Origin of the sequence: Coleofasciculus sp. G1-WW12-02, assembly GCF_040219735.1 — a bacterium.
Lineage (GTDB): Bacteria > Cyanobacteriota > Cyanobacteriia > Cyanobacteriales > Coleofasciculaceae > Coleofasciculus.
This window is the reverse complement of sequence record NZ_JAVJRX010000009.1, coordinates 1-57671: the sequence shown is the minus strand read 5'-3', so window position 1 is coordinate 57671 and position 57671 is coordinate 1. Positions and strand designations below refer to the sequence as shown.

At 46.0% G+C, this 57671-nt stretch carries 52 protein-coding genes, 3 pseudogenes and 1 riboswitch (1 of these 56 running past the window's edge); of the genes and pseudogenes, 35 read left to right on the top strand and 20 right to left on the bottom strand.

Annotation, left to right across the window (positions count from 1 at the left end):
* The 3 genes from RID09_RS01120 to RID09_RS01110 form a co-directional block, all read left to right on the top strand.
* A protein-coding gene (locus RID09_RS01120; protein WP_446334113.1) for a DUF1822 family protein crosses the window boundary here: on the top strand, positions 1-1120 show its 3' portion. Its footprint begins 206 nt before the window's first position; 1120 of the gene's 1326 nt are visible here — the last part of the coding sequence; its start codon lies off the left edge, out of view; it ends in the stop codon at positions 1118-1120.
* 235 nt (positions 1121-1355) lie between these two features.
* On the top strand, positions 1356-2270 hold the full coding sequence (locus RID09_RS01115) for a tetratricopeptide repeat protein (RefSeq protein ID WP_446334112.1): 915 nt from the start codon (positions 1356-1358) through the stop codon (positions 2268-2270).
* A gap of 94 nt (positions 2271-2364) precedes the next feature.
* Positions 2365-2595, top strand: a complete 231-nt coding sequence (locus RID09_RS01110) for a hypothetical protein (RefSeq protein ID WP_446334111.1) — start codon at positions 2365-2367, stop codon at positions 2593-2595.
* An 18-nt stretch (positions 2596-2613) separates the two neighbouring features.
* Here RID09_RS01110 and RID09_RS01105 read toward each other — a convergent pair whose 3' ends face one another.
* Positions 2614-3030: a hypothetical protein gene (locus RID09_RS01105; protein ID WP_446334110.1), complete on the bottom strand. Its 417-nt coding sequence runs from the start codon at positions 3028-3030 to the stop codon at positions 2614-2616.
* 136 nt (positions 3031-3166) lie between these two features.
* Between RID09_RS01105 and RID09_RS01100 the strand changes: the two are divergent.
* Positions 3167-3286, top strand: a pseudogene (locus tag RID09_RS01100) (phosphate ABC transporter substrate-binding protein); the annotation flags it as partial.
* Positions 3287-3389: 103 nt separating this feature from the next.
* Here the strand turns inward: RID09_RS01100 and RID09_RS01095 are convergent.
* From RID09_RS01095 to RID09_RS01085, 3 genes are all read right to left on the bottom strand, one after another.
* Positions 3390-3989 (bottom strand): hypothetical protein, encoded by a 600-nt coding sequence (locus RID09_RS01095; protein WP_446334109.1) that lies wholly within the window; start codon positions 3987-3989, stop codon positions 3390-3392.
* A 219-nt stretch (positions 3990-4208) separates the two neighbouring features.
* A complete protein-coding gene (locus RID09_RS01090; RefSeq protein ID WP_446334108.1) occupies positions 4209-4337 on the bottom strand; it encodes a hypothetical protein in 129 nt (42 codons plus the stop codon).
* A 91-nt stretch (positions 4338-4428) separates the two neighbouring features.
* Positions 4429-7695: a glycoside hydrolase family 15 protein gene (locus tag RID09_RS01085; RefSeq protein ID WP_446334107.1), complete on the bottom strand. Its 3267-nt coding sequence runs from the start codon at positions 7693-7695 to the stop codon at positions 4429-4431.
* Between the two features lie 248 nt (positions 7696-7943).
* Between RID09_RS01085 and RID09_RS01080 the strand changes: the two genes are divergently transcribed.
* Positions 7944-8096 carry a chlorophyll a/b-binding protein gene (locus tag RID09_RS01080; RefSeq protein ID WP_446334106.1) on the top strand — a complete coding sequence of 51 codons (153 nt, stop codon included), beginning with the start codon at positions 7944-7946 and terminating at the stop codon, positions 8094-8096.
* Between the two features lie 239 nt (positions 8097-8335).
* Here RID09_RS01080 and rpoD read toward each other — a convergent pair whose 3' ends face one another.
* From rpoD to RID09_RS01065, 3 genes are all read right to left on the bottom strand, one after another.
* Positions 8336-9478: an RNA polymerase sigma factor RpoD gene (gene rpoD, locus RID09_RS01075; protein WP_446334105.1), complete on the bottom strand. Its 1143-nt coding sequence runs from the start codon at positions 9476-9478 to the stop codon at positions 8336-8338.
* A 1153-nt stretch (positions 9479-10631) separates the two neighbouring features.
* The gene (locus RID09_RS01070; RefSeq protein ID WP_446334104.1) at positions 10632-11321 is read right to left on the bottom strand and encodes a polysaccharide deacetylase family protein; all 690 of its coding nucleotides are present in this window, start codon (positions 11319-11321) and stop codon (positions 10632-10634) included.
* Positions 11322-11341: 20 nt separating this feature from the next.
* Positions 11342-11890 (bottom strand): hypothetical protein, encoded by a 549-nt coding sequence (locus tag RID09_RS01065; RefSeq protein WP_446334103.1) that lies wholly within the window; start codon positions 11888-11890, stop codon positions 11342-11344.
* A 498-nt stretch (positions 11891-12388) separates the two neighbouring features.
* On the opposite strand from RID09_RS01065, the gene RID09_RS01060 reads away from it, so the two are divergent.
* Positions 12389-13309, top strand: a complete 921-nt coding sequence (locus RID09_RS01060) for an alpha/beta fold hydrolase (RefSeq protein ID WP_446334102.1) — start codon at positions 12389-12391, stop codon at positions 13307-13309.
* Between the two features lie 122 nt (positions 13310-13431).
* Here RID09_RS01060 and RID09_RS01055 read toward each other — a convergent pair whose 3' ends face one another.
* Positions 13432-13962, bottom strand: a complete 531-nt coding sequence (locus tag RID09_RS01055) for a DUF4330 domain-containing protein (RefSeq protein ID WP_446334101.1) — start codon at positions 13960-13962, stop codon at positions 13432-13434.
* A gap of 427 nt (positions 13963-14389) precedes the next feature.
* Between RID09_RS01055 and RID09_RS01050 the strand changes: the two genes are divergently transcribed.
* Positions 14390-15238, top strand: a complete 849-nt coding sequence (locus RID09_RS01050; RefSeq protein ID WP_446334100.1) for a M48 family metallopeptidase — start codon at positions 14390-14392, stop codon at positions 15236-15238.
* A gap of 22 nt (positions 15239-15260) precedes the next feature.
* Here RID09_RS01050 and RID09_RS01045 read toward each other — a convergent pair whose 3' ends face one another.
* Complete coding sequence (locus RID09_RS01045) at positions 15261-16052, bottom strand: metallophosphoesterase family protein (protein WP_446334099.1); 792 nt, start codon at positions 16050-16052, stop codon at positions 15261-15263.
* Between the two features lie 609 nt (positions 16053-16661).
* Here RID09_RS01045 and miaE point away from each other — a divergent pair.
* Complete coding sequence (miaE, locus tag RID09_RS01040) at positions 16662-17276, top strand: tRNA isopentenyl-2-thiomethyl-A-37 hydroxylase MiaE (protein WP_446334098.1); 615 nt, start codon at positions 16662-16664, stop codon at positions 17274-17276.
* Positions 17277-17377: 101 nt separating this feature from the next.
* Here miaE and tsaB read toward each other — a convergent pair whose 3' ends face one another.
* Positions 17378-18046: a tRNA (adenosine(37)-N6)-threonylcarbamoyltransferase complex dimerization subunit type 1 TsaB gene (gene tsaB / locus RID09_RS01035; protein ID WP_446334097.1), complete on the bottom strand. Its 669-nt coding sequence runs from the start codon at positions 18044-18046 to the stop codon at positions 17378-17380.
* A 53-nt stretch (positions 18047-18099) separates the two neighbouring features.
* The gene (locus RID09_RS01030) at positions 18100-19650 is read right to left on the bottom strand and encodes a serine/threonine protein kinase (RefSeq protein ID WP_446334096.1); all 1551 of its coding nucleotides are present in this window, start codon (positions 19648-19650) and stop codon (positions 18100-18102) included.
* A gap of 348 nt (positions 19651-19998) precedes the next feature.
* Here RID09_RS01030 and RID09_RS01025 point away from each other — a divergent pair, with 348 nt between their 5' ends.
* Complete coding sequence (locus tag RID09_RS01025) at positions 19999-20688, top strand: hypothetical protein (protein ID WP_446334095.1); 690 nt, start codon at positions 19999-20001, stop codon at positions 20686-20688.
* A gap of 99 nt (positions 20689-20787) precedes the next feature.
* Here the strand turns inward: RID09_RS01025 and RID09_RS01020 are convergent.
* Positions 20788-21666: pseudogene (locus tag RID09_RS01020) on the bottom strand (sensor histidine kinase); the annotation flags it as partial.
* A 123-nt stretch (positions 21667-21789) separates the two neighbouring features.
* On the opposite strand from RID09_RS01020, the gene RID09_RS01015 reads away from it, so the two are divergent.
* From RID09_RS01015 to RID09_RS01005, 3 genes are read left to right on the top strand one after another with little or no spacing between them, the layout of a single operon-like run.
* Positions 21790-23895, top strand: a complete 2106-nt coding sequence (locus tag RID09_RS01015; RefSeq protein ID WP_446334094.1) for a PAS domain-containing protein — start codon at positions 21790-21792, stop codon at positions 23893-23895.
* 50 nt (positions 23896-23945) lie between these two features.
* A complete protein-coding gene (locus tag RID09_RS01010) occupies positions 23946-24575 on the top strand; it encodes a PAS domain-containing protein (RefSeq protein ID WP_446334093.1) in 630 nt (209 codons plus the stop codon).
* Between the two features lie 26 nt (positions 24576-24601).
* The gene (locus tag RID09_RS01005) at positions 24602-25132 is read left to right on the top strand and encodes a GAF domain-containing protein (RefSeq protein ID WP_446334092.1); all 531 of its coding nucleotides are present in this window, start codon (positions 24602-24604) and stop codon (positions 25130-25132) included.
* 174 nt (positions 25133-25306) lie between these two features.
* Here RID09_RS01005 and RID09_RS01000 read toward each other — a convergent pair whose 3' ends face one another.
* Entirely contained in the window at positions 25307-25882 is a 576-nt protein-coding gene (locus RID09_RS01000; RefSeq protein ID WP_446334091.1) for a hypothetical protein, read from the bottom strand.
* A gap of 222 nt (positions 25883-26104) precedes the next feature.
* Here RID09_RS01000 and tftA point away from each other — a divergent pair, with 222 nt between their 5' ends.
* Complete coding sequence (gene tftA / locus RID09_RS00995) at positions 26105-27460, top strand: hormogonium tapered terminus morphoprotein TftA (protein ID WP_446334090.1); 1356 nt, start codon at positions 26105-26107, stop codon at positions 27458-27460.
* Positions 27461-27562: 102 nt separating this feature from the next.
* On the opposite strand, the gene RID09_RS00990 is transcribed toward tftA, so the two are convergent.
* Together RID09_RS00990 and RID09_RS00985 are read right to left on the bottom strand one after the other, a co-directional pair.
* Positions 27563-27940 carry a response regulator gene (locus tag RID09_RS00990; RefSeq protein WP_446334089.1) on the bottom strand — a complete coding sequence of 126 codons (378 nt, stop codon included), beginning with the start codon at positions 27938-27940 and terminating at the stop codon, positions 27563-27565.
* A 131-nt stretch (positions 27941-28071) separates the two neighbouring features.
* The gene (locus RID09_RS00985) at positions 28072-29277 is read right to left on the bottom strand and encodes a tetratricopeptide repeat protein (RefSeq protein ID WP_446334088.1); all 1206 of its coding nucleotides are present in this window, start codon (positions 29275-29277) and stop codon (positions 28072-28074) included.
* Positions 29278-29603: 326 nt separating this feature from the next.
* Here RID09_RS00985 and RID09_RS00980 point away from each other — a divergent pair, with 326 nt between their 5' ends.
* The 6 genes and pseudogenes from RID09_RS00980 (at position 29604) to RID09_RS00955 (ending at position 36548) form a co-directional block, all read left to right on the top strand.
* Positions 29604-30935, top strand: coding sequence for an esterase-like activity of phytase family protein (locus tag RID09_RS00980; RefSeq protein ID WP_446334087.1), 1332 nt, complete (start codon positions 29604-29606; stop codon positions 30933-30935).
* A 194-nt stretch (positions 30936-31129) separates the two neighbouring features.
* Positions 31130-31256: riboswitch (cyclic di-AMP (ydaO/yuaA leader) on the top strand.
* Between the two features lie 19 nt (positions 31257-31275).
* A complete protein-coding gene (locus RID09_RS00975) occupies positions 31276-31422 on the top strand; it encodes a hypothetical protein (RefSeq protein ID WP_446334086.1) in 147 nt (48 codons plus the stop codon).
* A gap of 493 nt (positions 31423-31915) precedes the next feature.
* Complete coding sequence (locus RID09_RS00970) at positions 31916-33253, top strand: SLC13 family permease (protein WP_446334085.1); 1338 nt, start codon at positions 31916-31918, stop codon at positions 33251-33253.
* 88 nt (positions 33254-33341) lie between these two features.
* Positions 33342-33521 (top strand): hypothetical protein, encoded by a 180-nt coding sequence (locus RID09_RS00965; RefSeq protein ID WP_446334084.1) that lies wholly within the window; start codon positions 33342-33344, stop codon positions 33519-33521.
* Positions 33493-34095 (top strand): exopolysaccharide biosynthesis protein, encoded by a 603-nt coding sequence (locus RID09_RS00960; RefSeq protein WP_446334083.1) that lies wholly within the window; start codon positions 33493-33495, stop codon positions 34093-34095. Before RID09_RS00965 ends, RID09_RS00960 begins: the two co-directional genes overlap by 29 nt.
* A gap of 202 nt (positions 34096-34297) precedes the next feature.
* Positions 34298-36548 (top strand): annotated as a pseudogene (locus tag RID09_RS00955) (cation-translocating P-type ATPase).
* Between the two features lie 176 nt (positions 36549-36724).
* Here RID09_RS00955 and RID09_RS00950 read toward each other — a convergent pair.
* Entirely contained in the window at positions 36725-37501 is a 777-nt protein-coding gene (locus RID09_RS00950; RefSeq protein ID WP_446334082.1) for a Uma2 family endonuclease, read from the bottom strand.
* 188 nt (positions 37502-37689) lie between these two features.
* On the opposite strand from RID09_RS00950, the gene RID09_RS00945 reads away from it, so the two are divergent.
* From RID09_RS00945 to RID09_RS00925, 5 genes are all read left to right on the top strand, one after another.
* Entirely contained in the window at positions 37690-37944 is a 255-nt protein-coding gene (locus tag RID09_RS00945) for a UPF0175 family protein (protein WP_446334081.1), read from the top strand.
* On the top strand, positions 37937-38428 hold the full coding sequence (locus RID09_RS00940) for a DUF3368 domain-containing protein (protein WP_446334080.1): 492 nt from the start codon (positions 37937-37939) through the stop codon (positions 38426-38428). Before RID09_RS00945 ends, RID09_RS00940 begins: the two co-directional genes overlap by 8 nt.
* Positions 38429-38557: 129 nt before the next feature.
* Entirely contained in the window at positions 38558-40639 is a 2082-nt protein-coding gene (ftsH, locus tag RID09_RS00935; protein ID WP_446334079.1) for an ATP-dependent zinc metalloprotease FtsH, read from the top strand.
* Between the two features lie 142 nt (positions 40640-40781).
* Positions 40782-42152, top strand: coding sequence for a DUF1800 domain-containing protein (locus RID09_RS00930; protein ID WP_446334078.1), 1371 nt, complete (start codon positions 40782-40784; stop codon positions 42150-42152).
* Positions 42153-42643: 491 nt separating this feature from the next.
* Positions 42644-43720, top strand: coding sequence for a glycosyltransferase family 4 protein (locus RID09_RS00925; RefSeq protein ID WP_446334077.1), 1077 nt, complete (start codon positions 42644-42646; stop codon positions 43718-43720).
* Between the two features lie 81 nt (positions 43721-43801).
* Here the strand turns inward: RID09_RS00925 and RID09_RS00920 are convergent, their stop codons facing one another.
* Together RID09_RS00920 and RID09_RS00915 are read right to left on the bottom strand one after the other, a co-directional pair.
* Positions 43802-44758 carry a ribonuclease III domain-containing protein gene (locus tag RID09_RS00920; protein WP_446334076.1) on the bottom strand — a complete coding sequence of 319 codons (957 nt, stop codon included), beginning with the start codon at positions 44756-44758 and terminating at the stop codon, positions 43802-43804.
* Positions 44759-44771: 13 nt separating this feature from the next.
* Complete coding sequence (locus tag RID09_RS00915) at positions 44772-45266, bottom strand: universal stress protein (protein ID WP_446334075.1); 495 nt, start codon at positions 45264-45266, stop codon at positions 44772-44774.
* Positions 45267-45557: 291 nt separating this feature from the next.
* On the opposite strand from RID09_RS00915, the gene RID09_RS00910 reads away from it, so the two are divergent.
* Together RID09_RS00910 and RID09_RS00905 are read left to right on the top strand one after the other, a co-directional pair.
* A complete protein-coding gene (locus RID09_RS00910; RefSeq protein WP_446334074.1) occupies positions 45558-46664 on the top strand; it encodes a metallophosphoesterase family protein in 1107 nt (368 codons plus the stop codon).
* Between the two features lie 54 nt (positions 46665-46718).
* Positions 46719-46964: a type II toxin-antitoxin system Phd/YefM family antitoxin gene (locus RID09_RS00905; protein WP_446334073.1), complete on the top strand. Its 246-nt coding sequence runs from the start codon at positions 46719-46721 to the stop codon at positions 46962-46964.
* On the opposite strand, the gene RID09_RS00900 is transcribed toward RID09_RS00905, so the two are convergent.
* On the bottom strand, positions 46961-47389 hold the full coding sequence (locus tag RID09_RS00900; protein WP_446334072.1) for a hypothetical protein: 429 nt from the start codon (positions 47387-47389) through the stop codon (positions 46961-46963). The genes RID09_RS00905 and RID09_RS00900 overlap by 4 nt on opposite strands.
* Positions 47390-47905: 516 nt before the next feature.
* Between RID09_RS00900 and RID09_RS00895 the strand changes: the two genes are divergently transcribed.
* Positions 47906-48133, top strand: coding sequence for a helix-turn-helix domain-containing protein (locus RID09_RS00895; protein WP_446334071.1), 228 nt, complete (start codon positions 47906-47908; stop codon positions 48131-48133).
* Between the two features lie 97 nt (positions 48134-48230).
* The gene (locus tag RID09_RS00890) at positions 48231-48458 is read left to right on the top strand and encodes a helix-turn-helix domain-containing protein (RefSeq protein WP_446334070.1); all 228 of its coding nucleotides are present in this window, start codon (positions 48231-48233) and stop codon (positions 48456-48458) included.
* A gap of 411 nt (positions 48459-48869) precedes the next feature.
* Here RID09_RS00890 and RID09_RS00885 read toward each other — a convergent pair whose 3' ends face one another.
* Positions 48870-50132: an FIST signal transduction protein gene (locus tag RID09_RS00885; protein WP_446334069.1), complete on the bottom strand. Its 1263-nt coding sequence runs from the start codon at positions 50130-50132 to the stop codon at positions 48870-48872.
* A gap of 374 nt (positions 50133-50506) precedes the next feature.
* Between RID09_RS00885 and RID09_RS00880 the strand changes: the two genes are divergently transcribed.
* The 7 genes from RID09_RS00880 to stpA all read left to right on the top strand — a co-directional run bounded on the left by RID09_RS00880 (position 50507) and on the right by stpA (position 57299).
* Positions 50507-50731, top strand: coding sequence for a CP12 domain-containing protein (locus RID09_RS00880; protein WP_446334068.1), 225 nt, complete (start codon positions 50507-50509; stop codon positions 50729-50731).
* Positions 50732-51163: 432 nt separating this feature from the next.
* A complete protein-coding gene (locus RID09_RS00875; protein ID WP_446334067.1) occupies positions 51164-51757 on the top strand; it encodes a DUF3177 family protein in 594 nt (197 codons plus the stop codon).
* A 77-nt stretch (positions 51758-51834) separates the two neighbouring features.
* Positions 51835-52140, top strand: a complete 306-nt coding sequence (locus RID09_RS00870; protein ID WP_446334066.1) for a DUF7734 family protein — start codon at positions 51835-51837, stop codon at positions 52138-52140.
* A 160-nt stretch (positions 52141-52300) separates the two neighbouring features.
* Positions 52301-53812: an ATP-dependent DNA helicase gene (locus tag RID09_RS00865; RefSeq protein WP_446334065.1), complete on the top strand. Its 1512-nt coding sequence runs from the start codon at positions 52301-52303 to the stop codon at positions 53810-53812.
* A 47-nt stretch (positions 53813-53859) separates the two neighbouring features.
* Positions 53860-55173, top strand: a complete 1314-nt coding sequence (locus RID09_RS00860) for a homoserine dehydrogenase (RefSeq protein ID WP_446334064.1) — start codon at positions 53860-53862, stop codon at positions 55171-55173.
* 223 nt (positions 55174-55396) lie between these two features.
* Positions 55397-55951: an NUDIX hydrolase gene (locus RID09_RS00855; protein ID WP_446334063.1), complete on the top strand. Its 555-nt coding sequence runs from the start codon at positions 55397-55399 to the stop codon at positions 55949-55951.
* Between the two features lie 46 nt (positions 55952-55997).
* Complete coding sequence (stpA, locus tag RID09_RS00850) at positions 55998-57299, top strand: glucosylglycerol 3-phosphatase (RefSeq protein ID WP_446334062.1); 1302 nt, start codon at positions 55998-56000, stop codon at positions 57297-57299.
* The last annotated feature ends 372 nt before the right edge of the window (positions 57300-57671 follow it).

The following is a 57671-nucleotide window of genomic DNA, read 5'->3' as shown; positions in this document are numbered from 1 at the left end:
GGTAAATCGCGATCGCACGTCCCTGTTCGATCCGGCTACAGCAAATCTCATTGAAGCCGTTTGTCATCTTAATGTAAATGGGTTTAACCTCTGTCTGATTGCCCAAGGTAGCCTCATCGATGATCAGGTATCCTTACCCAGAACCGTTGTCGATATCCCCGAATTCATCCCCCATTTCTACGTCGTCGTAGACGTACAAGAGGAAGAAGAAACAGCCGTCGTTAGAGGGTTTCTCTCCTATCCCCAGCTAATCGAACAACGGGATACTCTGGGGTTAGCGGTTGAGGATGATTGGACTTATTCATTCCCCCTCAATGCCTTTGATTGCGACCCGAATCATCTATTATTAGAATTACGCTGTTTAAACCCCAGAGCCATTCCCCTCCCCCCAATACCCAATGATCGCCGCCTGCAACTTGCCCATAAGCGATCGCAACTCGAAACCAAACTCCCCCAATTCCAGTCTCCGGCGTTCCAACTGTGGCAGATTTTAACCTGGGAACAAGCTACCCTAGTGCTAACCCGTTCTGAGTTACGCACCTGGCTGTATCAATTGCAAACCGATCCCCAAAGCCAATCTATCCTACAGAACTACCTGTCTGATTTACTCAGCCGATTAACCCGAAACGTGATTAATGTAGGACGCTGGTTACAGGATGAATTAGACGAACTCGCCCAAGAACTCTCCTGGCAACTCCTGCCTAGTTTAACCCCAGCTAGCGCCATGCGATCGCCTACCGCCGAATTGGATGCGATCGTGCAACAACTGGAGTATAATAATCTCCAGATTCCGCCTCAAGCTAAGGGGGCGTATCATAATCTCCAGGTAGCAGACACACCCCTACGCTTGTATGCGATAACGTGGCCCCTATTATCTGGAACAGTCCCCGAATGGGCGTTACTGCTCATTTTAGGCACACAGTCCCCAACGGGTTTCCCAGAAGGTTTAACATTACGGATTAGTGACCAAACAGCGATTTTAGTCGAACAAGAGTTAGATGCAAGTAGTTCCTATTTCTTTACCAGTGTAGTGGGAACGAGGCAAGAGACATTTAGGGTCACGATTCGTTTAGGATCGGATATTGAACACACCCTGCCTGCCTTTGGTTTCAATCTCTAGGATTAGGCATAATGGAATAGCTCAAGCCCTGAAGCATCCGCCCGAAGTTCAAACTCGCGGCTAAGAGCTACTGTTAAAATGGACTAAAACTCTTATGTAGTCGTCTAAAGACGACTTGAGCTTTGGGTTCCTTGGATTTTAACCCAAGGCGATTGTTAAATTTTGCCTTCTGCTTCTGTCATCTGCCTTGTTCTGGTGTCATCTGCTCGATCTTGTAGACTATTGTTTTAGCCCCATGTATTTGTCCTTACCCCAACGACTTAACTCACTCAGCTTGGCGACAGCGACGCTGCTGTTGACATTCCTATCGCCGATTTCCCTATCTCCTTCTCTGTCTGTGTCTCTATCGACGCAGGTACAAGCACAAACCCCTCAAGATCAGGTTAATGAAGCCGAACAGTTGCTAAAGGAAGGGCGTGATCTGTATCAGCAGGGTCAAGCGCAGGCGGCGTTAAATCGACTGCAACAGGCGTCAGCGTTATTTGAGACAGTCAAAGCCCCCCAGGGAAAAGTGATGACTCTGACGCAAATGGGTCGAGTGTATGACAGTCTCAAGCAGTACGAGAACTCCTTAGAGGCTTATCAGCAGGCGTTAGAGATTGCCCAAGAAATTAACGATCGCCAGGAGGAAGCCATCATCCTCGATTATATGGGACTCGCCTATAACAATCTACAGCAGTACAATGATGCGATCGCTCATCATCAGAAATCACTGAAACTCTTCCAAGACATCGGCAATCGCCGCAGTGAAGGCATTGTTTTGGGCAATATTGGCATCGCCTATCTGGCACAAGATCAAGATGCACAAGCCTTACCCTTTCTCCGAGATGCTTTAGTCATTTATCGTGAAGTTGAGGATAAACCGGGAGAGGGCATCATCCTGGATTACTTAGGATTAGCCTACGGTAAGATGAATCAGTATGCCGAGGCGTTAGAGTCTCACCAGCAAGGATTAGCGATTTTTGAAGAACTAAACATTCCGCGATCGCAAGCCATAACCTTGTACAATATTGGTACAGTTTATAGCCAGCAGGGAAAAGTGAAAATGGCGCAAGAGTCCTATCAAAAAGCATTAGCCATTTTTGAACAAGTCGATGATTCAGAAGGGATTAGAGCCACCCGTTATCAAATGGAAACACTTGAACAATAGTTGAACCTTAACTTATGGTCAATTATTCACAGATCACCAAACAATAAATCCCCATGTTTTCCCGACTCGTCAATTCCCCAATCAGGAATGATCAATGACCAATGGCAACGAACCAATCTCCAAAACCGAAGCCAAGCAACTCCTGGAACGTTTAATTTTTAGCGATGAACGTCCTCAAGACTGGGTACAGGATGTTTGGGGATTGAGTCCAACCTTAGGAGAAAGTGGTGCAAAATTACTAGAGGTATTTGAAGCGTTGATTGAATGTTGTCCTGACGATAAATTGGAAAATTTAATCCAAATTTACTATCAAGACAAGTTTTAAAGGAAACACCCCATTCAATTAACGCCTACTTCTCGAAAGCAGTCTTGACACATCAGCATGCATCAGGGCAATATTTGGGTCACGTTGAATCGCTTGATAGTAACGTTGCTCTCGATTTGTCCCCGCTTCATCAGGAGAAACCAGAGAACGGGCTTCGTCTAACAGTTCATTTGCCTGATGCAACGTTATCGGCTCTTTTGCACTCAACGCTTCATCAATCTGGACGATAAATTTAGAGAAAGGGCGTAGCCAACTAAACCATTCATCTTGGACAACCAATTGAAAAAACTCTCCTTTTGAACGAATACGCCCATGAAACCGTTCATACATATCGCGTTCCGAGTCGAGAAGTGCTTTATGCAGTTGCAGCAGCGCCCCACGCACATCGCGCAGGCGTTGAAATGGTAGGTTTGCGGGAGGATAGGTAAAAGACATGAACCAGAATTGCGATCGCTACTTTCTTTATCTTAGAGTGAAATTAACCCTGTGTAGCGTGTCATTCGCTTCCGCGTGAAGTTAAATCCCGATAATACCTTAACCCTACAGTGGGAATAATTCGTCTTTTATCATCTATCCCTATCAACGAACCCTCTATTACGTCTACAAAAACCCAGCGAATCCAGCCGTTCAAGCTTTCTTGGGTTATGCGAATTCACCCCAAGGTAAGCAACTGATATCAGCAGGAAATTGAGTGGGAGCATGAAGCGTGAACGCAGAAAATGTTTAAACTAGAAGCTAACAAAAAATGGGGCGGTAGCCCACCCCACAGATATCAATGATTGCTCACTGAACGTTTAAGCCGGATCAGAAACAGTTAAATCCGTTGCCACAATCCCAGGAAAGGTTTTGTTAATGTTTTGATCAACATTACGATAGCCGACAGAGCCATCGGACTTACGGAAGTAAATTCCCCCTTCTGATTGAGGATCACCGATTAACTGCACCCGATTGTCCAGATCGTTATAAACATCCCAACGGGTGTAAGGATCCGGTGCCCAACGCGCCCAACGTCCATCCGTGGTAATTGCCCACAGTCGCCCATTTTTACCTACAGCAATCTGTTTAGCGGTAATACCAGGAAAGGTTTTATTAATGTTTTGATCAACATTACGATAGCCGACAGAGCCATCGGAGTTGAGGAAGTAAACAGCACTCTTTGTTGTAGGATCAGCAACGAGTTGAACCCGATTATCCAGATCGTTATAAACATCCCAACGGGTGTAGGGAGCCGGTGCCCAACGCGCCCAAGACGAGCTTTGAATTGCCCAAGGACTTGATGTATCTTGATTCGCCCATGCGGGTTGGTTGGGCAGTAAACAAACCGTAGAAACAACCATCAGCAACACGATCAGAATCGTTGCCAACCGTTTGAATCGGCTGAAAAACTGGGTCATAGTTATCCGTTTTATCCTTAAATTAAATTAATTTTTGGCGCTTAATCCTGCGATCGCAGTGATTAAACTTACCGCTTCAAATTGTATGGCTCTTTCAGAACAACTGTCAATTTTGTTACAAAAAATTACCAGATAAGTGATAATGAACAATCGCGGACTAAAATAAGCATTTATACTTAGATAAATGTTCAACTCTGATTCATGTGCGCCAACCGGAGTTCACAGGCTTGCGGCTAAAGACGCGATCGCACTATTAACAGTTAATACTAAATCCGGGTTAGCTACCCCCTTTATAACCCAGTCCGCGCAGGCGGACTTTGTTTGTGTAGCAGCGATTTCAATCGCCATGGCTGTCTCCATCAACTTATTCAGCAAGCCCTATCTAACCCTATTCCCCTTTCCCTCTTGCCTGACGAATGACAAATGACAAATGACAAAATCAAGCAACATTAGCAGGTTCTACTTGTGTCAAGAATTGGAACGCCTTAACAATATAAGCCGCACATTCTTGAGGAGACATATCATAAAAAGCACGCCAAGCTGCTGCCTTATATTCATCATACTTATCTGCTCGTTCTGGATAGCGCTCCAACCAGCCTAAACGGACAGCATGACCAATCAAAACATCAAGAACAATGTATTCTTCAATTTCCAACTCTGGATTCCGTTCCAGTATTGCGGCTAATTCCACAAGTGCTTCGATATTCACCTGTCGATAGGTTGGCACTTGAATTTTATTGAGTAAATGCTCAACCCGCAGGGCAAAATTCTTTTCCCCAGGTGTCATTTCTGAGAGCAGAGGTTGGCTATCGAGTCGATTGCGACGCTCTAATTTATCGCCGATCACCAAACCCTTACAATGTTTCATCACTTGCCAAACTTTCGGGTAAAAATCTTTAGGCACTCGACCCGCACTACCATCAAGTTGTCGTTTTCTCAGCCAATTTCCTGCTGTAGTAATGTCTTCGTCTACATAGATTCGATCCTCTGGCAATATTACCCAATTAATCACCTGTTTCGGTTGCTTAACGCGCAGTGATTCTTGTTGGCGTAACTTTTGGTTAATCCCTTCATATCCCGCCAAACAGGAACGCAGCCGCATTTTCACATCAAAGGGACTCAAGTGCATCAATTCTTCATAAGCTTCATCTTGAGTCATCCCCAATTCAGCCGCCACTTCACTCGTCAACAGCAGAATTAAATAGCCAACCCGCAGCGTGAGCAAGCCATCAACCAGATGAGGTTCGGATTTAATCAGAATACTCAAGTAAATCAGGAGTTCTTGAGTCAAAACGCGATCGCGAATATCTTCTCGACAAAACTCATCAATTTTTGCCTGGATTTCCAGGTTGGACATTGGGTTTTTAATCAGGGAAGCCTCACTATACGCTTTTCCTACCGTTATCTGTTTCCCCCGCACCAAAATATCTGTCACCGCATCCGACAAGCTAATTTCGACTTTATTCAGTAATCCCGCTGCTTGACGAATCACGCCCCAGTAAACAGAGGCTCCTTCACTACTGGCTTTGATGTACACTTCATTCAGCAAATCCGCCACCGTCACCACTCCTTTAGGTTGACCAAACCCTGTATCAAAGTCCAGTCCCCGCAAGTTTTTCAAGGTGCGTAATAATTCAATTTGCTCATAAAGATTTTCTGAATGCCGTAAACTATCGAGCAAGAGTTGGAGATTCGTTTCGCATTCTAGCAAGAATTCCTGCGTATGACTTAACTGACCATTTTTTCGCGGACTATTTCTCAGGTAATAATCAGGCGGTGCAGCATCTTGAACCGGAGACTCACTAAACTCAAATCCTTGCATCACATCAATGCGTTCAACTCCGGCTGTAAGCGTTAACTGATTTAAACGCCCTAACTTGACCCGCACCCCATTACATAATCCCTCTTGCAATTCTTGGATTAATTCTAGTAACGCCGAACCCTGAAGTTGTTCTTGTCCCGGATGACTGGTTTCCTCTCCCGTCTGCACCATCTGGTGAGTTAATAACAGTGTCATCGTTGGACGTCCTAACTCACCCCAGTGGCGTTGAATATATGTCAGTTCACTTTTAATTTGAGCCACCAGGAAATGATAATCCAGGGTTAAATAAAACTGTTGCTGGTCTAAAAACGCGGGCAAAAACACAATCGTTTCTTTCCCGAAGCGAAAAATGCGGGAGGTGGTCAAACTTCGCAGGCGTCGAATCGGACGTCCGCTTAATCCTAAGGCATCACACCGTCCAATTTGGGCATACAATCGGGAGAGGTCAGTTGCCTGACGCACTTGAGTAGGATCAACTTGTGTCGGGGTCTGTGTGGCAATCCCATAAGCTGCCAGTTGCGCTTGTAACGCTTCATCCTCTGCCAATAGCGCAATTTGTACCACCGGATCTTGGTGACGCCCTACAGAAAAATGACGCCCTAAGGGGTCAACATCTCCCCGCGTAATTAATCCGTCATGAAGCATTTGGGCAAGTAGATACAAACTCTGCGCCCAGACAAGAGGCAAATTTTCATTGGGTTTGCGATTCTGGGAATGAGGAGAAGCGCGTTCGGCTTCAATTTTGTCTGCTGGAACGTAATACACTTCGGGTAATAAGCGCATCCCGTCTCGCTCAACCAGCAATGTATCCAAACGCCCCAGATAATTCCGCGCCCACTCAACGTCTCCCCGGAACCAGCCATCCAGGGCTAAGTAGGTAAAAAATAGGGGCCACTCGCATTCAATATGTTCAAATTGTTGCAGTTCCCAGGGTTCATAGTGCAAGCGGGTGGTATTTTCTAATACCGTTTGATGTCCATCCCGCAAGAACCGCTTACACCCGTATAGTCCCTGTAATTTATCGACAATCTTTTGACGAGTTCTCTCCAAGAGTTCCACGTCTTCGATGGCAAAGGCGGGGAACCCGATTACACTTAACAATGCCGCATCGGTTTCCTTGGAACTTGACTCCCGTGGTAATAGAGATTCTAACGTAATCCGCGATCGCGCAATTTCATCGGGAAGGACATGAATTACCGAGGCTTGAGAACCCCGCACGCCAAATAAATCTAGCCCGTTAATCGCCTCTAATGCGGCTTTTGCCATGCCGACGGAACTGGCGTTGAGTTCAGGATTACCGTGATTAACTTTATTTCCCCGTTCCCAAATTCCGTAATCTGGTGTCCGATAGGTACGACCAATGTAATACACCAGATTCTGAATGAAATGCACTTCAGCAATGGTGTAAACAATGTGTAACCCTGATGCGGTCATCTGAGCCAGCATCAACAGGAATAGGGAAGTGGCATCGAGCTGCAAATGACCCCACTCATCATCCCCCACGACTACATCGCCAGTGCTGGTATTATACTTGGCGTGCAGCGCGTCTAGCAGAGATTGGTTGTCTTTGAACCGTTCCACTTTGGCGGCTTGCCGCATCATACAAAACAGCAGCCCTCGCATCAGTTTGACCACACTTTGTTCCAGTTCAAAGGTGCGCCCACTATCGGCGTCAAGTTTGCGGTACGCTAACGCTAATCCCCAAACCGCCAAAATGCTGTAAACGTTATCCCTAACCCAGGCATCGGTGTAGTCACCATGGGCATTCACTGCCGTACTGGCGGGTAATAATCCTGTAATTGGATTTTGGCGATCAATAATAACGCGAATCTGCTGGTAGTAATTGTCGAGTCGAGTTGGCAGTTGAGCCGCGATGATAGCCATTTCTTAATCAAACTTTAAATAAAATTTATTTTTCCGGGCTCGTTGTTTAGAAGGGCTCCTCTAGAAGCCGACACTGTACTTCTAAGAGTCAGTGTGTGGATTTGTCACCTGTTACGTCTGGCTGAGAACCAGAATGGGTTTTTCCACGGAGATTTTTGTCACTTTGACCCAATACTTGCCCTTTTGCCAAGAATTTGTTACATTAATTTACATATTAATTTACACAATGTAACTAAAACAACTAAGCCATGGAAGGTCAACAGCAAAAGGAAGCCAAATTTGGGTTTACAGCGAACGCTGAGAATTGGAACGGTCGTCTAGCCATGATTGGTTTTGTTGCCGCTTTGATCACAGAATATATTTCCGGTCAAGGCGTACTACACTTCTGGGGGCTGATGTAATACGGCATCGTCAAGTCTTAATCAATTTGTAAAGAATAGCTGGGTGTTCAACCTATGAACCCCAGCTTCCTTTTGGGTTATTTTGTGACACATAGAGGACTCATCTGATATCGTCTCCTGCAGGGCGAGTGCGTCTATCATAGCTGTAGTTATTTAAAAGGGAGCCTTACCCTTATACCCCTTCCCCCATCAGCAAGTCCGGTGCTACCGGACTTGATATTACCCCTCGCCCTCTAGTCCTAGCGGATATACTCCTTGAGAATACTGTTGCGATTGGGATGGCGAAGTTTACGCAGAGCTTTTGCCTCTATTTGGCGAATACGCTCGCGGGTCACGTTAAAAATTTGACCGATTTCTTCTAGGGTTTTCATCCGTCCATCATCTAACCCATAGCGCAACCGGAGAACGTCTCGTTCCCGGGCGCTTAATGTATCCAGGACACTTTCTAAGTCTTCCCGCAGTAGATTTTTGGATACTTGGTCTTCTGGCGTTTCACCATCAGCTTCGATGAAGTCACCCAGGCGAGAGTCTTCTTCTTTACCAATTGGCGTTTCCAGGGAGATGGGAAGTTGGGCAGATTTGGCAATAAATCGCAGCTTCTCGATGGTCATTTCCATCCGGTCAGCAATTTCTTCTTCAGTGGGTTTGCGACCCAGTTCTTGAGAGAGGATTTTGGTGGTCTTTTTGATCCGGGAGATGGTTTCGTAGAGGTGAACGGGTAGGCGAATGGTACGGGATTGATCGGCAATAGCACGAGTGATAGCTTGGCGAATCCACCAGGTGGCGTAGGTTGAGAATTTGTAGCCTTTCTCGTGATCGAATTTTTCCGCCGCCCGAATCAGTCCCAAAGACCCTTCTTGAATTAGGTCTTGAAACGACAGACCCCGATTCATGTATTTTTTGGCAATGGACACGACTAGACGCAGGTTAGACTGCACCATTTTTTCTTTTGCCCGCCGACCCAGGAAAAGGCGTTTGCGAAAGGCGGGGAGTTCCATGTTGACTGAACTTGCCCATTCTCCTTCCTTTGGCTCTCGCTCGAGCTGATCACACAAGCGATCGCGGACACGTTCTAACTCTAACAAGTCCGCAATTTTACGCGCCAGTTCAATTTCCTCATCAGCGCGTAATAGGCGAATCCGACCGATTTCTTGCAGGTAGAGGCGAATTGAATCTTCGGTATAGTGCTTCTTTTTCGCTTGTGTGCGACGACGGGTAGAACGCACCTTACCTGGCTTACCGTCTTCCTCCTCCGGTTCGGGTTGAATGGCTTCCGAGTTAACGTCCACCATATCGTCTTGAGTTGCTTCATCCTCTAGCAAGAATTCCAACCCGCTTTGAGGCTGAGAAATTGTTGCAAGTACGTCGTTTGCCTGGGTCATGCCTTTTTCCTCATGCTCCTTCAGTTAAAGACCAGTAGATGTCCAGTAATCTACTTAAAAATTTAGCCAGCGATTTAATCTTACTTTTGCATTCTAATCGGTTATTGAATTATTGAGCCTGAGAAACTCAAGCTAGATTTATTCCTCTATAACTCAACAGGGATTTGAATGCCGGGTCAAGTAAGTTTTAATCCTAGCGGCTGTTGAGACTTTTTGATTCTAGCTTTAATTCAAAAAACTTGTTCGTGGTTTTTGGCAACTTAGAGAAAGCTGATAATCTTGGCTCGGTTAAGAGCGTTTACGCGAAATGAATATTTGCTTGACGCTCACCGAAGTCCCCTTCTAAGGGGGATGCTTTATACCCATTAATTTTGGTCAAGAATGAAACCATTATAGATTGTCTTTCCTCGATTTGCATGGCTAGATGGATTGAGAGACTAAGCCTAGCTTGGTGGAAGTGAGCGATAGAGTCGTGAGTTTTACTGTTATCCTTTGGAGAGCCATCAAAACTGAAACCGTCTCTTGATGTCTGTCCGTTCTGTCAATCCTTCTTTAATGTACTCTAGGGCTAGACTGGATTGTCCCAGACAAATTGCTGAAATGCGCTCAGCCATTTTAATGAAGTTAGCTGACACTTCAAGAGCCTTAGTTTCTCTATAGTCATGAAATCACCCTGTCTTAGTACAAATGTTCGGTGTGGAGACGATTATGCTTCTTTGACTACGTTAGCGAAATTCGGCGTATATGCAACAATTTTTTTGGGGGTAGAGGTAATGCATAAGTCATGAAGGCTCGATTGTGTGTAAAACATTTGTTTTAACACACAATCGGAGTATTTGTGTTTAAAATCTGAGTAAAATTTGCCGAGATGGTTACAATACGTAACGCTTGTGTCATCTCCTGTGAGCTGGCAACCGGATAGTGAGTCCATCTATTCATACAGATTCATATAGATAGGGGAAATGGGAGTGAGTCCATTATCGGCAGAAAGCAACTTGAGTCAAATACTCACGCTCATCTCTCATCCTACCCAGCTCAGAAGCCATATCGCCTCTACATTCCTCATTCTTTTTCTTAAGCTTTAACTCTATATATAGTTGGAATAATCCAAGTTTCAGGGTTATGGCACTCTACAGATAGCGTTAACACTAACTTACTTCACAGCAATAATGTCGCGTTTCAGTTGCCATAGTTGATCAATGGTCACAAAGTCATATCCTTGATCAAGTAGGGTTGGGATTAACGTCGCTGTAGTTTGTGTAACATCTTCTCCTCCATGGTAACCATCATGCAAGACAAGAAGCGATCCATTACGTACTTGCTGTAGGACTCGTCGGACAACGACTGAAGAGCCAGGACGAACCCAATCTTCTGGAACAACACTCCACATTACGGGTCGGTAGTGCCATTTGTTTAATAATTTTAGAGTTTGGGGAGTAAACAAACCATTCGGGGGGCGAACGTCCCGCAGGTACTCAGGGTTGAGTCCACAAGCTTGGGTAATTGCGGCTTGGGTTTTTTCTAAACTTGATGCGAGCCTATCTGGTGTCAGCAAGGGGAAAGAGTGGTGATTATAACCGTGCAATCCAATCCAGTGACCCTGGAGGTAGACCTCACGGGCAACGCTTGGCGCTGATTTGACGCAAGTGCCTAACCAGAAAAAACTGGCTTTTATATCGTAGCGCTCCAGAACTTGCAGAAGTTGGGGGGTGTACTGGGGGTGAGGACCATCATCAAACGTGAGGGCAATGGTTCGTGACTGGGGCGAACCTGACCAAAGGCAATGGGGAAAGGCAGTTTTCAGAATTGGGTATAAAAGGGGATAGAGCGGGGCAAACTGCATAGGGTAGCAAGGTAAAAGGGTCAAAACTCAAAACTCAAGTCAGCAAGGGTCAGTTGACCGTCAAAGGCATAGAATGTGATGCGAGATATATTCGGTGCATCAATCTGAAGCTGGGTATTGGGAGGCGTAGGTGAATCCGAGCCAGCTAAATTCGGTTGAGTCATTACTTGATCAATAAGCCTACCCTGGGAGTCGTAGGCAGACATCATCGTTCGCTGGGAACTGGTGACATAGCAGCAGAACCAACCAATCGGCTGCGAAAATGTCGCTTCTAGCCAACCGCTTTTGGGTGCCGCCATGAGGACAATAGTACCAGAGCGGGGAGGATAGGCTGGGTTTGATGGCTGTAGAGCGATCGCGTTTTTAAATGTCACTCCAAACTGGTGAAATTGATGCTCTACAACTTCAAAACAGGTTAAGGCTTCCAAGTTAAGGCAGACACTTTTTGGTCTTATCACGAGTAAACTCGACTCATATTCAGCTATATCCCAGCCAGGAGAAGCTATCGCCACTGGCGACTTGATGAAGTTATCATCTATAATTTCCTGTAACTGTAAATTGCATTGCATTGTTATCACGTTTTTTAAACAACGAATAAATTGAGAAAGCTTAAACACTGAAGAGCTGATAACTCCATCAGCCTAGAATAAATGTCAAATTTTAGGTTCAAATCACCGCTCAAATCTCCTGCCCTCAAAACTACTTGATATCGCCAATCTTTTAGCGAATCACGCCTACAGGCTGGTTATCCTAGCATTTAAACTCAACCGCAAGCGTGGGACTTTCGCGGCTTTGGCTGCCAACAGTCTCACCCAAAACTACAAATCTTTTTTATTGGATTACTGATATGAGTTTGTACCCTTTTGTGTGCAAACGTCCACTTGCATAAAATCCTCCGATGAAATAATAGTGAGGAAAGTTCCCTCCGTTCAAAACTTGTAATTTTAACGCTTTTCTAAAAGCGTGACTACCTTTGACCGAGGATTCCGGGTTAAGGGAATCAACTCAAAGTCAGAGGCTCTCGACCCTAGAATCAGGGATGATAGTAATAGCGATAAGGTGGAGATATGATTGAACCCAATGGCTTTAAACAGCACTCCTTAGTGACCTCACTAGGAACAATGGCATACTACACGGCTGACGACATACCGTGGCAAACCCCAGAAACCCCTGAGTCAGAAGCACGACCAACGTTAGTGTTTTTGCATGGCTTTGGGGGTGGGTCATCGGCGTATGAGTGGTCAAAGGTCTATCCAGCATTTGCCAGTGAGTATCGCGTTCTCGCCCCGGATCTTATCGGTTGGGGACGTTCAGAGCATCCTGAACGCAATTACCAGATTGAGGACTACATCAGGACAATTAATGAATTCCTAGAGCAAACCTGTCCTCAAGGCACGCCAGTGATTGCCTCGTCTCTAACCGCTGCTTTGACAATCCGAGCTGCGATCGCGCGTCCTGAACTGTTTAAGTCTCTGATTCTCACCACTCCATCAGGACTCTCTGATTTTGGGGAAGACTACACACGCAGCTTTTTTGCCCAATTGATCAGCACACCTATTCTAGACCGCATCCTCTACAGCACTGGCGTCGCCACTGAAGGCGGTATCCGCAGTTTCTTAGAAACCCGGCAATTTGCTCGTAAGAGCCGAATAAGTTCAGAAATTGTGGATGCTTATTTAGCCTCAGCTCAACAACCCAATGCTGAATATGCAGCGCTTTCCTTTGTGCGAGGAGACTTGTGCTTTGACTTATCCCTGTACATTCCTCAACTTAACACTCCCACGGCAATTATCTGGGGACAAAAATCCGAATTTACCAGCCCAGAAATCGGTAAGCGACTAGCCGATCTTAATCCGAAAGCCATTCGAGTCTTTCAAACCCTTGAGAATGTTGGATTAACTCCTCAGCTAGAATTGCCAGCCGTGACGATTGGTTTAATCCGAAAGTATTTGAAGCTCCTGAATTCAGAGGAAAGGATTGGAGATTAAAAGTTAGTCATTGGTCATTTAGGAACATTTTTACCTAAAGCTAAACCTGCCTGTCAAAGCATTTTCAGGAATCAAGAAACAGTGGTTTATCCTGTTCCCTGTTTCCTGTTAAGAGTTCCCTTTTATTCAACCCTGACCTGAATCACGCTAGCATTGAAATTGTAATCCTTACCCTCTAATTCCACAGGCGTTCCAATTTTAATCTTGCTATTTCCCAGAACCGGACCATCATCGGTAATCGTGGCTTGACCACCGAGGGTCATCAGCATATCAGTGCTAAAGGTGTCAGGTCTGGGATCAGGTAGCGCTTTAGCCGAGCCATCGGGTTGGGGTATTACAAGCAGCCGTGGCAATTCTTCTACCGATAGGATGTCTACCTGACCATAGGGTTGATTGCGAATGACGATATTTGTTTTCTTTTCTTCCCTAAACTGAGCCATCAAATCTTCTGGATTACGCACGCTCAACCCGCGAACCACCAAATCAACTTGGACAGGTTTTGTCGTACTGGTTCCAGGCAGTTGGGCGACGGAACCTGACGTACCGGGAAAGAAAAAGATTCCCACAATCACTAAGAAAATGACCAAGGCAGCCCCTAGATCGAGAATGCTGATTTTACCGAAAAGACGACCTTTAGAATCCAAAATACTCATAAACTCTTACGATTAGTATTTTTTAACTCTCGTTTCACCATCAACAGAAGACTCAGTTATGCTCTCCTGATTAAATTACCACGGCAGCAACAACAGATCAGTATAACCTGTGGAAAGCTGAGAAGTTTTCATAAATGCGATCGCGCCCCCCTTAGGGATGAAACAAACACCTGTAGTCTAAAGTATAGGGGCGACCCGCTTAGTCTAATTAACAGCACCAGCCCGCTCAATGTACTTGGGTCGCCTTATCCTCAACTCCCTGTGTCAGAAAGTGTTTCTTAACACTCAAGGGAAAGCCTCACTTTTATTTTCAAGAGCTGGGCATGAGAAAAAGGGGGGGATATACAGCAGTCATGGCAACTTATAGCCTGTAAGTAGCGTCTATTGTTTGAGTACCTTAACTGTAGCTATTTTAATTTTATGTACCATGGTTAATCCATTATCCTTCTGGTCTCGTCGTCACCGTCGTCTATTATATCCATTTGTGTCAGCGATCTTGGCGTTGAGCCTGATCGTGGGTACACCTCAGGTGAGTCAAGCAATTCCCTGGCTCGATATAATTTTCCGAGGCGTCCAGATTATCCAACTTTCCAATATTTCTGATCGCCAGGAAGTCGAGATCGGGCAGCAGATTAATCAGAAGTTGGTGAGAAACCAGATCCGGCTTTATCGCAATTCCAGTGTTAACCGCTATATTGATCAGATTGGTCAGCGATTGGCAAAAGAAACTCAACGCTCTAATATTCCCTATACGTTTCAGGTGGTTGATGATGAGAGCATTAATGCCTTTGCGACTACAGGGGGGTTTATTTATCTCAACACAGGTTTGATTGAAGCGGCGGACAATGAGGCTCAACTAGCTAGTGTGATTGCCCATGAAATCGGGCATATCGAAGAGGAACACATGATTAAACAAATGCGCCAGAGCGCGATCGCTAGGGGAGTAGCCGTTGCTGCAGGTCTAGATCGCAGTACCTTAGTCAACATGGGCGTAGAGTTGGCGCTGCGGTTACCCAATAGTCGTGAAGATGAATTGGAGGCTGATCAGGTTGGGTTAGATATCCTCAAAAAAGCGGGCTACGCACCATCAGCCATGGTGAATTTTATGGAAAAACTCCAGAATAAAAGGGGTTCCGTCCCCTCATTCCTCAGCACCCATCCAGCCGTTGGAGATCGCATTAATGCCTTAAAGCAGGCGATTGATCCGGCACAAGCCACTGTTGGTGATGGTTTGGATGAAAGTGCCTACAAAGCCAAAATTCGTCCCCTGTTATAGAACTCTCTGTTTCCCTGCTCCCTTATGTGACACCAAACCTTTTGTCGGTACTGCGTTGTCGGCTACGGCTAGTTGGGTAGCTATCGCGCCACCTTGGTTGTGAAGGCTCAACTCGTGTCACCGCCTCCTCAAGTGGCATTTGGCGAACCCGGTTTCGGAAGACGTTGGCTTGATAAACCCGTGAGTTGGTCAGATCTAATCCCGTTAGCCAACCACTTTTAGGATGATAAGCGCCCGTGTCAATATCTAACCATCCTTGACCTTGAGCAATTCGTCCAGGTTGCACTCCTGGCAAGGTAAAGGTAATCGTATGACCGATGATAATTAACTTATTGGCAAAATAAGGCTCTGGCATTCTATGAAATTCGTCCCGAATCCAACAGAATTGTTCAGCCGTTTGCTTTTCAATGGGCAACCGGGGATGAACTCCGGCATGGACTAACCATGTATCTCCCAAATCCATATAGAGTGGTAGGGTACGCATCCACTCTATATGGTCTTGGCGAACACCATCCTCACCATAACTATTGATGGTACTGTGACCGCCGCTATAGAGCCATGCTTGCAGGGCTGGACCATCGATTTCTCCATGACCCAGGATTTCTATTAGCATTTGCTCATGATTGCCTAACAAGCAGGAATAAGTGCTTTGCTTGACAAATTCAACAACTTGAGAGCTTTGGGAACCCCGATCGATTAAGTCTCCCAAAAAATAAACCTGATCGTCTTGACTAGGAGCGATCGCGTCCAATAAGGTCATTAGGGTATCGTAGTGCCCATGCACGTCACCGATAACAATCCGACGGTGAGTCATTGTTTATTGATCCAAATCCGTGTCGTCAAATAATAAGTAGCACCCATAAACATTTACTTGCACCAGTTTTGTTCCCAAAATCTGGACTATTATGTGCCGAGGTATGTTCACCCCTGGTGGGCAAGATTCTCAGACTCAGGATACTCTATTATCTATTACTTAAAACAAGTGCTAACATCTATCTTCCGGGTTTCAGAGAAAATTTATTGAATTTCAAACCTTTTCCGCTTAGCATCCAGCACGCCATTGATAAATACCAGTTTCCTCGAATACTAGTCTTTATCCTAATCATACCCTTTTTTGGGGTAGAGGGGTATGGTTGCCCCTCCAATTGTCTCCCGTTTCCGGGGTAAAGTTAGCTTCGCCAAAGTTATCGGTCGGTAACTATCCAAAAAGCACTGTTTCAGTGACCTTAAAACTGTTTAACTTTTCGGTTCTAGAGCAGTAGACTAGCGGGAGCATCTACTGGTAGGTATTTAACGCTTGCCGACAACGTAGTCAGTTAAGACTTAGGCTGGTAAGCATAGCTTCAACTTATTTGGCTTTTGCTCCGTGTCTTTAGACTGGGGTTGCTTACCTTCTCCCTATTGTTATTCACAAGATCGTTCGATGTCACCAAAACCTGTGTTAGATTCTCCCTGGGTAATAATTCATGCCCTCCAACAACCTACGAGCTGGAGTTGGGTTGAACAAGCTCTAGCTCACCTTGATCTCATTCTACTCGACCATTCCCAATGCGAACGCAAAGCGGCAGGTGTAGCCCTGAATTTAATTTTTCGCTACCCATCGAGTACGCAACTGGTTCGTCAGCTAACCGCGATCGCGCGTGAGGAGCTGGATCATTTTGAGCAAGTTAATCAATGGCTAGAACGACGGAGTATTTCCCTAGCGTCCCTCTCTCCGCCGCCCTATGGCGCTAAACTATCAGCTCAGATTCGTCGTCATGAACCGGAGCGGCTATTGGACTCTTTACTGGTTGCGGCTCTAATTGAGGCTCGCTCTCACGAACGGCTGGGATTACTGGCAACTCACTGTCCTGACCCGGAATTAGCCGAGTTTTATCAAAGTTTGATGACATCTGAAGCACGTCACTATGGCGTGTACTGGGTGCTAGCGGATACCTATTTTGAGCGGGAGGTTGTCAGCCAGAGGTTAGAAGAACTGGCGACGGTAGAAAGTCAGTTGCTGAGTACGCTTTACCCAGAACCTCGAATTCACAGCTAAAGCATCAGTTCAATCATCCCAGTTTGTAATATAATGACCTAATTCAAATGCAGGGAGAGCAGGGGAGATTTTAGCTGGTCAGTTATTTCTGCCATGCTGCACTAGTCGGTTTTTGTTCCAGTAACCGGATGCTGTCCGTAAAAGGGTAAAGCCTGTGACCAGTGAGGACGCTTTCCTTGTTGCCAATCCAAATCAGCCAAGTCTAATACACTGGTGACACAGGTTCCTAAATTAACGGCTACCTCAATGAGTTGATAGGGGAGTTTTTGATTGTCTAAGACCTGTTGCCAGATATCAGGTGTCATTACGGCATCGGGTACAAGGGGCATCAAGCTCGAATTGTCTGAGGATGCCTGATAGATTGCAGTATATAACTGTCCCCGTCGAGCAGGCATTTGTAGCGCGATCGCTCTTTTGTGTGAGGTATTCTGATACTCTTTCTTTTGAAGCGTTACCGACCAAGCAACGGCTGCCAGAGTGGAAATGGCAAACAGGGGAATCTCAAGTTGCTGCGCTAAGGTTCTTGCCGTGACTACACCAATACGAGTGCCTGTAAAACTGCCAGGTCCTTTGGCTACAGCAATAAATGCCAAATCTGCCCAACCTTGTGAACTCATAAACTCACTCATAGTCTGATGTAAGTGAGTAGACAAATCTTGTCCCAAATCCCAGGTAGCCGCACGATTGTCGCTCTGGAAATTACTGATGGCTAGCCCCAATTGGGGACTAGTGGTATGTAGGGCTAAACCGTATTGGTTGTCATTTGTCATTTGCAAGGGTATAGAGTTCGGTTTATTTCCATCGACCTACTTAGCGTTTTTCATCATTCATCACTCTCTTGAGTGGTTTCGGGTTTTTTGGGTAGGGGGGCTTCTGGTGGAGCAGGTACTTTTTTGATGTTTTCTATGGGTTCGCCAACAGACTCAGGCGGGGGTTCGTTGACCGATTCAGAAGGCTCAGCCGATTGGGGAACCTTTGGAGCGGTTGTTGGCGGTTCTGGTGGTTGAGATTGAGCTGGAGATGCTGGGGATGAGTCAGGTGAAGGTTGAGATGCTGGGGTTGACGATTTTTTATCCGAGGAGGCTGGCTCCACAGGTGTGAGTGAGGGGGCTTCAGAAGTGGGTGAGGGAGATGGTTGAACTGAATCCCTCGATTTTTTCGGGAATCTCCCAAAAGTGCGCCGAGTGGGTTTTTGTTCCTGCTCTGAAGAAGGTGCATTGTTGTCTTGGCTGGGTTCAGTCGTTTCCTGGAGCGTATCCTCACTAGGATTGAGTTCGGTATCAGGATTCAATGGTTCCTCTGGGGATGAGGGTTCAGCCCCGGGTGGGGTTGAGAGGTTTTGAGACTGATACCAAATTGTTCCCAATCCTACTAAACCTGTGGCAATTACAGCCCCCATTCCTAATAAAACGGGAGAAACACCTAAGCGTCGATGCCAAGGTGTATATTGGGTCTGCTGGGACTCTCGCTGACGGGAACTTATCTGTGGGGGTATTAAAGCAACAGTGGCTCCGTTGCTTGTCGATACAGGATTGGAGATGAATTCCTGGCTGGGTTCAAAGGACACATCCGGTAACAGGGATAGCCATTCTGCTACCGATGAGGGTCGATGACGCGCCTCAATTGCCATCCCGCGCATGACCCCTTGATTAACGGCTGCACTGAGTTGGGGTTGGAAGTCACGGGGAGCAGGCATGGGTTGGCGCTCCCGGATAACGGCTGGTGTGGGAATTTGGGCAGTTAACAGGGTATAGAGAGTGGCGGCTAAACCGTAAACATCAGAGGCTGGAGTGCGTTTTTCTTTGATTAAATACTGCTCTAAGGGGGCATAGCCCTCAGACAGCATATTAGTGTGGGTTTGAGTGGTATTGAAGTTAAATTCCCGCGCAATGCCAAAGTCGATAAGTACAACTTGGTGCGTGCCTTCTCGCCGGATGATATTGGCAGGTTTAATATCTCGGTGGAGTAAACCTTTTTGATGGACTACCGTTAAGGCGTCACCAATTTGGTGGATGTAATGAATGGCGGTGGCTTCGCTGAGGGGTTTTCCAGAAAGTAACATCTCTTGCAATGTCTGACCCTCTACATAGTCCATTACCATGTAGGGCCACCCTCCTTCCACGAAGAAGTCGCTGACCCGGACAATATTGGGATGGATACACAAGGCTAGTCGTCGTGCTTCATCCTGGAATAGACGCTGAAACCGAGGAAAGTCTGGGTTGAGATGCATGGACTCGTCTAGGGTTTTAATCACCACCACCTGACCTAAATAGTGATGGGTGGCTTTATAGGTGACACCAAAGCCCCCTCGTCCTAGTTCTTGCTCTAGAGTATATTTGCCACCCTGTAGGGTTTTACCAGCTAACGAGTTCATACACTGACCTTAGGGTTAGAAAAAAATTGTCAGTTCAAAATTCACTTTAACTCAGAATATCTAGATTTAGGGATAAGGTGTCAGGGAATGAGGACTGGGGATGAGTGTGAACTTGAAGTAAGGGAGAGAGGGGAGAGAGGGAAGATCACGCAGATGTTAATGTAGCGGGACGTTAGCGTAGCCTGACGAAGTATAGTCTGGCAGATCACGGAGCGCCGAGTTAACGCTAAACTTCTGCACCTTGGCAACCTTCCCCAGCTTTCTTATCTTCGTTATGGAACTAGCGCTTCGGATCAAGCCATGGTCGGTAGGAAGTTGTAACATATCCTCCCTGACAAAGCGATACAAGTGAAGCAACAGAGTTTACGACAGTGGTTTCGATGGCTGACTCGGTGGATTCGCCGCATCTTTCAGACACCAGAAACATCTCAACCGACGTTACTGATTCTTGAGCGCACCTATTCGGCTGATGAATCCATCGTCCTCTTATCCGTAGAACGAGACGCGCCAGGAGCCGTAGCCACCTGGTATCTACTGAATCAACACAATCCCCGTCACAATCTGTTGATTACCCTTGACAACCTGGCGGCGATTCGATTGGCTCTGAATACGAAATCATTCCCTGATAGGGACAGGTCAATCCTGGAGCTATCGTTAGCTCAGGAAGACCAGATCTTTCGGACTCATCGTTTTAGTGTGCAGTGGATTATTAAGTTGAAGAGTTCTCGCAAGGTTTTTCACTTGATTGGAACCTGGGATCTTGACCTACAAGGCGATACCTGGGACCCTAATACCAGTGCATTTACCATTGGTCGTTTGGTGGTGCGAGAGGCGTTAAACTTACCGCCGCTTCCGGGAGTGTCGTGGCGTTTCCGGATGACTGAGTTTCCCTGGATTGAGAGTTTACAGAGTTATAGCAAGATGGTATTGGGGAACAACCATAATTGTTATACCAAGAAGCTGAATCTGAAAGAACTTAAGGAACTTAGAGATGAAATTGAACGGGGGCGAGTTTATCGAAAAGGTCATCAATCATAAATTATGAATCATGATTCAGTTGGGAATTTATGCATCAAGTTTAAATAAATAGCACTTGATTTACTGTAGAGATTCTGTTACATCATCTGGGGTATAACTTCAGATTAACGGAATCTCAATGATAAATTCTGTTCCTTGTCCTAGCACAGAAAGACAACTGAGTTTGCCTTTATGTTTTTCGACGATAATTTGATGACTAATCGATAATCCTAATCCTGTACCACTGCCCACTGGCTTCGTCGTAAAAAATGGGTCAAATATCTTCTGTTGGATGTCTTGACTCATACCAATACCATTGTCGGCAATTTTGATGATAATGCTTTCTCCGTTTTGAGAGTTGATTTTTAAATATTGATTTGTGTTGGTACAGTTAAGTGTAGTTTGTTTTGAGTTTTGAGCGTTTGATTTAGAACTGACTTGGGTACGAATCGTAATTACCCGTGGTTCAGGTTGGTTTTCTAGGGCGTCAATTGCGTTACTGAGCAAATTCATAAAGACTTGATTGAGCTGACTCGCGTAACAAGTAACTTGGGGTAGTTGACCGTAGTCTTTAATCACCTGAATAGCATCCAAATCGTCTTTTGATTTTAGTCGATGCTGTAAAATTAATAAACTGTTATCAATTCCTTCATGAATATCGACTGATTTTAAGTCTTCTTCATTCAGTCTTGAGAAGTTCCTGAGAGATAAAACAAATTCTTTAATCCGTTGTGCGCCTACTTGCATTGAATCCATTAATTTAAGCCAATCATCAACTAGAAAATTTAAGTCAATTTCATCGATTAACTGCTGAATGTATGGTTTGGGTTCAGGGTAAGTTTTCTGATAAATTTGCACCAGATCTAATAAATCTTGAAAATAGCGGCGGGCATGGGTTAGATTCCCTGATATAAAGCTGACGGGATTATTGATTTCGTGGGCAATTCCAGCTACCATTCGCCCCAAACTTGACATTTTTTCGGCTTGAATGAGTTGAACTAGAGCTTTCTCCTATTTTCCCCATCCAACTTATCCCTGGTGAATCTCTATGAATATCCATGGTAAACATCTATGAATATAGTGAAGTTTTTGAAGATTTAGAAAGAGAATGAGGAATCTGTGATGAACACCGATTTAGCAGAGTTGGTGAATAAACTGCAAGCTACCCTGAGCAAGATGGAAGTAGCACTAGGGGCGATCGCAGATGCTGTTGTCTTTTTAGATGTGAACAGCCAGGTGCAATGGTGCAACAGAGCCTTTGTGCAATTAGTCAAGCGATCGCACTCTACTATCATCGGCTCTCAGTTTAGGGAACTGCTGCCGTTAGCGCAAGCCGGAGTGCTGATTGAGCCGGATACCTACCCCGATGTGCAGATGCGAAAGGGTGGGTATGAGGTGGCGGAATACGAATTTATCCAAGGCGATCGCACATTAATCTTACAAATCTCTGGAAGCTGTACGGGAGTCGCCGAGGACAAGGTAGCTGTACTGACAATTCGTGATATTAGCGATCGCAAACAGACTCAAATCGCCCTGGCTGACAGGGAGTTCAAATTTCGCAGCATCGTTGAAAACACTAATGACATCCTGGTTATCCTTACCCCAGAAGGAGTCATTCGCTATATCTCCCCCAACATCATCAATCTAACTGGGTACACAGCGACTGAAGTCGAGAGTCAATCCTTTGAACCCTTTGTCCATCCTGATGATGTCCACCAACTTTGGCAAGCCTTCAACCAAGTCGCCAGCACAGGTGAAAAACTATCCGGTATTGAACACCGAGTTAGAGATAAAGATGGGAGTTGGAGATGGCATTGTTGTAACATCTCAGCCTTTGAAGATACTCCTGGCAATTGGCTGATCGCGATCGTGGGATGGGATATCACAGCACGCAAACAAACAGAAGATGCTCTCAAAACCTCCCAAGCTAGACTTAATAAGATTCTCAGCCATACGGCTGCTTCTATTATTTACTACCGTGTCTATAGTAATCGAGAATGGCACTTAGACTATTACTCTCCCGGTAGCGCCTTAATTTTCGGGTATTCTACCGAAGAAATGATCGCCGACAATCAGCTAGTTGCTTCCCATATTCATCCCGAAGATTGGGCGGTAATGTATCAAGACTGTTTTGATAAAATCTTTGCCGAACAAACCTTTGAGCATAACTATCGCTATTTACATCCCGATGGCAATTGGCGCTGGATTTCTGCTATCTTTACCTCGGTATGGGATCAAAGCATTAATGGCTGGCTAGTTACTAGCATTTGTACCGATATTACTGACAAAAAAAATACGGAAATTGCTCTAGCTGAAAGTGAATCAAAATTTCGTACTATTGTCGAAAATGTCAATGATATTATTCTCATTACCGACTTAGAAGGAGTTATCCGTTATATTTCTCCTAACTTAGAGACTATAATGGGTTACACTCCATCGGAATTGGAGGGTCAATCCTTTGAACCCATCGTCCATCCCGATGACTTGCCCAAGACTTGGGACGCTTTCAATCAACTAGCAACCACAGGGGAGAGATTCTCAGGACTTGAAAATCGAGCCAGACACAAGGATGGTAGCTGGAAATGGTTCTCTTCTAACCTATCAGTCATACGGGATACCAATGGCAATTTACTCTTCGTGAGTGTCGCGCGGGATATCACCGAACGAAAACAAGCAGAAGAAGCTTTGAAAGCATCGGAAGCTAGACTGAATGCTATTCTAAGTAGTACTGTTGCTTCGATTCAGCATGTCCACGTTTATGCTAATCGAGACTGGAATTTACAATACTGCTCTCCTGGAAGTGAATTAGTTTATGGCTATACCGCAGAAGAAATATTAGCAGACAGCCATCTGATAGTTTCAAGAATTCATCCTGAAGACTGGGAAACTGTTGTTCCAAAAATATTTGATAGTATCTTTTCTGAACGCCCTAGTGAACATGAATATCGCTATTTGCACCCCAATGGAAACTGGTATTGGATTTGTTATAATATCACCTCAGTGCAGGATGAAGCTGCAGATTGTTGGAGGGTAACAATTATTGCTACAGATATTACTGACAAGAAACGTACTGAACTTGCCCTAGCTGAAAGTGAGTTAAAATTCCGCAGTATCGTTGAAAACGCCAGTGATATTCTTTGTATCATCAATTTAGAAGGAATTATCCACTATGTTTCCCCCAATGTGGTGAGTTTGAATCTTTTCGAGATATCAACGGTGAAGCCCTAATTATTGGCATAGTTAGGGACATAACAGAACGCAAAGAAGCAGAAGAAGCATTGAAAGCCTCTGAAGCTAGACTAAATACCATTCTTAGTAGTGCTTTAGCAGCTATCTTTCAGATTCGAGTTGATGTCAATAGCGTCTGGGAATTTGAATATGTTTCTGAGGGAAGTATTCACCTTTGGGGCTTCTCCCCAGATGAGTTAATCGCTGACAAAACACCTTTCCTAGAACGGGTTGTTGCTAAAGATTTGGAAGCTGTCCATGAAGCAACCTTTGAAGCTATTTTTGCCGAGGGAACTTTTGGTGGACAGTATCGGTATAATCACCCGGATGGAAGCTTGCGCTGGATTTCATTTCAATTTTCTTCGACACGGGATGCAGCCACAAATAGTTGGGTTGTTACTAACGTTGCTATCGATATTACTGACAAGAAACAAGCCGAAGCCGTCCTGGAACATCGAGCTAGGGTAGAACGTTTACTGAGCAATATTTCTCGTCAATTTATCGACCAAGATGTAGATACGGCGATTAACTTTACCCTGGAAGCGATCGCTCATTTCATCGGCTGCGATCGCAGCTATATTTTTGAACTGTCCGACGACATGAACCAATATTACCTGATTCGAGAATGGTATGCTGCTGATATTCCTCCTAGATCTGACGATGGCAGGGTAGAAACCTAACCCTGTTCCCTTGGGCTTATAACCAAATGCTCAATCATCAAGCGATCGCTATTTCCTCCCCAACAGAATTTTCGCCTGAAGCCGCAGCAGAACGGGAAATTTTTCAGCGACAATCGATTCAGTCTATGTTAGTTGTACCCATGACTCACTCGGATAAAGTAGTGGGTTCTTTGGGTGTGGAAGTTGTGCGCGGCTCAAAAACCTGGACTCAGGATGATATTAACCTGCTTAAACTAGTCGGAGAACTCATTGCGATTGGTTGGGCAAGACATAAAGCAGAAGAAGCACTTTTAGCCCAGGATAGCCAAAGTAAAGACACCCAAACCTCAACGAGTGGGGGAGATGAGGCAATACTAACGGCTGATGACTTGGCGGTAATGCCTGCGGCGTGGGTGGCTGAACTTCATCAAGCGGCAATTGAAGTCGATTCTGACCGAATTGTTCAATTGATTGAGCAAATTCCGGACTGTCATGTTGCTCTAATTGAAGGACTTACTCACTGGGTACATAATTTTTGTTTTGATGAAATTATTGAACTCATTGAATCTATTAATTAGAGGTTGCTAGCCTTTATTACCCCCTTTTTCCACGGCGATTGAAATCGCTGCTACACTGGCCCTTTCGTCCGCCTGCGCGGACTGGGTTATAACGGGGGTAGCGTTCCCCGGATTTGGTATCAGGTGAGGAATGTAGAGGCTTAGCACACTACCTCTAGGATCTCAAAGCAGGGACTAATCCGGGAAGGCGAATCCGGTTCTGGGATCGCGGATAAACAACCCAAGCACTAAAGAGTCCATCACCGTGTCCCAGACGGGGTTCAGGCGCTCTGCATCGTCTACCCAGTAGTCAAATGTAATTAAGCATTGAACTCCAGAACCTAAGCCAATACAGATGCGGGAATAGGCGTCGCGGTTTTCGTGAGGGTCAATAAATTTGAATTGAGTCCAGACAATGCGGGCGGTTTGGCGCTTCAGTTCAATAATTTCGCCCTTCTCAGTTATATTGCGCTCATCATCTCGAACGACTCGCTTTAATAAAGAAACCAGGGGAAATTCAGCCCAGTCGCCTGGGGGGAGTAGATTATAGGACGCTTCTAAGCGACAATCATCGTTGGGTGGCTTGTTGTCCAGAAACCGAAACGACTTGGTATCCGGTTCAAAATGCCAATCTTCGGGAACGTCAAAGCGCAATGCTCCTCGCCCTGCTACGAAGATCCGATGTCCTGGCTTAGATGTCCAGTTGTGGTCTTCTTTTAGCTCTAGGGTTTCTTTGATCCATTGGAGATTGTGTTTTTTGCGCTTAGCCATAGCCGCTCGCCTAGATGAAAACCAGATTTAACCTAATTATGACAAATGGTAACACTATCTCCGGCTTCTAGAGATGGTGTGCTACGTTTCTATCCCATTTCCCTCCCTGGATGGAGGTGAGGCAAAACTGATACGGTTAAGCACTAGCCGAAAGACTCCGAAATCCTTATTCTGGATTAGTGGCGGTGAGTGCGAATGATCAGTGCTGAGGACAAGTAACTAATGGGACGAATCTTTATTTCTGCCGGACACGGAGGAATTGAACAAGGGGGGCGCGATTTAGGCGCGATCGCAGGCGGTACAACGGAAGCTCAACAGATGATTCTGCTGCGGGATCAGATTGTCCCAGAGTTGCGATCGCGTGGCTTTGAGGTTCTCTCTGTCCCGGATGACTTGAGTTCAGCCGAATCAATCCAATGGATGAATGCTCGTTATCGTCCTGGCGATGTGGCGCTGGAAATTCATGCTGGTTCTTCCCCCAATCCCAGTGTCCGAGGGGCTACGGCTTACTACATCGCCAATAACACCGAACGCAAAAATCATGCTGAACTGATCCTACTCGCACTACTGCGACGCCTTCCCCAATTGCCGAACCGAGGGGCGAAGCCGGATACGGCGACAGGGATGGGTTTTCTGTCCTTTACCCGCGATACTTTTCTCCCCTCACTGTTAATGGAGGTTGGCTATCTCACCAATCCAGAGGATCGCTTTATTATTCAAAATCGCCGCCGCGAGATGGCGTTAGGGATTGCTGACGGACTAGCGGCGTGGAGTCGGGCGGTTTCGGGAACGGAACCGGGAAATGGAACGGATGTTACCTATCCCCCCATTAATATCACTATTAATAATCAAACTTATGGAGAGCAAGGCATTATTGTTAATAACAATGCCTATATTCCCATTGACTTAGCCGACCGCTTGGGTGTCGATTTAACCACCATTCCAGGTATTCGCCGTCTCCAATATCGGGGAGTGGTTTACGTTAAAGCGATTGAATTGCGAGACTATAATATTGCAGTCGGTTGGGATGCGGCGACACGCACGGTAATTCTGCGCTCAATTTTACAAATTTGTCCGGGTCAAATTGACAGAATTATGGCACATGGGAATACGTCAGAGGTGCAGTTAATGATGTTCCTCAAAGCCAATAATGAAGACGCCCTCGCTCAGTTTCCGGACTTACCCAAGCTTTACCGAGAAGAAGCCGCCATTGAAGGGGTTAATTATGATATTGCTTTTGCTCAAGCCATGGTGGAAACGAACTTCCTCCGTTTTGGTGGTGATTTGAAACCTAGTCAAAATAACTTTGGCGGCTTAGGATCAGTCGGTGGTGATCCGGAGGGGGCGACATTCCCCAGCGCCAGATTAGGAGTTCGCGCCCATATTCAACAATTAAAAGCCTACGCTAGTTTAGAACCTTTGGTACAAGAAGTAGTCAGTCCCCGGTTTCGCTTTGTCACTCGTGGGATTGCGCCGCTTGTCCAGCAGCTGAGCGGACGTTGGTCAGCTGATTTGCAGTATGGCGATCGGATTATGGCTGTTCTCAGACGTCTCTACGAATCAGCCGGTTTTTTCTAAGACTAAAAGCTTAAGAGTTTTAGACGGAAGCTCTTAGCCCGGAGTTCAAACTCCTCATCGGGTGTCGGGGATTACTGCCAAAAAGTGGATGCACCCAATACATTATGACCAATCTAAAACTTTAGTCACCTCCTTAGTTAACGTCATTGGATCAAAGGGTTTAGCAATAACTCCAGCAATACCTAACTGATTAAATTGAGTTATTTCGTTGTTAAATACTTTTGCCGTGAGTAAAATTACAGGGATTTTTTTAGTGCTGGGAGACTTTTGCAACTCTTTAAATAGGGTCAACCCATCCATATCCGGCATCATCACGTCCAAGAGAATCGCATCAGGTTGTTCAGTTTGGGCTAAGTTTAGTCCCTTCTTGCCAGATTCAGCCGTGATCACTTGCCAATTGCCAATCGTTTCGAGGCAAGCTTGGATGACTAAGCAAAGGTTAGGTTCATCATCAATGACCAGGATACATTTGGTAGACATAAATCAAAATAGTTGTGAGGTTGGATTGTGTAGGAACGGATTTAATGATTATTCTTTTTTTTGCTCTAATCTTATTAAACCCGCCCCTACAATTGACCCGTCACAACCTTCGAGGGTATGCTTATGAATGATCACTTATTACTTGTTTCCTCCTGATTAACTCTCTCGATTTGACGAGCAAAATGGGTTTCTTGATACTGCAACGACTGGGCTAAGACTAGACCATTTTGAAAAGCGTCTAAGGCTTGATCATAGTTATTTTGGGCGAGATAAATCTGACCCATTTGATCATAAGCCTGCATCAATCCATAGTAATTGTAGGACTGTTGTTCCACAATAATCAAGGTTTCGTAAACCTTGAGGGCATAGTCGGGTTGGTCGTAAGATAAATAGAGTTGGGCTAATTTTTCGAGTGCATCACTGGCATAAGCAAACTGTTGCGATGACCAAGCGAGTGCATAAGCTTCCTGGTAGCTTCGAGAGGCTTGTTCGGGTTGATTCAGGGCTTCGTAATCAGCACCAATGGCAACTTTCAGGGCGGGGATTTGAGTATAGTTTTCTTGGTTGAGGTAACTGTCTACTAACCGTTCCTTGATCCGCAGGGCGTTTTCGGGTTTCTGGGATTGCTTATAAATGTTGATCAGTTCTTGTAGATAGTTAACCTCCGCCACGCGATCGCGTCTTGCTTGGGCTATTGCTAATAATTCCTCATAAATGGCAGCGGCTTGGGGATAGTCAAACCAAGCCAAGTGAAGTTGGGCGATTGTTTCTAAGATTTCGGCTTGAGTTTGCAGATCACCTTGTTGACGAGCATCGGCTAAAATTTGCTCATAGATAGCTAGGGCTTGTCTGGGAACTCGTACTTGTTGATAGGCTTGACCTAATGCGCCTAAAAGTTCTGGCTCTAAGTCTCCTTCTTCCTCAGCATTTTGCTGAATGGTTTCTAAGCGTTTGGTAATCAACTGTACTTGGGATTTCCCATTCCTACTCCAGGCAATTTCGCCCACACGCCCTAGGGTTTTGACTTCTTCTAATCGTCCCCCAAGGACTCGCCGTAAACGAATTTCTCGATACCAGATATCAAACGCATCTTCTAGATTTCCCGCCCTCAATTCGGCGGCGGCTTGATTATTCAGTTGATCGAGGGCTTCACCCAGTCGGCGGCGTTCTAAGGGGCTTAAGGGGCGCTCTACGGGGGGATTGGGAAGCAGAGGATCAGCGGTGGTATCTAGTTCTAGAGGATTGGGTGGATTCGTTTCGGCGGGTTGGGCTAATGTTCCACCACTTAACCCTACCCAGAGCGCTGCTATGCAAAAGAGTAGTTGAACTTTTCTCATTAATTTAATCTGTATAAGATGCAACACGGTTTTAAGTTAAACCGCCTTGGGTTTCAACCCAAGCACCCAAAAGCTCAAGTCAGAAGAGAGCTAACTGGATATGGATTTCAGTCCCCAAAGCCTGGACTTGAGCTTTGATCCTAGGGCTTACTACATTAAAGGCTTTTAACCCGTGAAAACAGGTTTTAGCTTTAAGAGGAGAACTTTAGTTCAGGGCTTAAGTCTCGATTTCTGATTCAATATCATCAATCTTTCACGGCTAGATACCTCGTCCATAGTCAAGCTATGGGTGGGGTAGTTGACTTTATCTGCCAATGTAATGACCATTGACGCTTAAAATCAATTTAGAGTTTCAGACGGCTGTGTACTTAATTTGCCCATCTAAACGGGCAAGATGGCTAAAGCAAGCCCCTACCCTAAGACTTTTGACATTTCTTATGATTGAGCATATAACACAAAATTTCCTAAAAATCAAGCTCCTTCGCCCCTTATTATCTCGACTCTTAGTCGTTGCGATCGCGTTGTTGACCCTGTTGACGACTAGCTGTAGTCCCTCTACCGCTAGAACCGCCGAACAGCGGACGTTTCTGGATTTATCCTTGGACTTTTTGGCTATGTACCAACTTGCCAAACCGATGATGTTTGAGGATACTCCCGTCGGCGGCTTATCCGCCCTCACCTATGATCGAAATCGCGATCGTTTTTTGGCACTGTCTGATGATCGGTCAAATCTCGCGCCCGCCCGATTTTACACCCTAGCGCTGAATATTAACCGCGACTCGGCAGGAGAGATTGGCATTGAATCCGTCACCGTGGAGGATGTAACCATCCTTAAAGACGAAAACGGCAAATCCTATCTCCCAGGAACCATTGACCCCGAAGGAATCGCCCTGTCGGGTAAAGGGGGCGTATTTATTTCAACTGAAGGGGTTCCCAGTCGGGGAATTGAACCCGTTATTCAAGAGTTTGACCGCCAAACGGGACAACCGTTACAACGCTTGCGAATTCCTGATCGTTTTCTCCCAAATAATAATACGGAAGAGGAAAAACTTCCCCGTGGCGTACAAGAAAACTTAGGTTTTGAAGCCTTAACCTTAGAGCCGGTTACGTTAGCGGTAGCCAGTGGCGATCCCTTTCGCCTATTTACAGCCACTGAATCCGCCTTAATTCAAGATAGTTTACCCCCAGATTCAGATGACGTTCCCCGAATTCGGCTACTGCATTATTTAATTAGCGACATTGCCCCACCCCTGCTGGTAGCGGAACATTTGTATCCACTGGCTCCCGCCCCGAAAGGGACGATTGATTATGGGTTATCGGAATTAGTGGCATTAGATACAGAAGGTCACTTTCTCAGTTTAGAACGGAGTTATGGGTTGTTGGGACTCAGCGCCCAAATTTATCAACTAACGCTGGGTGGGGCGACGGATACCTCTAATATTGCCAGTCTCAAGGGGGATATTTCTCGCCTTGATCCGGTGAAGAAAAAATTGCTGCTGGATTTGAGTACTTTGGGAATTTATGTAGATAATCTGGAAGGGATGACCTTGGGTTCACGGTTGCCAGATGGGAGTCGGAGTTTGGTATTGGTTAGTGATGATAACTTTAATGACGCCCAGGTAACGCAGTTTCTTTTGTTTCGGTTAAATAAAGGATAAAGAATCATAACCACCTCGACGACTCTTGAGAGTTAAATGTAAGCCCGGTGAACTTTGACTCGCTAAAGACAACAGTTCACACCCGCTATTCTCTTCCCTCTCTCTTGACTTTTTGCTCCCGGAGCAATATCATAAGAGATTAAGTAGAGTAAGTCAGCTTAATCCAGTCCTTCACTAAGAAACCTGTTTGAGTAAAGCAGTGAAAGCTGGAGCGGGGGAACCAAATTTTGGGGCATATCTGTGACTCGAAACCCGAGTCGAGAGGGACAACTCTCAGTCCTAGCCCGTCAGCTAACTCCGTAGGCATTGGGAGGAGACTGAAGAATCAGCATTTTTAGGAATGTCTCGATCTCATCAGTTTCAGGCGCTGGTACTGCTCAGTTTTTTGTACCTGCTTTTTGAAGTTGAGGCTTTGTCCATGTCGTTTCAGTTCAGCTTTGCGGAAATTTGTTGCTGGTGGATGACGAATGACCATCCTCACAGTTAACTTTAATTGTCCCCACCTACTTAATGTAATAAAAGCAACCACATTAGCCCTTTCGTAGAGACTTTTATTAGAAGTCTCTATTAACTGCTATAAATAGACCTAGGTTGTAGTAGCGTGGCACACCTAATTTAATGGATTAGAATTACGTCCGGAAACTGTAGGGGCGCAAGCTTTGTCATCTCCCGTGCAAAAAAAGTGAAACATCCTTTGTCCTCCCCCCTCGCAGGGGGGAATGAGGGGGGTAGGGGGAAACGTTCCCTCCCGGTTCTGGGGTAGCGTCAAGGTATTGCATTCTGTCTGAGCTTAAGTTGACACCAATGAAGGTTTGCGCCCGATTCAATAGGAAAATCCATTCTACAATTTTAGCTGTGTCACGCCAGTAGGCATGGGGTTGGTTTTTTCTACCCAATCTGCTTTTGTTACCCCCTTTATCCTTTGGGTACTTTTTTCGTTGAACATCTTCCCCTTATCCACTTCAATCATGAGGGAATTTATGGAAACTTGGTCTCAGATTATTGCATTTTCAACTTTTGCCGGTGTCATTATCTTAATTATGACTGAATGGATGCACCTAACAATTGCGGCTTTTTTGGGTGCATTACTGCTAATTTTTATCCATATCATGACCCTGAATGAAGCCGTTGAATATATCAGTCAGAGTTACGAAACCCTGGCTTTATTCTTTGGTGTAATGGTTCTGGTACGGGCATTTGAACCGACTAAACTATTTGACTACTTAGCCACACAAATGGTCGTATTAGCGGGAGGAGAAGGAAAGCGACTTCTGCTGGGAATTGTCGCTATTACTACCCCGATTTGTGCCATGTTGCCAAATGCGACAACGGTAATGTTATTAGCTCCGTTACTGCCACCCTTAGCACAGGAAATTGGGGTAAACTTCGTGCCATTACTCATTTTAATGGTGCTGGTGGCTAATAGTGCTGGATTACTCACACTTGTCGGTGATCCAGCAACATTTATTGTAGGAGATGCCGTCAATATCAGCTTTATAGACTACTTAATGCAGTTGAGTTTAGGTGGAGGAATTGCCGTTGCTGTAATTGTCGTTATGCTGCCCTTCTTATTCCCAAAAACTTGGCAAAAAAAGCTGGATAATTTGAATCAACTGCCCCACCCGAAAATTCAGCATCCTAGAGTTTTAATGGCTGGGGGGTTTATCATGGTTTTTGTGCTGGTATTTTTTGTGGTAGGAGACTCACTGCCTATTCCAATTTCCCCAGCGGCTGTCGCTTTGATGGGAGCGGCGTTAGCGTTACTGTTGGCTCACCATAGCAAGATTGATACTGTTAACAACATCTTGCGGGATGTAGACTGGAGTACCTTACTCTTTTTTATGTCTATTTTTGTGATCATTGGTGGACTAGAAAAAACAGGTATTGTCAGCGGTTTATCCCGGCTACTCGCCGTACTATTGGGACAAAATATTTTCCTCGGTTCAATCTTACTACTTTTCTTGGTTGGTTTACTCTCCAGTGTTGTTCCCAATATTCCTCTAGTCGTGGCAATGGTGCCACTGCTTAAACAGTACCTGGTTAATGTGGGTTATGTGGGAGCAGATGTCCTATCTCCCACCTTTGAGGGTCAATTTCCCCCAGAAGTACTACCCCTTTTCTATGCCATGATGTTTGGTGCTACCTTGGGAGGGAATGGCACACTCGTTGGTGCCTCTTCCAATATCGTGGCGGCGGGTATTTCGGAACTCCATGGACGCCGGATTTCTTTTAAAACCTTTTTAGGTTACGGCGTACCTGTAATGGTGATACAACTAGTAACGGCAGCTTTATATATTACAATTCGTTTTTTCTTGTAGCTTGGTTTTTTTGGATATTATTGTGTTGTGGTGGAGACAAGGCAAATGATAAATGACGTAGCTTGCTTCTGGTCGGGAAGCAAGTATATTGGGTATTATTACCTTTATTGTCGGATTAATCTACCTGACTCTCGCCGCACCCCGACTTCTGCCCGATCGCAAACCGTCTACGCGGGATTTAGTTGCCCAAGACTATGGTCTTAATGATTATGTTAGCGAAGTTGTGATCACCCCGACAAATGCACCTAAAATTTACTCAAGACATTGAGTCCCTACTCAGCCGATTAACCCATCAACCCCTAACGCTAAGAGATATTCTCACAGAAACTTCTGAGCGAGGATTCAGCTTAGTCATTGGCTTATTAGTTTTACCCTTTTTGTTTCCCATGCCTCCCGGAGCATCAAGTATATTAGGATTAGGCTGCTTAGTGTTATCCGTGCAAATGGCTTTGGGACGGCGAAAACCGTGGTTACCTAGAAAAGTTGCCAACTTTCGATTTCCCCCTAGCCTGAGTTTAAAACTGCTAAAAAATTTGAAGCGAGTGATGAGGGTACTGGAAAAAATTGTGCGTCCTCGTTGGCTAAAGGTAGCAGAAAGTCCTAAAATTTGGCGCTGGAATGGGTGTTGTATGACTTGGCTAAGCGTGCTACTGATATTACCGTTTCCTTTCACGAATCCGATGCCAACCGCCGCGATTTTGTTATTGGTTGTTGCCACCTTAGAAGAAGATGGTTTGCTGATGTGTGTGGGGTATGGACTAACCGCTTTAGTGACTCTAGTTTTTGTTTTTATTGCTTATGCACTCTGGCAAAGTTCTCATTTACTGCCTATTTCATTTTGAATAAATAAAGGATAATATATAATTAGAAAATAAACCTAAACCTTACTTGTCACGGAATTTAAGAAAGCTTTATCCTGCGATTGATAAGGCTTTTACTCCTCCCCATTTTGTGAAAATACTATCCCTTTCAGAAATCAGGTGTCTCGTTTTTTGGTTTGATTTTTCCCTAAACGTTTTTACCTTAGACTAATCGCCACCAACTATGTCATTTCTTACACCCTCATCTGCCGCTTCGAGTCCTCTTCCCGATACCACTCAACCCTGGCATACCCTGGACATTGAGCAGGCACTAGAACGTCTAAAAAGTGACCCCGAAAGGGGTTTAACCCCCGCACAAATTGCCCAGAGGCAGCAGCACTATGGGTTAAATGAATTAACAGAAACAGGGGGGCGTAGTCCCCTGGCAATCTTATGGGATCAGTTCACGAATATCATGTTAGTGATGCTGATTGCCGTAGCCATCGTGTCAGGGGTACTGGATTTAGGAAATGGGGTGTTTCCCAAAGACGCGATCGCGATTTTTGCGATCGTGATTTTAAATGGTCTGTTAGGCTATCTCCAAGAAAGCCGTGCTGAAAAAGCCCTCGCCGCCCTCAAACGCCTCTCCTCCCCCAAAGTGCGCGTTCTGCGAGATAAGAAACTGATGGAAATTTCCGGTAAGGAATTGGTGCCGGGGGATGTCATGCTATTAGAAGCGGGAGTACAGGTCTCTGCTGATGGTCGTCTAATCGAGGCGCAAAACCTGCAAATCCGGGAATCTGCTCTGACGGGGGAAGCCGAGGCGGTACACAAGCAACCGGACGTGCAACTGAGTGAAGACGCCCCCTTAGGCGATCGCGTAACCTTGGTATTTCAGGGAACCGAAGTGATTCAGGGGCGGGCAAAAGTACTGGTTACCAACACCGGGATGCAGACGGAATTAGGGCGAATTGCCACAATGCTGCAATCGGTGGAAACAGAACCCACGCCGCTACAGCAGCGGATGTCTCAGTTGGGAAAAGTCCTTGCGTAAACAGTTGCCCCGGGTAGCCGAGTTTCCCTTTTCCTCTGAACGCAAGCGCATGAGTGCGATTTGCCAGATGGAGAATGGGGAAGAGGTTACATCCTACATCATGTTTACCAAAGGCTCACCGGAGCTAATTTTAGAGCGTTGCACCCGGATTCAGGAGGGTGAACTAACTCCCCAGCAACGGGGGCAGATTCTGGAACAAAATAACCAGATGGCAGGTAAAGGATTGCGGGTATTGGGATTTGCCTATAAGCTCTTGTCAGACATTCCCCCGGAAGGTTCTTGGGAAGACACCGAGCAAGGATTAATCTGGCTGGGGTTAGTGGGAATGCTGGATGCGCCGCGTTCAGAGGTGCGGGAGGCTGTGGCTCAATGTCGGGAGGCGGGAATTCGCCCGGTGATGATTACAGGAGATCATCAGTTAACAGCGCGAGCGATCGCAACTGATCTGGGAATTGCTAAAGACGGGGATTTAGTCCTCACCGGTCAAGACTTGCAAAAACTCTCTCAAGCCGAATTAGAGCAACAGGTTAACCATATCAGTATTTACGCCCGCGTCTCCCCGGAACACAAACTGCGAATCGTCCAAGCCTTGCAAAGCCAAGGTGAATTTGTGGCAATGACGGGGGATGGAGTTAATGACGCCCCCGCCCTTAAGCAAGCGGATATTGGCGTAGCCATGGGCATTACGGGCACCGATGTGAGTAAAGAAGCCAGCGATATGATTCTGCTGGATGACAATTTTGCCACCATCGTCCATGCTGTGGAAGAAGGTCGAGTGGTTTATACGAATATTCGCCGCTTCATTAAATATATTCTGGGAAGCAACATCGGGGAAGTGCTTACCATTGCAGCGGCGCCGTTAATTGGCTTGGGTGGTGTTCCCCTTTCCCCCCTACAAATTCTCTGGATGAACCTCGTCACCGACGGATTACCTGCTCTCGCCCTAGCCATGGAACCCGCCGAACCCAACGTGATGCAGCGCCCGCCCTACAATCCTCGCGAGAGTATTTTTGCCCGTGGGTTGGGGCTTTACATGGTGCGGATTGGGATTATCTTTGCCATATTGACCATCATACTCATGGTATGGGCATATAACTACGCCCAGGTATCGGGAGATCCGGATCGGTGGAAGACGATGGTATTTACCACCCTATGTTTAGCCCAGATGGGACACGCGATCGCGATTCGTTCCCATACTCAGCTAACCGTGCAACTCAATCCCTTCTCCAATCCCTACGTTATGAGTGCTGTTACCTTGACCACTGCATTACAATTAATGCTAATTTATGTGGCTCCCCTGCGGGATTTCTTTGGCACTCACTGGTTAAGTCCTCTAGAACTTTTGGTTTGTTTTGGTTTCAGTGCTTTAATGTTTGTTTGGATTGAACTGGAAAAACTAGTGATTAACTGGTTCAGCATTCGGAAAACGGTGATAGGGTAACCGGAAATGTAAGTCGTCAGACCTAACTAAACGGTACTGTATCAAGACTGAAAAAAACACTTGTAACCTTGACCCCTAGTAGAGACGTTCCGCCGGAACGTCTCTACTAAAGGGGAAATTCCGAGTTGGCAATATTCCGCTTAAGTCAGTGCCATTTAACCTAAAATACTTTACTATTATGTATCTGGCTCAACACCTAACTGCTTCAGCCGACGCTCTAGTTCCGCCACTCGTTGTTGCGCCAGTTCTCGTTGTTGTCGTTCGGCTTCAGCCTGTTCCTGCGCCAGTTGAGCCTGTTCCTGCGCCAGTTCTTTGTCCTGTTTTTCTTGCTCGGCTCTTTCTTCGGGAGTGGGAATTAATTGCCCCTGGGGACTGAAAAACCGCAGCTTTGATTCATACACCCCCACAAACAAATCTAGCTGCTGACTCCACAACCACTCTTGCTCATTTGGCTCTATGGGTTGATAAGTTCCTCTAACTAGGCAGAATCCTTGGAACTCCAACGTGTCGGGGTGAAACCAGAAATATTCTGGCGTGCGAAAGGTGTCTTGGTAAAGCTGTTTCTTAAATCCCTTATCAACGTTAGCCGTGCTATTAGAAAGCAATTCAATAATGACATTCGGATATTTCCCCTGTTCAGCCCAGAGTACCCAACTTTTGCGGGGTTTATTTTCTGTACCCAGAACCACAAAAAAATCAGGTCCGCGAAAGTCCCGCGTGGTAATATGTTCGGGACTGAAATAAATCGTCAAGTTGCCCGTAGTATAGAAGTCCGTGCGCTCTCGCCACCACCACTTCAGACAAGCCAGCAACAGCTCTATTTGATCGCGATGCAGGTCACTTTCCAACGGCGGTTCATCACTCCATAAATCCGAGGGTGGAATGATTATATCCTCTACTTCAGTCGATATCGTTAAACTTGCTGCCGCCTCGGAATTTTGAGTAAAGGTCATGATGATGGTTAAGGGGCAAAATGGCTACCTCTAGTTTAATCCCAAATCTCAAATTATTTGTTAAACAGCAAGTTTCCGAGCTAATCCTTTCAACTGTGCGATCGCCACTCAACAGGATGGGGTAATAGGCGATCGCTCCCTTGTGAACAAATGCTACGCTGAACACCAAAGACACCCTAGCGAATAACATGACCGTCCAGCTTACGATAGAACTCCCCGAAGGCGCTTTTTCGGCACTACGGACTAGCCCAGATGCTTTTGTGCAAGAAATGCGTTTAGCCGCTGCTGTCAAATGGTACGAAGTCGGCATCATCTCTCAATCCAAAGCGGCTGAAATAGCCGATGTGAGCCGTCAAGACTTTCTCGCCGCCCTTTCGCGCTTCAATGTGTCACCCTTTCAGGTAACACCTCAAGAACTAGCGGAGGAACTCTCCCGTGGTTAGAAAATGGGTGATCAACGCCTCCCCCTTAATTGTTCTTGCCAAAATCTCTCAAATTAGTTTACTACCCCGAATGTGTAGCGAGATGGTGATTCCCACTGGGGTAGTCCAAGAGATTAATTTGGGTCTTGGTGATGATCCGGCTAAAATGTGGCTCAACAACCAGGGAAGCTCATGGATTCGAGCAGTGGAACCAATCGAGCCTAAGGTTGCATCTTGGGATTTGGGACTCGGAGAAAGTCATGTTCTGTCTTGGGCTTACCAAAATCCTGGTTACGAAGCAATCTTAGATGACCGCGCTGCCAAAAACGCCGCTTTATCCTTAAGCATTCCCGTTCGAGGGACTTTGGGTGTAATCTTATTGGCAAAACAACAAAGCAAGCTCCCCCAAATTAAACCTGTTTTAAATCAACTGGTTCAAGTCGGATTTAGAGTTAGTCCGGAAGTCCTTTCAGCCGTGCTGCAACTGGCTAATGAGTGTGATTAACCCATCGGAGAATGAGGTGGGCGATCGCTCGCTACCTCTGCCAAGTTGCTAGGGAACCTTGCTACCCTAAAAATAGGAATTCCCCCATCCACCCAAGCCCACAGCAGCAAGCGTGCAGAGAACGAATATATGAGTATTAAAGACAAACCGCAATCGCCACACGGGCGCCAGATTGCTCTTATTCTATTGATTCTGGCAGGTGTATCCTTAGTGGGATACTTGTTTGTACCCAAATCCCCTCGGTTTCCCCTGGTTCCCTATAGCAAATTTCTCGACCAACTCGACGACGGAAAAGTTGCACGGGTTTCGGTGGGGGAAGAACAAGTGATTTTTCAGCTTAAGCCAGCCCAAGATCCACTCCAAGCCACTCAAGACTTGCTGCAAGCCGCCCAAGATCCACTCCAAGCCACTCAAGACTTGCTGGAAACCCCACAACAGCCTTTAGAGACGGCGGAAACACCTGAGCTGGACACACCTGAGAATCCGTTAAATCCGACACCTGAAGATCCACTCAACCCCACAGAGGAACTGCTCAATGAGAATGAGCAAACAGGACAAATCTATGCTACGCTGCGGATCGATGATCCGAATTTGGTGAACAATCTTCAGGAACAGGGGATTGAGTTTTTTGCCGCACCGCCGCCGAAAAATGGTTGGTTACTGAGTCTGTTAAGTTGGGTAGTTCCGCCGCTAATCCTCGTCGCCGCCTTTCAGTTTTTCCTGCGCCGCAGTGACAGAGACACCGAAGGTGCGCTTTCATTTAGTAAAAGCAAGGCAAAAGTTTATGTGGAAGGGGAATCGGCTAAAATTACCTTTGCTAATGTGGCTGGGGCGGAGGAAGCCAAGACAGAATTAGTGGAAATTGTCGAGTTCCTGCAAAATCCCGATCGCTTTACCGCAATTGGGGCGCGAATCCCGAAAGGGGTGCTGTTGGTGGGACCTCCGGGAACGGGGAAAACACTCTTGGCAAAAGCCGTGGCTGGGGAAGCGGGGGTGCCTTTCTTTAGTATTTCCGCATCGGAGTTTGTGGAACTGTTTGTGGGAACCGGCGCTGCGCGGGTGCGGGATTTGTTTGAGCAGGCAAAAAAGAAAGCTCCCTGTATTATATTTATTGATGAATTGGATGCGATCGGGAAATCCCGGAGTAGTGGGAATTTCCATAGTGGCGGGAATGATGAACGAGAACAGACGCTCAACCAATTGCTGACGGAGATGGATGGGTTTGCGGCTGGGGATGCGACGGTGATTGTTCTGGCGGCGACGAACCGCCCGGAAAGCTTAGATCGGGCATTGTTACGTCCCGGACGCTTTGACCGTCAGGTGTTGGTTGACCGTCCTGATTTAGCTGGACGCAAAGAGATTTTAACGATTTATGCCCAAAAAGTCAAATTGGGTGAGGATGTGGATCTGCACGCGATCGCAACTCGTACTCCTGGGTTTGCTGGGGCTGATTTAGCCAATCTGGTCAATGAAGCCGCCCTATTAGCCGCCCGCAAGCGCCAAGAAACCATTGCTCAAGCCGACTTCGCCGAAGCCATTGAACGAGTCGTGGCGGGGTTGGAGAAGAAAAGCCGGGTTCTCAACGATGTCGAGAAGAAGATTGTCGCCTATCACGAAGTTGGTCATGCTTTAGTCGGTGCATTAATGCCAGGGAGTGGTAAAGTGGCGAAAATCTCAATTGTGCCACGGGGAATGTCTGCTTTGGGATACACGCTACAACTACCCACAGAAGACCGTTTTTTGATGAATGAAGCGGAACTCCGGGGTGATATTTCCACACTTTTGGGGGGACGCGCCGCTGAAGAAATTGTCTTTGGCAATATCACAACGGGGGCGGCTAATGATTTGCAACGCGCCACCGAGTTAGCTGAACGCATGGTGACGACGTATGGCATGAGTAAAGTTTTGGGTCCTTTGGCGTATAATCAGGCTCAAGGTAATAGTTTCTTGGGCAATAATGGAGGAAATGTACGCCGGAGTTTGAGTGATGAAACGGCAAAAGCCATTGATGGTGAAGTTCGAGAAATTGTGGAAATGTCCCATCAGAAAGCCTTAGCGATTATCAATCATAATCGTGATTTACTGGAACAAATTGCTCAACAGATATTAGCAACGGAGGTGATTGAAGGGGAAGCTTTACAAAATCTGCTGCAACAAGTGCGTCCGGTGGATAATTTTGTAGCGTTAGAGGCTAATCGTTTAGCGTCATAGAATAGTTTTGAGTTTTGACCCAACGCACTCGCTAGTCTGGCAGGGTGCGTGAGTGTGTAGGGGCGGGTTTTACTACTGTCGTTTCCTTTGCACTTCATAGTAAATAAACCCGCCCCGACTAAGTGCGATAACTATTTGACAAATGAAAAAATTACTCCATATTCTAAATCGTCTCAGTTTTGGTCTTCGTCCCGGTGAGATTGAACAAATTCAATCGATAGGGATTGATGCTTATATTCAATCTCAACTTTCGCCGGAATCCATTCCCGAATCTCCCCAAATAACTCGCCAGCTTGATCAGTGGCGTACTCTCAAACTTACTCCTATTCAGTTACTCAGACAGTATAAACCTCGCAACCAAGAACAGCGTTCAGAGGAGGAACGTCAGAAAGCTCGCCAAAAAGCTAGACAACCGTTGCAGCAAGCGATACAAGCTCGATTACTGCGTGCGATCGCGAGTCGGAGGCAATTGCAAGAGGTGATGGTAGATTTTTGGTTTAATCACTTTAATGTTTTTGCCAAAAAAGGTGAAATTCACTTCTGGGTTGGTGTCTATGAACAGCAAGCCATTCGACCTTATTCCCTGGGTCGTTTTCGTGAGTTGCTAGCAGCAACGGTTCATCATCCGGCGATGTTGGTTTATTTAGATAACTGGCGAAATACTGCACCCAATAGTCCGGGTGCTAAGGGTAAATTTCGCGGTATTAATGAGAACTATGCCCGTGAATTGATGGAACTTCATACCTTGGGTGTTGATGGCGGCTACACTCAGGATGATGTGATTGCCTTGGCTCATATTTTAACCGGATGGGGTTTTGATTTGGATGGAAATAAGGGGGATAGCAATGGCTTTTATTTTGATAGCAACCGCCATGACTATAGTGATAAAGTACTTCTGGGTCAACGGATTAAAGGCAATGGTGTGGCTGAAGTGGAAAAAGCTATCGATAGCTTGGCTAGCCATCCAGCAACTGCCCGTTATATCAGTTATAAACTTGCCCAATATTTTGTCGCCGATGAGCCGCCTTCCGGTTTAGTCAAGGGACTGGCTAAGGAATTTTTGCAGACAGAGGGGGATATTCGGGCTGTCTTAGAAACTCTTTTCCAACGTCCTGAATTTTTGCAGGCTAATAATTATGGTCGTAAATTTAAGACTCCCTATCACTATATTATTTCCGCTGTCCGGGCGACGGGGACAAAAGAGCCAAATTTAAAGCGGATTTCGGGTATGTTAAATCAACTGAGTATGCCCCTTTACAACTGTTCCACTCCTGAGGGCTATAAAAATACCCAAGAGGCTTGGTTGAGTCCCGATGCGATGCTACAGCGGGTTAGTTTGGCAACGACGATAGCTCAAGGAGGCTTGGGTGATAATAAATCGGTGGATGCGAGTCAACTTCTTAATACCTTGGGTGATAGTATTTCTGCCCAAACTAAAAAGGAGATTGAGAATAGTCCCGAAAAGTTACGGGCAGCTTTGATTTTAGGAAGTCCCGATCTGATGTATCGATAATGGCTCAATTAAACTCAGTAACAGTCAAGGAGAAAATATGGGGAATAAGTCATATCGAAAAAGGAATAACAAGGCAACTAGAGACTGTCTAAAGGACATTAAATATATTCCTGATGATCGGGTAGGCGAGGTGCTACTAGAAGCGGCTCGTTTACAGTCTGAAGCGAATAAAAGTTACTCCTTAGCGGATCTAAAACAAATATGTTCAGAAGCAGGAATTTCGCCAAATTTTGTTGAGAAAGCCGTCCGAAAAATAGAAAAAAAACGGAAAAAACAACGGCGGATACAAAAGTATATAAAAAAGACAATTAGGCTCGTGATTCCGGCAATCGCTGTATCTATTCTTTTTCTATGTGGAATAATGTTAGTCTTGGAATTATGATGATAAAACGTTAGATGCCGCTTCTGGTAAAGTCAGTTCTGCAACTGTAAGATTTGAAAATAATGTCGTTGAGGGCATCAGGTTCTCTGCTTACTAAATTCCTAATTTAATGAAAGATAACCCTCTAAAATTACTGCTGATTTCTAGTCCAGTAGGTCCGTTGGGTCCAGGATTGACGGGCGGTGTTGAATTAACGTTGCGGAATGTTGCCAGCGATTTAGTCAGACGTGGGCATCAGGTGACTATTGTAGCAACCCAAGGGTCTACGGGTTGGGGTATGCCCCTGGTGGAAATTAGCGGAACCTTACAAACCAGCGCTCAAACCCAAGCAAGAGATACACCGATTATTATTCCCCCCGCTTCGGTTTTAGCCCGGTTTTGGGATTATGCACGGCAAGTGCAATTAGAGTATGATTTAATTTTCAACTTTGCTTATGATTGGATGCCCTTTTATTTAACACCATTTTTTACTCGTCCCATTGCCCATTTGGTGAGTATGGGTTCTATCTCAGAAGCGATGGATGAGATAATTGAGCAAGTGGTGATGGCGTTTCCGGGTACAGTGGCGGTTCATTCTCATGCACAGGCGGCTACGTTTACATTTGGCGATCGCTGTCGGTGTTTGGGGAATGGTATTGATCTATCATGCTATAATTTTTGTCCAGAACCTGAACCGTGGTTAGGATGGGTGGGGCGAATTGCCCCAGAAAAGGGGTTAGAGGATGCAGTGGCGGCGTCTCAGATGACGGGGATTCCCCTGAAAATTATGGGAGTGCTGCAAAATCAGGAGTATTGGCAACAGATTTTGCGGGATTACCCAGAGGCGCCAATTCATTATCTAGGGTTTTTCTCGACGAGTGAAATGCAGCAGCATTTACGCCAATGTCGGGGATTATTAATGACGCCGCGTTGGGTGGAAGCCTTTGGCAATGTGGCAATAGAAGCCCTCGCCTGTGGCGTTCCGGTGATTGCATACCGTCGCGGTGGACCGGCGGAAATTGTCGAGGAGGGGAAAACGGGGTTTTTGGTGGAACCGGATTCGGTGGCGGGATTGGTTGAGGCGATTAACGGGTTGGATAGGATTAACCGCGATACCTGTCGTCAACAAGCGGAAGCGAAATACTCAACACAGGCGATGTGCGATCGCGTGGAACAGTGGTTGTACGATATTTTAATGGGTTGGTAGTTGCGCTGTCTTCGCCATCAACGCCCGCATCGTTGACGATAAAGGTTTGAAAAAGCCCGTTCTTCCAGACTTATTATGCGGCTAACCGACTTCCATCACTTCATTAAACCGCTCTCTCCCCGCATGATAATCCTTACTTTCATACCCCATAACATACCGTACAATCCACTTCTGCGACTTACCATCTTCCATCAGTAAACGAATCGCCTTCCTTAAAACCTGATCCTGATCAACAAACCGTTCAACAAACCAGTTTTCGGTTTCCGCAAAGCCCCGCTTATCATTTTCAGCACTCCGATTCAGATAAACGGCGGCTAATAATGCCTTAAATGATTTGCCTAAATCTTTCTCATTCCCTAAATTCAGCGCCGTCAACTCCTCAGTCGTGATTTGATTGATATAGTCGGCTTGATTCTCCTTAGACGTTAATTCCTTAAACAACTCATTTAAACTACCAACTTTAACATTGGGTAGATAGCCATACAAATAATTAGCAACAATCCCCTTAAATACCGCATCTCCCAGAAACCTTAACTGTTTATTCGGAGATGAACGCTCTTTTATACTTTTTAAATGATGCTCCAGTAACGGCGCAACCAACTGCTTAACCAACCAATTCCGCGCCTGAGAAAACCCGCGATCCTGATGAATCGCCCCAACTAACGCTATCAATGCCTCCTCAAAGGGATTGTGGCTTTGTAAACGCAAGCGATGCCGTTCTTGGGTCAGTCCCAGAAACGGAAACCCTTCGCCTAATCCCAGTTGATACCACAGTTTAGTTAACCGTTGTCCCTCGACTAACTTGTCCCGTAAGCCTTTGAAATTACCGACCTCTAAATAGGGACAGTTGTGATATAAATAGTCAGTAATCACCAAATTAACGATGGCATCCCCCAGAAATTTTAATCGCTCGTTATTCTGTTCATATTCTCCAATTTGCTCCGCATAAGAGCGATGCATTAAAGCAAGGCGAAGCGTATCACCATGCTTGAATTGAATACTGATTTGGTTTTCTACAGGTTCAGGATTCCATTCCATCAGTTTTAAAAGATTAAGAGGTTTTAACAACAGGTAATTGCACCGTCAGGACGGAACAGGGGGCATGATGGAGAACGTAATTACTGACACTCCCCAAAAGTAACTCTGAAAGCCCTGACAAACCCCGATGACCAATGATAATTAGATCAGCGTGCCAAGTCTTAGCCACCTTACAGATGGTTTCCCCCGGACTTCCTGGCACCTGGGTAAACTCAGCCATGACACCAGCCGCCGTAGCTTTACCCGTGCGCGATCGCAAAATCTCCAGACATTCGCTTTCAAAGTCGTCCCACTGCTTACGGTAGCTGATATTCACATCATCCAATCGCCACGGGTAATAGTCCGCCTCAGCAAATCCTGGCATACCCGGACTCGTGTCTTCCTCCGGAGACAGAACGTGCAACAGTAATAGATGACCCTTAACCGCTTTGGCTAATTCTAGGGCTTGATCGAAAACAGGGTCACCCATACCAGAGGTATCTATGGCAACAAGCATCTTTTCAAACATAACCATTTCCTCCAAAACCCTGGTAAATAGTAGGTTGTTACCCCTCTGACAATGGTATAATGAATCTCAACTCAGGATAGTGCTGCTCGATTCGATTTCGTCAAGGAGCTAGCTTATGGAAGCTCATTCCAATCTAGCAATTGTGTCGGAATCTAGGTCAAAAATAAACACAATAATTAATTGTTGTCAAACATAGAGGCAACAGACATCTCACTTTTCACAGAAAGTGTTGTAACCAATACAAGTCCGACACTCAACCTGGAAACCAAGGGCTGAGAGAGGGAAAAATTCATGAGTTTAAATGCCCGCTTTGCGGTGATTAGCGACCTACACATCGCCCTGCCTAAAACCTTATGGGATATTCCCACCCGCTTTCATTTAGTGGAAATCAGTATCCCCGCTCTAGAGCTAGTATTCAATCATTTAGAACACCTTAATCTAGATTTTCTCCTGCTTCCAGGAGATTTAACCCAACACGGCGAACCGACTAACCATGACTGGCTACAAAGGCGCTTATCCCAGCTACCCTACCCGGTTTACGTTGTACCTGGTAATCATGATGTCCCCACGCTATTACCGGACGAACGTTCGATTGGACTGAAAGACTTTCCCCACTACTATCATCAATTTGGCTATGATAATCCCGATCAACTCTACTACACCCATGAAATTTTCCCCGGTGTGCAGCTTATTGGGTTAAATTCTAACCAATTTGACCAGACGGGTAAACAAGTGGGTTGTCTCGATGCACCGCAATTGGCATGGCTTGAGGATGTACTTTCTCAAACCCAGGATAAGTTGGTTGTGGTCATGGTACATCACAATGTCATCGAACATCTACCGAATCAGGCAAAGCATCCCTTGGGACGCCGCTATATGCTGGATAATGCCCCTACCCTGTTAAATCTGCTCAAAGCGGCTGGGGTGAATTTAATCTTTACGGGTCATCTTCATGTCCAGGATATCGCCTATCACCAGGGAATCTACGACATTACCACCGGATCATTAGTCAGCTATCCCCATCCCTACCGAGTCTTAGAATTGCGAACCGATAACCGAGGGAATCGCTGGTTACAGATAGAATCCCATCACATCACATCTGTACCCGGTTGGGAAAATCTGCCGGAAATTTCGCGGAAATGGATGGGCGATCGCTCTCATCCGTTTATGGTAAAGTTACTTACCGCCCCACCTTTATGTTTACCCGTAGCCGACGCCGATAAACTTGCCCCCAGTCTACGCGACTTTTGGGCAGATATTGCTGTGGGTGACGCCTGTTTTGATTTTCCTGAGTTTCCCCCCCTTGTCCGCCGCTATTTCCAAACCTTTAGCGCGATGGATAGTAATGGGAAACCTGCTTTTATCGATAATCACACGACATTACTCCTGGAGTCATGAGTTTGTGGAGTGGACGCGATTGGTTATTCTGAGTTGTAGCTAGGAGAACAGTTAATGTCTACAAAAATGGTTGATGTGCATGAAGCACAGATAAATTTGCAGGAGTTATTGTTTCTAGTACGGGGAGGTACAGAGATTGTCTTGACCGAAGGTAGTACTCCCCTTGCCCGTCTCGTACCCATCGCATCATCAATCCCACGACGCATAGCGGGATTACATGCTGGAGGAATCTGGACAAGTGACGATTTTGATCAGCCTTTACCGGAAGAATTCTGGACACCTACGTCAGTGCGTCTTTAGCCACAAGAGATCAGGGTGCGATCGCACGTTAATAAACTATCATAGACCTGCACCTTGGCAACGGTTAACTCTGGGGAAATGGCTTCCAGACATTTCAACCTAATTTTGTCCAGGAATGGCAAGACAGAGGCGACATATTGTTTTTGATGCTTCGTGTGATCAAATTTAATAGCAATCCACAGATGTTCTAACTGTTCCCAAGTTGAGCATTTTTGCAGGTGACAGGCTACGGCATTTTTCCATTGTTCCATCTGGCGATAACTGATAAATTGTCCGCCTTTGTCCAAGCGGTGAACGAATAGAACATAAAGCCAGGATTCAACTTTGACAATTAGGGATTCGGAAATTCCCAGGAATTGGGCGATTTGGCGTTTGGTGATGCGGAACTTTTGCGCGGGGTTAATACGGCGAAATAAAGCAGTCATTGGATTTTAGATTTTAATTTTTGAATATGTGGATGGGTCATCGTTTTCGGGCGGGATTAAAGGCTGTGAAAACGTTACAAGCTGACCGTTTCCGGCGTTGGCGCAGGTAATCACCCTAGGGTTGGAGAACGGCGCGAATGGCAGCAAATTGTGGCGCGACAGCGAGTGCCGAGCTTGCGTTGAATGTCCTCATAGGGTATGTATGGATAGACTGAGTGCGATCGCCCTTTTGCGGCATCGCTTTTTGGTCATATAAGATAGGATGTAAGCCAGCGTAAGGCATTTAGACAGCCAGACGAAACCTAGCCAATGGCTAAACTAACTGTTGGGCTAGCTAGCCAATGGATAGGGTAAACGTTAGGTTTGCGAGTCCTAACAGGTGAAGGAAATGGACAAGTTAATCGAAGGTCTAAGCCGACTCCTCGATTCGCCTGTCTTTTTCTATGTCCATATTAATTAAGTCAACTTAAAATTGTCAACTAATTTGCTTCAATTTACAAAACATGAGAATATGACATGGTAAAGGACGGAAAACGAATCACATTTGCATACTTGAGAGAGCGTGCGGGTTTAACCCAGCGCGAGATCTCCATTGCAATGGATGTAACCGTTACGACTGTTTCCCAGTGGGAGACGGGCGCACGAAGACCACGTTTGTTTCCAGAGCAAATTCAGAAATTATTACAGGTACTCGACTGCACCCTTGAGGAATTCGTAGAAGCGTTTAGCCGAAATGAGCCGTGAAAGCCGGATTTACCCAAAAATCCCACTTCTTTAACATAATGGTTGACTAATACTTGTCCAAAAATACTGATCAACCTAAAGTTAACAAGGATGCCAAATGGCAAACGAAGAAGAATCAATAACGTTTGCGTACTTGAGGAAGCGTGCTGGCTTAACCCAACGGAAAATATCAATTTTGATGGATGTCACTGTTGGTACTGTTTCTCTATGGGAGACAGGAGGACAAAGACCACGTTTATTTCCAGAGCAAACTCAGAAATTATTACAGGTACTTAACTGCACTCTTGAGGAACTCGTTGAAGCGTTTAGCCCAAATGAGCAGTGAAAGCAGGTTTTACCCAAAAATCCCACTCCTCTAAAATTAGGGTTGACTAATATCAGAAATTATTGCAGGTACTCGACTGCACCCTTGAGGAACCGAAATCCCAGCGCCAAATATCGTTGTTGGTGGGTTACGGCGGATATTGAATTAAACAGTTATTTTGCCGATTGAGTTCCCGCCTAACCCACCCTACTAACATCTGATACCAAATCTGAGTTAGCTACCCCCGTTATAACAAAGTCCGCGCAGGCGGACTTTGTTTGCGTAGCTGCGATTTCAATCGCCTCCTCTTGCAGGGGGTAATAAAGGCGGATTTGATATGAGACATAGTTCGCTACAATTAATCCAACGTTCCAGAATAATTCTATTTCTTTGGATACCTCTTCCATTGTTGAACCAAAGCTGAATGACTAATTAAGGTTGCCGACAAATGCCAAATACTGACGTGTAGCCGTGTAAAAATGTACTCCCGCCTACGGGTCCAATCTCGCCATTACAGAAGAAACCGCCAACTGAAATATTATTGATATAGCGACACAAGAGTTGGGAATCAAAATCGGGTTTCCCATACAATCCTTGACCCCGCCCTAAACAGGAAAACATTAATGCACCCGCCGTTTCTGGGGTGGGATTGACTTTCTTTTGATAATTCTGTAAAAGTAATTCTATGTCTTCCTCAGAGGTTCGGGCATCTCGCAGATGGAACTGAATCCGTTGACCAGGACGCACCCGATCGCCAATCGCGATCGCACCCAGTCTGGGATCAACACCCAACAGATTGCGAATCAGGAAATCCCCAGGACCGAGACTTTGCTTAAACTCATCACGGGCAATGCCAATAAATAGGGAATGTTGCGCCAATTCGCGATCGCTCTCACTCAGGTTTTGAATTAAATCGCGCAGTACGACTAACGGCGGCTGGGATTCAGCCTCACTGAAGCTCATTCCATTACTATCGGCTAGTTCCAGTACAATGTTTCGTTCGCCTTTGGTGATTTGATAGGGTTGACCAATGGGGCGACAGCCTTGGGCGACAATGGGGTCGAGTACCACATTCCCACTCAACGCCACGCCGACTGTACCTTCTCGATGTAACGTACCCTCAGGGCATTGTTCAGGATCACGATAAAATAATCCACTCTGAACTCCCATCCCACTGGCACTGGCTAATCCTCCCACCTTAACTGAACCGGGATAGGCAAAATCTAACCCTTGTAACAGATCATTGACTTTCGAGGAAAAGGGATCGGCTAATAAGATGAAATGGGGTTGCTCTTGGGGGGAAACACCAATTAAGTCCACCCAAGCATTGGGTGAACTATCCAAGTCAGGCAAGGCACTTGCAGGAATATGAAACGCCCGTACTGAAACCTCTGGCATACTTGCCAAACTGATTGAGAGAGCGGGTTCTGCTTCGATTTCTTGGGGTTGACCTTGGGCATTCATACCAATCACGCCACCTCCCCCACAACCAATGATCACGGGTACGGATAACCGTTCTTGTAGCAGAGGCATTAATCGGGAATACTCGCTGGCATAAGCGGAAGAGATGAACACCAGACCCAAATCCGCAGGCACTGACAACGATTGTCCCAGACGATCTACCACCTCGACGATGGCTGTTTCCAAGGACGGACGAGTTGATAAGGCATTGACCCACTTCATCAAATTTGCCATGAGTTCTACTGCGGTTTTCCCTGGGTAGGGTGTTTTTCAGGTTGGCTACTAATCAAAGCCTTATGATAACTCCAATTCGGCTAACTCCCAAGGGACTGCTGCCAGGGAGATGAGGGATATGGGGAGTTAACTCACGCACCATGCCCTCGTAGGTAAATGTCAAAACCTCCCCAATCCCCAATACCTATTTCCGGTAGTTGGGCAGATCGTGTAGAATTGTAAACAGCGTGTCGGCTTGTGCTGAACGTTAAACCATAGAATCCTAAAGACCTATAAGCACCGACTTGGATATATCCAGGGACGGTCAACACAAAATAAATAGGCGTTCTGTACAATACATTAGTGCAGTAATCAGGAAACAAGGAAAGTAGTCAATGAGTGATATTCAAGAACAAATTGATCGGGAACGTCAGCAAGCTAGAGCTGTTTGTGATTCTCAAGGCGCAGAGTCCCCAGACTGTGCGGTAGCTTGGGATTCTGTAGAAGAATTACAAGCTGAGGCATCACACCAGAGGCAACAAGGCACAAAGAAAACCTCCTTCGAGAAGTATTGCGAAGAAAATCCTGATGCAGATGAGTGCCGAGTCTACGACGAATGACTCTTCATCGGCTATCCCTGCCGATTCTGTATGGATGAATTCAGCTAAATAGGCGATTCATCTCACATCAAATTGAAAATTATGACGTGAGATGAATCGCCATAATATAATGGTGTACAAGGGTTGATTAATTTAAAGTTAACCGCAAGCCCCAAGTCAATTGAACCAAGACAACCTAGGATATAGGGTTCTACATAGAAAAAGACTCTAATAAGTCAGGCTTACGGTAGGTAAAATCCTCGCCTTCCACTAGTCTACTTTGCCACCTTGCTCCCTACCTTGGAGCCTGGGAGAGTGCCAAAGTGTCAGTATTCAACCGTAAATGATGTTACCGAAGCGGAAATGGCAACATTACCGTACAATTTGGGATGTGAACCGATCGCGGTGTCACTCTGTTAACGTGAAACCAAAGGAACTCGTCGGCTATTAGCTATGCCTGATCAACTGCTGCAAGCATTAGTCTGGACAGACTATCGGTTAGCCGTTTTATTTACGGTGTTGATTCCCCTGATCCTAATTGTATGGGCTTTTGTTAAAAAAGCTGATGCGATCGTGCGCCTGTTAATTATCTACTGGCGCGTGTCTAGTTTATTGGCAATTACGGTTTATGTCATGATTGCCTCGTGGCCCATTGCTTTTATATCGGGTTGGTTTGCCCGGATTCTGATTCCCATCTCCCTCTGGTTCTGGGTGGATGTGAATGAAGATATTGAAGATCAACCGACTAACCCGCTGAAACTTACGCTGACGGCTTGGCGCTGGGCAATAACTATTTACTGTGGAATTGGTGTCTTGTGGAGTATTCCCTATCTAGGATGCGCGTTTACTCCAGAGGCTGCGGAAACGTTTAGCTGTAGAGTTTGGCTAGAACCCCCCTGGTTGTTTAAACAATATTTTCATCCTGAGTCTTCTCCTCAATTTTTGGGTCTTATTGGCATTGTCGGATTATTGTCTTATGTTCTGTACTTGAGCTATTTCGTTCTGATTCGCTTAGGGAAACAGGGACGAATTGCTATGGAACAGTAGCAGGAGACAGGGACAGATAAGTCAAAAGCTAAAAGTTTTTAATTCCTCTTCCCCAATCACCCCTTCCCCAATCAACCATGAACCAAGGAAATTCTATTGGGCAGCGTTTAGAACAATACACGATTAAGTATCCTCAAGAAGTTTTACTCATTACCGCTCAAATTGCTGGCGAAGAGGATAAGATTGCTATTTACAAAGGGTTTTCTAGTTCGTTGATGCGTCCAACTGCTTTCGATCCAGATGTGCCTGTATTACCACCAGAAGCGGAAATTGTCAAGATTGATCGCGTCGCCAGTCCCTATAATCCGGATGCGCCTCGTTACATTCAGCAGGGGTTAACTGGGGAGGCGATGCAGCAGTTGTTGGTAGCTGCTGGTGTTTAGGATTAACGCACTGGTGCAAGACCTCAGCTACACCTAATACCCGATTCTTATGTCAAACTAGATAAGTTCTAAAATCCAGTCGTAGTAACTCATCCTCAGGTTGAGGCAAGATGAGAATAGCTGTCTATAGTTCTGGGAACTTTCTTTCCACGAGATTAACGTGATTGAAGTAGAAGTCCATTCCTCTCTACGTGCCTTTCTGCGAGAGCAAGGTCAACCCAACTGGCCCCACCATTTGACAATGGCGCGGCTGGTAGCGCGGGCTTTGCGCTTGGGGCGTTCAGCATTAATTCAAACGGGAAGTACCCAAGGACTCTATCGTCTGAGTTACCTGGCACCTGCCTTAATATGGCAAGAACCCGTGATTATTGTTGCGCCTGTGTCAGTCCAAAAGTGGCTGCTACAGGTAGAAATTCCCAGCTTGCAGGAATGGATGGGTACGAATAAGGCGATTTACGTTGGCGACACGTTCCCAGATGAGGATTTTAAAGGACTGCTGATTACCACTCCCGAAGCGTGGTTGGCAGATCGCTTGGCGCAAAAAAGGGAGTTTCCTCCAGGTATTCCCACACTCATTGACCAAGCTGACGATTTAGAAGACTGGGTGCGCGATCAACTTAAGAGTACTATTGAGCCCCAGCATTGGCATGAACTGATGTTAGCCCATCCCCAAAAGACGGCTTGGATTCGGGACATGCGGGTACGGCTGACTAAACTCTTATTTGAGCATCCGGCAAATCCTTACGATTGCTATTTGATAGAATCGGGCGAACAAGCTGTCCTCCAGGAGTTGTTTGAGGTCTTACAATCGGAAAATGGCGGGGAGTCTTTCTATCTACCAACAGCCTGGAAACAGTTTTGGCAATGCTGGCAATCATCAAATCAGTTTACCTGGGCAGCTATTGAGCGATCGCAAGGTCAGTTTTCCCTGTATTGTGAACCAAAAGAAGTAGCAACATCCCTCAGTCCCATTTGGTTAGAACAACCGGTGGTATTAATTGGCGCGGCGCTGGATTTGGAGGCTTCGGCTGCGGTTTACCGTCAACAACTGGGTTTAGGAGAATTAACCTGCTTAAAATTCTCGCCAGATCGGCACAGTAAACTGATTCAGCTTTATTTACCCGATGGGTTACCAATGCCGAATACGCCTCGATTCCAACATGCCTTGTTCCAACAAGTGCGAACGCTTTTAGGGGCAACTCATCAGGTGAAAACCCCTATCGTCATCTTAGTCGGGGATGTCCCCCTGAAAAGCCAGTTAGGGGCAGTTTTAGCCGCTGAATTTGGCTCGCGAGTTCAGGTGGAAAAGACCCAGCTAGACGAGAATGGTATTCTAGTCTGTGGTTGGGAATTCTGGCGCTCTCAGCAGCAATTTTTACCCTCTCCCCAACTGCTCATTATTGCCACGTTACCCCTACCCTCCCTAGAATCTCCCTGGGTTGCGGGTAAAGTGGCGCATTACAAACAGCGACGTTTAGACTGGTTTCGCTTATTTCTATTACCTGCGGCGTTGCGAGAATTACAACGGGCAGTTGCACCTGTACGAGACTCTCAGGGGATTGTTGCCCTCTTAGACAATCGGGTTAACTATCGCAGTTACGGCACTCAAGTGCTATCAGCGTTGAGTCCCTTTGCCCAAATTAATTATGTGGATGACGGTTGGTTTGAGTGAAAAGATGACCCATTTTCTGTAATGCTTAAAGTTTTAGGATAATAGCTGTGGCTTTTAAAATCGGTTTACTGGGACTGGGAACAGTTGGTACGGGAACAGCGAAAATTTTACAAGACCCCATAGGTCGAAATCCCCTGCTGCAAACGATTGACATTCATCGAGTCGGCGTGCGATCGCTGGATAAACCCCGATCCGTGAAGGTGTCACCCGCGATAATGACCACGGACTTGGAGTCGATTGTTACTGACCCAGAAATTGATATTATCGTCGAATTACTAGGGGGATTAGAACCTGCGCGATCGCTAATCCTCAAAGCCATTTCCCACGGTAAGCATATTGTCACCGCCAATAAAGCCGTCATCGCCCGCTATGGGGCTCAAATCTTCACAGCAGCCGAAGAAAAAGGCGTCTATGTTCTCCTGGAAGCGGCTGTGGGTGGCGGTATCCCGGTGATTCAACCCCTGAAACAGTCCTTAGGGGTAAATCAAATTCACAGCATTATCGGTATTGTCAACGGGACAACCAATTACATTCTCACCCGGATGCAAACCGAGGGCGGAGAATTTGCTGATATTCTGGCAGATGCCCAAAAATTAGGCTATGCCGAAGCTGATCCCACAGCCGATGTCGAAGGCTTAGACGCCGCCGATAAAATTGCCATCCTCGCATCTTTAGCCTTTGCGGGACGGATTAAGTTAGAAGACGTTTACTGTGAAGGGATTCGTCAAGTCAGCGCCGCCGATATCGCTTACGCCCAGAACTTAGGGTTTGTGATTAAACTCCTCGCGGTAGCCAAGCGAGAGGCGAAGGTTCCCACCAGTGACCCCGAATCAGAAATGCTACAGATTAGGGTTCACCCGACTCTAGTCCCACAAACCCATCCCCTAGCGAGTATCAATGGGGTTTACAACGCGATTTTGGTGGAAGGGGAACCCTTGGGACAAGTCATGTTCTTTGGTCCGGGTGCAGGTTCTGGTCCAACGGCGAGTGCGGTGGTATCCGATATTTTGAATATTGCGGCTGTACTGAAAACGGCGGGAGAGACACATCACCTGCATCCCTTATTAAGTTGTGTGCATCAACACTATTGCAGCATTTCCCCAATTTCAGAATTAGTCACTCGATTTTATGCCCGGATTATGACCAAAGATCGACCCAGTGTTATTGGTCATTTGGGTATGAGCTTTGGTAATCATGGGGTCAGTTTAGAGTCAGTCGTGCAAATTGGGTTCCGGGATGAGTTAGCAGAAATTGTGGTCGTCACCCATGATGTCAGGGAAGGAAACTTCCGCCAAGCATTAGCCGAAATTCAGGCGTTAGAAGCGGTTGATAGTATTCCCAGTGTTTTGAGAGTGCTGTAGGATCGGTGCGATCGCACACAGGCCTGTTATGACACCAAATCCGCCTTTTTCACCCTCCTTTACCAATAGGCGGACTGGATTATAACGGGAGTAGCTAACCCGGATTTGGTATGAGAGGAAATAAACGCCTGTGATCCTGAGTGTAGGGGCGACCGGCTTGGTCTAATTAACAACACCAGTCCACTCAATTAGGTCGGGTCGCCCTGTCTGTCTGTGAAGTTTTATGAATAAACCTCGCCCATGGCAAACCCTAGACCGTTTCGTGGAAATCCGTTCCCATTGGCTTACCCTAATCGGTGAACGCCTACAAGATGACCAAGGGCGAATTCTTGACTATTGGCGAGTCGAAAAAGCTGATTCAGTGGTCATCGTCACGATTCAGGCGGGGAAATTTCTGCTTCCTGTACCAACCTATCGCCCTGGTGTCGGAGAAGCGACGCTGGATTTTCCCGGTGGACGGGTCAATCCTAACCAAACCCCCGTCGCCGCTGTCCCTGGAATCTTAAGCCAGGAATTGGGATTCTGTGAAGACGCGATCGCGAACCTAACTCCCCTCAATTCTACAGGCTGGGCAATCAATAGCTCCTTCTCGAACCAAAACCTCTACGGTTTCGTTGCTGAACTTGACGCCACAGTCGCTGTGAACCCTAACCGACTTGGAACTACCTACCCCACCACATCCCCAGGAATCCACTCTCTCCTGCAAGATTTAACCTGTCTCCAGTGTCGTGCTGTGCTGCTAGAGTGGCAGAGTCAGAGGATTATCGCTGAACGATGAACCATGAACGATAAAATATGAACTGTTTGTCATCAGCGATTTACAAATGAGTGTTTCTCCTCAACTTCTCCCCCATGAGCATACTCTATCATTAAAGACTGAAGTCCTTGCCGATGTCTTGACCCATGTAGAAAATATCCTAATTATTCAAGATTTAGATGGCGTCTGCATGGGACTGGTTAAAGACCCATTAACACGAGTGATTGACCGAAACTATGTTAAAGCGACGCAGGTGTTTGATGGTCATTTTTATGTCCTGACTAATGGAGAGCATATTGGAGATAAAGGAGTAAATGGTATTATTGAACGCGCCTTTGGTAATCCGGCTGAGGTTAAGGCAAAGGGGCTGTATCTCCCTGGTCTCGCTGGTGGCGGTGTGCAATGGCAAGACCGTCAAGGGAATGTCTCTCACCCTGGTGTCAGCGAAGCAGAATTAGAATTTTTAGCTGAAGTTCCCCAGAGGATTAAAATCCGGTTACGTCGCTTTTTTGAGCAAAAAAGTATAGCCGCAGAAATTGATAATTTGGATGAATGTATCCAGGCTTCTGTTCTGGAAAATAAGGTTTCCCCAAGTGCGAATCTGAATACCTTTTATGAACAACTGCGCCAATACCCTGAAATTTATATAGATTTGCAAAAAGATATGCAAAATCTGATGCAAGACGTTCTACAAGAGGCACAAGTGAAAGGGTTAGGCGATTCGTTTTTTGTCCATTATGCTCCCAACTTAGGCAGAGACTTGCAAGGACAAGAAATATTACGCCCAGCTCAAACGCAAGATTCTGGGACAACTGATTTTCAGTTTATGCTGCAAGGGGCGATTAAAGAGGCGGGTGTGTTAGCGATTTTAAATCGTTATTATTCTCAACGGACGGGTTCCTATCCCTTAGGGGAAGACTTTAATGTGCGACAAGCGCCAAAAATGCTAGAGGAATTACTGGAGTTGGTTAAAGCGAATTTTGACCCAAAAGAAATGCCGTTGATGATTGGCGTAGGAGATACGGTGAATAGCTCTGTTGAAGACGCACAGGGGAAACTGACGGTTCGACGAGGAGGGAGCGATCGCAACTTTTTACAACTGATTCAAAGGATTGGTCAGGAGTTGGATACCGGCAATATTATTGTCTATATCGATAGTAGCCAAGGTGAAGTCAAAAATCGCAAATCTGTGAAAATTGGTCAGAACGAAACCTCTGGCGAGGAAATCATTGTGCTTGAAGGTCCCGGTGATGTTCGCGATGTCGATGAGCCTTTAACCTTAAACTTTGTCTTTCACAAAGGTCATCAACAGTACAATGAATTTTTTCAAAAGGTAGCGCGAGAAAGAAAAGCGAGTGATCACCGATAGGATGACGCCACCAACCCAAACATTGAGATGGTAGGGGCGCATAGACGTGCATCCGTGTCAACTTAAGCTTCGTTGTGCCCTCAGGAGTGTTCCCGCGTTCACGGGGAAAAGAGGTGACGCTCTTTCTGGAGTGACTTACCGGATGAGACTTGCGGTGGCTCCTAACAAGGGTTTTAGCTCATTCGTTAGGGACGCGATCGCGGAGCCTGACAACTTGGCTGGTGTAACGACTTAACCCCGGTGAAGATGGTAGGAAAAACAAGAGTAAAAACTCAGATTGTAAGAGCTAGCCATATAGGCAGTTAGTTGATATCATCTGACCTAAAATCCCGTTAACCTGTAAGTGGTCAGATATAAATAAACGGCACTGTA

What these genes read in the sequence shown, in the direction of transcription:
- RID09_RS01115 (WP_446334112.1), top strand. Translation starts at nt 1,356, where the DNA reads ATGTATTTGTCCTTACCCCAACGACTTAACTCACTCAGCTTGGCGACA.
- RID09_RS01110 (WP_446334111.1), top strand. Translation starts at nt 2,365, where the DNA reads ATGACCAATGGCAACGAACCAATCTCCAAAACCGAAGCCAAGCAACTC.
- RID09_RS01105 (WP_446334110.1), bottom strand. Translation starts at nt 3,030, where the DNA reads ATGTCTTTTACCTATCCTCCCGCAAACCTACCATTTCAACGCCTGCGC.
- RID09_RS01095 (WP_446334109.1), bottom strand. Translation starts at nt 3,989, where the DNA reads ATGACCCAGTTTTTCAGCCGATTCAAACGGTTGGCAACGATTCTGATC.
- RID09_RS01090 (WP_446334108.1), bottom strand. Translation starts at nt 4,337, where the DNA reads ATGGCGATTGAAATCGCTGCTACACAAACAAAGTCCGCCTGCGCGGAC.
- RID09_RS01085 (WP_446334107.1), bottom strand. Translation starts at nt 7,695, where the DNA reads ATGGCTATCATCGCGGCTCAACTGCCAACTCGACTCGACAATTACTAC.
- RID09_RS01080 (WP_446334106.1), top strand. Translation starts at nt 7,944, where the DNA reads ATGGAAGGTCAACAGCAAAAGGAAGCCAAATTTGGGTTTACAGCGAAC.
- rpoD (WP_446334105.1), bottom strand. Translation starts at nt 9,478, where the DNA reads ATGACCCAGGCAAACGACGTACTTGCAACAATTTCTCAGCCTCAAAGC.
- RID09_RS01070 (WP_446334104.1), bottom strand. Translation starts at nt 11,321, where the DNA reads ATGCAGTTTGCCCCGCTCTATCCCCTTTTATACCCAATTCTGAAAACT.
- RID09_RS01065 (WP_446334103.1), bottom strand. Translation starts at nt 11,890, where the DNA reads ATGCAATGCAATTTACAGTTACAGGAAATTATAGATGATAACTTCATC.
- RID09_RS01060 (WP_446334102.1), top strand. Translation starts at nt 12,389, where the DNA reads ATGATTGAACCCAATGGCTTTAAACAGCACTCCTTAGTGACCTCACTA.
- RID09_RS01055 (WP_446334101.1), bottom strand. Translation starts at nt 13,962, where the DNA reads ATGAGTATTTTGGATTCTAAAGGTCGTCTTTTCGGTAAAATCAGCATT.
- RID09_RS01050 (WP_446334100.1), top strand. Translation starts at nt 14,390, where the DNA reads ATGGTTAATCCATTATCCTTCTGGTCTCGTCGTCACCGTCGTCTATTA.
- RID09_RS01045 (WP_446334099.1), bottom strand. Translation starts at nt 16,052, where the DNA reads ATGACTCACCGTCGGATTGTTATCGGTGACGTGCATGGGCACTACGAT.
- miaE (WP_446334098.1), top strand. Translation starts at nt 16,662, where the DNA reads ATGTCACCAAAACCTGTGTTAGATTCTCCCTGGGTAATAATTCATGCC.
- tsaB (WP_446334097.1), bottom strand. Translation starts at nt 18,046, where the DNA reads ATGACAAATGACAACCAATACGGTTTAGCCCTACATACCACTAGTCCC.
- RID09_RS01030 (WP_446334096.1), bottom strand. Translation starts at nt 19,650, where the DNA reads ATGAACTCGTTAGCTGGTAAAACCCTACAGGGTGGCAAATATACTCTA.
- RID09_RS01015 (WP_446334094.1), top strand. Translation starts at nt 21,790, where the DNA reads ATGAACACCGATTTAGCAGAGTTGGTGAATAAACTGCAAGCTACCCTG.
- RID09_RS01005 (WP_446334092.1), top strand. Translation starts at nt 24,602, where the DNA reads ATGCTCAATCATCAAGCGATCGCTATTTCCTCCCCAACAGAATTTTCG.
- RID09_RS01000 (WP_446334091.1), bottom strand. Translation starts at nt 25,882, where the DNA reads ATGGCTAAGCGCAAAAAACACAATCTCCAATGGATCAAAGAAACCCTA.
- tftA (WP_446334090.1), top strand. Translation starts at nt 26,105, where the DNA reads ATGGGACGAATCTTTATTTCTGCCGGACACGGAGGAATTGAACAAGGG.
- RID09_RS00990 (WP_446334089.1), bottom strand. Translation starts at nt 27,940, where the DNA reads ATGTCTACCAAATGTATCCTGGTCATTGATGATGAACCTAACCTTTGC.
- RID09_RS00985 (WP_446334088.1), bottom strand. Translation starts at nt 29,277, where the DNA reads ATGAGAAAAGTTCAACTACTCTTTTGCATAGCAGCGCTCTGGGTAGGG.
- RID09_RS00975 (WP_446334086.1), top strand. Translation starts at nt 31,276, where the DNA reads ATGTCTCGATCTCATCAGTTTCAGGCGCTGGTACTGCTCAGTTTTTTG.
- RID09_RS00970 (WP_446334085.1), top strand. Translation starts at nt 31,916, where the DNA reads ATGGAAACTTGGTCTCAGATTATTGCATTTTCAACTTTTGCCGGTGTC.
- RID09_RS00960 (WP_446334083.1), top strand. Translation starts at nt 33,493, where the DNA reads ATGCACCTAAAATTTACTCAAGACATTGAGTCCCTACTCAGCCGATTA.
- RID09_RS00950 (WP_446334082.1), bottom strand. Translation starts at nt 37,501, where the DNA reads ATGACCTTTACTCAAAATTCCGAGGCGGCAGCAAGTTTAACGATATCG.
- RID09_RS00945 (WP_446334081.1), top strand. Translation starts at nt 37,690, where the DNA reads ATGACCGTCCAGCTTACGATAGAACTCCCCGAAGGCGCTTTTTCGGCA.
- ftsH (WP_446334079.1), top strand. Translation starts at nt 38,558, where the DNA reads ATGAGTATTAAAGACAAACCGCAATCGCCACACGGGCGCCAGATTGCT.
- RID09_RS00930 (WP_446334078.1), top strand. Translation starts at nt 40,782, where the DNA reads ATGAAAAAATTACTCCATATTCTAAATCGTCTCAGTTTTGGTCTTCGT.
- RID09_RS00925 (WP_446334077.1), top strand. Translation starts at nt 42,644, where the DNA reads ATGAAAGATAACCCTCTAAAATTACTGCTGATTTCTAGTCCAGTAGGT.
- RID09_RS00920 (WP_446334076.1), bottom strand. Translation starts at nt 44,758, where the DNA reads ATGGAATGGAATCCTGAACCTGTAGAAAACCAAATCAGTATTCAATTC.
- RID09_RS00915 (WP_446334075.1), bottom strand. Translation starts at nt 45,266, where the DNA reads ATGTTTGAAAAGATGCTTGTTGCCATAGATACCTCTGGTATGGGTGAC.
- RID09_RS00910 (WP_446334074.1), top strand. Translation starts at nt 45,558, where the DNA reads ATGAGTTTAAATGCCCGCTTTGCGGTGATTAGCGACCTACACATCGCC.
- RID09_RS00905 (WP_446334073.1), top strand. Translation starts at nt 46,719, where the DNA reads ATGTCTACAAAAATGGTTGATGTGCATGAAGCACAGATAAATTTGCAG.
- RID09_RS00900 (WP_446334072.1), bottom strand. Translation starts at nt 47,389, where the DNA reads ATGACTGCTTTATTTCGCCGTATTAACCCCGCGCAAAAGTTCCGCATC.
- RID09_RS00895 (WP_446334071.1), top strand. Translation starts at nt 47,906, where the DNA reads ATGGTAAAGGACGGAAAACGAATCACATTTGCATACTTGAGAGAGCGT.
- RID09_RS00890 (WP_446334070.1), top strand. Translation starts at nt 48,231, where the DNA reads ATGGCAAACGAAGAAGAATCAATAACGTTTGCGTACTTGAGGAAGCGT.
- RID09_RS00885 (WP_446334069.1), bottom strand. Translation starts at nt 50,132, where the DNA reads ATGGCAAATTTGATGAAGTGGGTCAATGCCTTATCAACTCGTCCGTCC.
- RID09_RS00880 (WP_446334068.1), top strand. Translation starts at nt 50,507, where the DNA reads ATGAGTGATATTCAAGAACAAATTGATCGGGAACGTCAGCAAGCTAGA.
- RID09_RS00875 (WP_446334067.1), top strand. Translation starts at nt 51,164, where the DNA reads ATGCCTGATCAACTGCTGCAAGCATTAGTCTGGACAGACTATCGGTTA.
- RID09_RS00870 (WP_446334066.1), top strand. Translation starts at nt 51,835, where the DNA reads ATGAACCAAGGAAATTCTATTGGGCAGCGTTTAGAACAATACACGATT.
- RID09_RS00855 (WP_446334063.1), top strand. Translation starts at nt 55,397, where the DNA reads ATGAATAAACCTCGCCCATGGCAAACCCTAGACCGTTTCGTGGAAATC.
- stpA (WP_446334062.1), top strand. Translation starts at nt 55,998, where the DNA reads ATGAGTGTTTCTCCTCAACTTCTCCCCCATGAGCATACTCTATCATTA.